54 protein-coding genes, 1 pseudogene and 2 riboswitches (2 of these 57 cut by a window edge) are annotated in these 55,717 nt (G+C 63.6%); of the genes and pseudogenes, 31 read left to right on the top strand and 24 right to left on the bottom strand.

What is annotated here, in order from left to right; all coding sequences use genetic code 11:
• The 6 genes in view from JOE60_RS17560 to JOE60_RS17535 are tightly spaced (at most 57 nt apart) and all read left to right on the top strand, a layout consistent with a single transcriptional unit that may run on beyond the window.
• Nucleotides 1-128 carry the end of a cupin domain-containing protein gene (locus JOE60_RS17560; RefSeq protein WP_167267871.1) on the top strand. 355 nt of this gene lie to the left of the window's left edge, so the window shows 128 of its 483 coding nt (coding positions 356-483); its start codon lies off the left edge, out of view; the stop codon is at nucleotides 126-128.
• Between the two features lie 3 nt (nucleotides 129-131).
• Entirely contained in the window at nucleotides 132-1,004 is an 873-nt protein-coding gene (locus tag JOE60_RS17555; RefSeq protein ID WP_167267868.1) for an acyl-CoA thioesterase, read from the top strand.
• Nucleotides 1,005-1,061: 57 nt separating this feature from the next.
• Nucleotides 1,062-2,759: an AMP-binding protein gene (locus JOE60_RS17550; RefSeq protein ID WP_167267866.1), complete on the top strand. Its 1,698-nt coding sequence runs from the start codon at nucleotides 1,062-1,064 to the stop codon at nucleotides 2,757-2,759.
• Nucleotides 2,760-2,774: 15 nt separating this feature from the next.
• Nucleotides 2,775-5,165, top strand: a complete 2,391-nt coding sequence (locus tag JOE60_RS17545) for a bifunctional salicylyl-CoA 5-hydroxylase/oxidoreductase (RefSeq protein WP_167267863.1) — start codon at nucleotides 2,775-2,777, stop codon at nucleotides 5,163-5,165.
• Nucleotides 5,166-5,167: 2 nt separating this feature from the next.
• Nucleotides 5,168-6,532: an MFS transporter gene (locus JOE60_RS17540; protein ID WP_167267860.1), complete on the top strand. Its 1,365-nt coding sequence runs from the start codon at nucleotides 5,168-5,170 to the stop codon at nucleotides 6,530-6,532.
• Between the two features lie 8 nt (nucleotides 6,533-6,540).
• Nucleotides 6,541-7,008, top strand: coding sequence for a thioesterase family protein (locus JOE60_RS17535; RefSeq protein ID WP_167267858.1), 468 nt, complete (start codon nucleotides 6,541-6,543; stop codon nucleotides 7,006-7,008).
• A gap of 138 nt (nucleotides 7,009-7,146) precedes the next feature.
• On the opposite strand, the gene JOE60_RS17530 is transcribed toward JOE60_RS17535, so the two are convergent.
• A complete protein-coding gene (locus JOE60_RS17530) occupies nucleotides 7,147-7,680 on the bottom strand; it encodes an ABC transporter permease family protein (protein WP_167267855.1) in 534 nt (177 codons plus the stop codon).
• Nucleotides 7,681-7,889: 209 nt separating this feature from the next.
• Between JOE60_RS17530 and JOE60_RS17525 the strand changes: the two genes are divergently transcribed.
• Nucleotides 7,890-8,774 (top strand): PaaX family transcriptional regulator, encoded by an 885-nt coding sequence (locus JOE60_RS17525; RefSeq protein WP_167267853.1) that lies wholly within the window; start codon nucleotides 7,890-7,892, stop codon nucleotides 8,772-8,774.
• 137 nt (nucleotides 8,775-8,911) lie between these two features.
• On the opposite strand, the gene JOE60_RS17520 is transcribed toward JOE60_RS17525, so the two are convergent.
• A complete protein-coding gene (locus JOE60_RS17520) occupies nucleotides 8,912-9,703 on the bottom strand; it encodes a VOC family protein (protein ID WP_204814959.1) in 792 nt (263 codons plus the stop codon).
• 182 nt (nucleotides 9,704-9,885) lie between these two features.
• Nucleotides 9,886-10,527, bottom strand: coding sequence for an NADPH-dependent F420 reductase (locus tag JOE60_RS17515; RefSeq protein WP_167267850.1), 642 nt, complete (start codon nucleotides 10,525-10,527; stop codon nucleotides 9,886-9,888).
• A gap of 114 nt (nucleotides 10,528-10,641) precedes the next feature.
• Here JOE60_RS17515 and JOE60_RS18435 point away from each other — a divergent pair, with 114 nt between their 5' ends.
• A complete protein-coding gene (locus JOE60_RS18435) occupies nucleotides 10,642-10,953 on the top strand; it encodes a YegP family protein (protein ID WP_314323974.1) in 312 nt (103 codons plus the stop codon).
• The gene (locus tag JOE60_RS17510) at nucleotides 10,943-11,638 is read left to right on the top strand and encodes an HAD family hydrolase (RefSeq protein ID WP_314323975.1); all 696 of its coding nucleotides are present in this window, start codon (nucleotides 10,943-10,945) and stop codon (nucleotides 11,636-11,638) included. Before JOE60_RS18435 ends, JOE60_RS17510 begins: the two co-directional genes overlap by 11 nt.
• A gap of 42 nt (nucleotides 11,639-11,680) precedes the next feature.
• On the opposite strand, the pseudogene JOE60_RS17505 reads toward JOE60_RS17510, so the two are convergent.
• From JOE60_RS17505 to JOE60_RS17485, 5 genes and pseudogenes are all read right to left on the bottom strand, one after another.
• Nucleotides 11,681-12,158 (bottom strand): annotated as a pseudogene (locus tag JOE60_RS17505) (NADPH-dependent FMN reductase); the annotation flags it as partial.
• Between the two features lie 18 nt (nucleotides 12,159-12,176).
• On the bottom strand, nucleotides 12,177-13,190 hold the full coding sequence (locus JOE60_RS17500) for a hydroxyacid dehydrogenase (protein ID WP_338112581.1): 1,014 nt from the start codon (nucleotides 13,188-13,190) through the stop codon (nucleotides 12,177-12,179).
• A complete protein-coding gene (locus JOE60_RS17495; protein WP_167267845.1) occupies nucleotides 13,187-14,119 on the bottom strand; it encodes a carbohydrate ABC transporter permease in 933 nt (310 codons plus the stop codon). Before JOE60_RS17495 ends, JOE60_RS17500 begins: the two co-directional genes overlap by 4 nt.
• A complete protein-coding gene (locus JOE60_RS17490) occupies nucleotides 14,116-15,042 on the bottom strand; it encodes a carbohydrate ABC transporter permease (RefSeq protein ID WP_167267842.1) in 927 nt (308 codons plus the stop codon). Before JOE60_RS17490 ends, JOE60_RS17495 begins: the two co-directional genes overlap by 4 nt.
• 53 nt (nucleotides 15,043-15,095) lie before the next feature.
• Nucleotides 15,096-16,409 carry an ABC transporter substrate-binding protein gene (locus tag JOE60_RS17485; protein WP_167267839.1) on the bottom strand — a complete coding sequence of 438 codons (1,314 nt, stop codon included), beginning with the start codon at nucleotides 16,407-16,409 and terminating at the stop codon, nucleotides 15,096-15,098.
• A 290-nt stretch (nucleotides 16,410-16,699) separates the two neighbouring features.
• Between JOE60_RS17485 and JOE60_RS17480 the strand changes: the two genes are divergently transcribed.
• Together JOE60_RS17480 and JOE60_RS17475 are read left to right on the top strand one after the other, a co-directional pair.
• Nucleotides 16,700-18,721: an outer membrane protein assembly factor BamB family protein gene (locus tag JOE60_RS17480; RefSeq protein WP_167267836.1), complete on the top strand. Its 2,022-nt coding sequence runs from the start codon at nucleotides 16,700-16,702 to the stop codon at nucleotides 18,719-18,721.
• Nucleotides 18,722-18,796: 75 nt separating this feature from the next.
• Nucleotides 18,797-19,873, top strand: coding sequence for a substrate-binding domain-containing protein (locus tag JOE60_RS17475; RefSeq protein ID WP_167267833.1), 1,077 nt, complete (start codon nucleotides 18,797-18,799; stop codon nucleotides 19,871-19,873).
• Nucleotides 19,874-19,879: 6 nt separating this feature from the next.
• On the opposite strand, the gene JOE60_RS17470 is transcribed toward JOE60_RS17475, so the two are convergent.
• From JOE60_RS17470 to JOE60_RS17430, 9 genes are read right to left on the bottom strand one after another with little or no spacing between them, the layout of a single operon-like run.
• Nucleotides 19,880-20,785 (bottom strand): formylglycine-generating enzyme family protein, encoded by a 906-nt coding sequence (locus JOE60_RS17470; protein ID WP_167268389.1) that lies wholly within the window; start codon nucleotides 20,783-20,785, stop codon nucleotides 19,880-19,882.
• Between the two features lie 54 nt (nucleotides 20,786-20,839).
• The gene (locus JOE60_RS17465; protein ID WP_167267830.1) at nucleotides 20,840-21,622 is read right to left on the bottom strand and encodes a glucosamine-6-phosphate deaminase; all 783 of its coding nucleotides are present in this window, start codon (nucleotides 21,620-21,622) and stop codon (nucleotides 20,840-20,842) included.
• A gap of 15 nt (nucleotides 21,623-21,637) precedes the next feature.
• On the bottom strand, nucleotides 21,638-22,582 hold the full coding sequence (locus tag JOE60_RS17460; protein WP_208381565.1) for an ROK family protein: 945 nt from the start codon (nucleotides 22,580-22,582) through the stop codon (nucleotides 21,638-21,640).
• Nucleotides 22,579-23,526 (bottom strand): Gfo/Idh/MocA family protein, encoded by a 948-nt coding sequence (locus JOE60_RS17455; protein ID WP_167267827.1) that lies wholly within the window; start codon nucleotides 23,524-23,526, stop codon nucleotides 22,579-22,581. Before JOE60_RS17455 ends, JOE60_RS17460 begins: the two co-directional genes overlap by 4 nt.
• Entirely contained in the window at nucleotides 23,523-24,386 is an 864-nt protein-coding gene (locus JOE60_RS17450; RefSeq protein WP_167267824.1) for a carbohydrate ABC transporter permease, read from the bottom strand. The genes JOE60_RS17455 and JOE60_RS17450 overlap by 4 nt, the downstream gene beginning before the upstream one ends.
• On the bottom strand, nucleotides 24,383-25,318 hold the full coding sequence (locus JOE60_RS17445) for a carbohydrate ABC transporter permease (protein WP_167267821.1): 936 nt from the start codon (nucleotides 25,316-25,318) through the stop codon (nucleotides 24,383-24,385). The genes JOE60_RS17450 and JOE60_RS17445 overlap by 4 nt, the downstream gene beginning before the upstream one ends.
• Before the next feature lie 24 nt (nucleotides 25,319-25,342).
• The gene (locus JOE60_RS17440) at nucleotides 25,343-26,632 is read right to left on the bottom strand and encodes an extracellular solute-binding protein (protein WP_167267819.1); all 1,290 of its coding nucleotides are present in this window, start codon (nucleotides 26,630-26,632) and stop codon (nucleotides 25,343-25,345) included.
• A 7-nt stretch (nucleotides 26,633-26,639) separates the two neighbouring features.
• Nucleotides 26,640-27,995, bottom strand: a complete 1,356-nt coding sequence (locus tag JOE60_RS17435) for a sulfatase family protein (RefSeq protein WP_167267816.1) — start codon at nucleotides 27,993-27,995, stop codon at nucleotides 26,640-26,642.
• A gap of 3 nt (nucleotides 27,996-27,998) precedes the next feature.
• Nucleotides 27,999-29,027: a hydroxyacid dehydrogenase gene (locus tag JOE60_RS17430; RefSeq protein ID WP_167267813.1), complete on the bottom strand. Its 1,029-nt coding sequence runs from the start codon at nucleotides 29,025-29,027 to the stop codon at nucleotides 27,999-28,001.
• 137 nt (nucleotides 29,028-29,164) lie between these two features.
• Between JOE60_RS17430 and JOE60_RS17425 the strand changes: the two genes are divergently transcribed.
• Nucleotides 29,165-30,346, top strand: a complete 1,182-nt coding sequence (locus JOE60_RS17425; protein WP_167267811.1) for an ROK family protein — start codon at nucleotides 29,165-29,167, stop codon at nucleotides 30,344-30,346.
• A 31-nt stretch (nucleotides 30,347-30,377) separates the two neighbouring features.
• On the opposite strand, the gene JOE60_RS17420 is transcribed toward JOE60_RS17425, so the two are convergent.
• Entirely contained in the window at nucleotides 30,378-32,393 is a 2,016-nt protein-coding gene (locus JOE60_RS17420) for a hypothetical protein (protein ID WP_167267808.1), read from the bottom strand.
• 222 nt (nucleotides 32,394-32,615) lie between these two features.
• Between JOE60_RS17420 and JOE60_RS17415 the strand changes: the two genes are divergently transcribed.
• From JOE60_RS17415 to JOE60_RS17400, 4 genes are all read left to right on the top strand, one after another.
• The gene (locus JOE60_RS17415) at nucleotides 32,616-33,812 is read left to right on the top strand and encodes a Re/Si-specific NAD(P)(+) transhydrogenase subunit alpha (protein ID WP_167267806.1); all 1,197 of its coding nucleotides are present in this window, start codon (nucleotides 32,616-32,618) and stop codon (nucleotides 33,810-33,812) included.
• A complete protein-coding gene (locus tag JOE60_RS17410) occupies nucleotides 33,812-34,171 on the top strand; it encodes an NAD(P) transhydrogenase subunit alpha part 2 (protein ID WP_167267804.1) in 360 nt (119 codons plus the stop codon). Before JOE60_RS17415 ends, JOE60_RS17410 begins: the two co-directional genes overlap by 1 nt.
• A complete protein-coding gene (locus JOE60_RS17405; RefSeq protein ID WP_167267802.1) occupies nucleotides 34,168-35,544 on the top strand; it encodes an NAD(P)(+) transhydrogenase (Re/Si-specific) subunit beta in 1,377 nt (458 codons plus the stop codon). The genes JOE60_RS17410 and JOE60_RS17405 overlap by 4 nt, the downstream gene beginning before the upstream one ends.
• A 221-nt stretch (nucleotides 35,545-35,765) precedes the next feature.
• Nucleotides 35,766-35,957, top strand: coding sequence for a hypothetical protein (locus JOE60_RS17400; RefSeq protein WP_239529143.1), 192 nt, complete (start codon nucleotides 35,766-35,768; stop codon nucleotides 35,955-35,957).
• A gap of 102 nt (nucleotides 35,958-36,059) precedes the next feature.
• Here the strand turns inward: JOE60_RS17400 and mscL are convergent, their stop codons facing one another.
• Nucleotides 36,060-36,512: a large conductance mechanosensitive channel protein MscL gene (gene mscL / locus JOE60_RS17395; RefSeq protein WP_167267800.1), complete on the bottom strand. Its 453-nt coding sequence runs from the start codon at nucleotides 36,510-36,512 to the stop codon at nucleotides 36,060-36,062.
• Nucleotides 36,513-36,710: 198 nt separating this feature from the next.
• Nucleotides 36,711-36,809, top strand: a riboswitch (glycine riboswitch).
• Nucleotides 36,810-36,907, top strand: a riboswitch (glycine riboswitch).
• 105 nt (nucleotides 36,908-37,012) lie between these two features.
• Here mscL and gcvT point away from each other — a divergent pair.
• The 10 genes from gcvT (at nucleotide 37,013) to JOE60_RS17345 (ending at nucleotide 46,100) form a co-directional block, all read left to right on the top strand.
• Entirely contained in the window at nucleotides 37,013-38,212 is a 1,200-nt protein-coding gene (gene gcvT / locus JOE60_RS17390; RefSeq protein WP_239529132.1) for a glycine cleavage system aminomethyltransferase GcvT, read from the top strand.
• Nucleotides 38,209-38,595: a glycine cleavage system protein GcvH gene (gcvH, locus tag JOE60_RS17385; protein ID WP_167267796.1), complete on the top strand. Its 387-nt coding sequence runs from the start codon at nucleotides 38,209-38,211 to the stop codon at nucleotides 38,593-38,595. Before gcvT ends, gcvH begins: the two co-directional genes overlap by 4 nt.
• Entirely contained in the window at nucleotides 38,592-39,911 is a 1,320-nt protein-coding gene (gene glyA, locus JOE60_RS17380) for a serine hydroxymethyltransferase (RefSeq protein WP_167267794.1), read from the top strand. The genes gcvH and glyA overlap by 4 nt, the downstream gene beginning before the upstream one ends.
• A gap of 111 nt (nucleotides 39,912-40,022) precedes the next feature.
• Nucleotides 40,023-41,033, top strand: coding sequence for a lipoyl synthase (lipA, locus tag JOE60_RS17375; protein ID WP_204814870.1), 1,011 nt, complete (start codon nucleotides 40,023-40,025; stop codon nucleotides 41,031-41,033).
• Nucleotides 41,034-41,231: 198 nt separating this feature from the next.
• Nucleotides 41,232-42,284, top strand: a complete 1,053-nt coding sequence (locus tag JOE60_RS17370; RefSeq protein WP_167268477.1) for an FUSC family protein — start codon at nucleotides 41,232-41,234, stop codon at nucleotides 42,282-42,284.
• A gap of 97 nt (nucleotides 42,285-42,381) precedes the next feature.
• Complete coding sequence (locus JOE60_RS17365; RefSeq protein ID WP_167268479.1) at nucleotides 42,382-42,882, top strand: MarR family winged helix-turn-helix transcriptional regulator; 501 nt, start codon at nucleotides 42,382-42,384, stop codon at nucleotides 42,880-42,882.
• Between the two features lie 123 nt (nucleotides 42,883-43,005).
• Nucleotides 43,006-43,440 (top strand): hypothetical protein, encoded by a 435-nt coding sequence (locus JOE60_RS17360; protein WP_167268481.1) that lies wholly within the window; start codon nucleotides 43,006-43,008, stop codon nucleotides 43,438-43,440.
• Nucleotides 43,437-44,297, top strand: coding sequence for a serine/threonine-protein kinase (locus tag JOE60_RS17355; RefSeq protein ID WP_167268483.1), 861 nt, complete (start codon nucleotides 43,437-43,439; stop codon nucleotides 44,295-44,297). The genes JOE60_RS17360 and JOE60_RS17355 overlap by 4 nt, the downstream gene beginning before the upstream one ends.
• Before the next feature lie 72 nt (nucleotides 44,298-44,369).
• Complete coding sequence (locus JOE60_RS17350; protein WP_167268485.1) at nucleotides 44,370-44,630, top strand: GlsB/YeaQ/YmgE family stress response membrane protein; 261 nt, start codon at nucleotides 44,370-44,372, stop codon at nucleotides 44,628-44,630.
• Nucleotides 44,631-44,807: 177 nt separating this feature from the next.
• Nucleotides 44,808-46,100 (top strand): potassium channel family protein, encoded by a 1,293-nt coding sequence (locus JOE60_RS17345; RefSeq protein WP_167268487.1) that lies wholly within the window; start codon nucleotides 44,808-44,810, stop codon nucleotides 46,098-46,100.
• Here JOE60_RS17345 and JOE60_RS17340 read toward each other — a convergent pair.
• Nucleotides 46,097-46,852: a ZIP family metal transporter gene (locus JOE60_RS17340; protein ID WP_167268489.1), complete on the bottom strand. Its 756-nt coding sequence runs from the start codon at nucleotides 46,850-46,852 to the stop codon at nucleotides 46,097-46,099. The two genes, JOE60_RS17345 and JOE60_RS17340, sit on opposite strands and share 4 nt — an antisense overlap.
• 239 nt (nucleotides 46,853-47,091) lie before the next feature.
• On the opposite strand from JOE60_RS17340, the gene JOE60_RS17335 reads away from it, so the two are divergent.
• From JOE60_RS17335 to JOE60_RS17325, 3 genes are all read left to right on the top strand, one after another.
• On the top strand, nucleotides 47,092-47,700 hold the full coding sequence (locus tag JOE60_RS17335; protein ID WP_167268491.1) for a TasA family protein: 609 nt from the start codon (nucleotides 47,092-47,094) through the stop codon (nucleotides 47,698-47,700).
• 153 nt (nucleotides 47,701-47,853) lie between these two features.
• Entirely contained in the window at nucleotides 47,854-48,612 is a 759-nt protein-coding gene (locus tag JOE60_RS17330) for a signal peptidase I (RefSeq protein ID WP_167268493.1), read from the top strand.
• A complete protein-coding gene (locus tag JOE60_RS17325) occupies nucleotides 48,605-48,964 on the top strand; it encodes an Hpt domain-containing protein (protein ID WP_314325888.1) in 360 nt (119 codons plus the stop codon). Before JOE60_RS17330 ends, JOE60_RS17325 begins: the two co-directional genes overlap by 8 nt.
• A gap of 21 nt (nucleotides 48,965-48,985) precedes the next feature.
• Here JOE60_RS17325 and JOE60_RS17320 read toward each other — a convergent pair whose 3' ends face one another.
• Complete coding sequence (locus JOE60_RS17320) at nucleotides 48,986-50,266, bottom strand: MFS transporter (protein WP_167268495.1); 1,281 nt, start codon at nucleotides 50,264-50,266, stop codon at nucleotides 48,986-48,988.
• 154 nt (nucleotides 50,267-50,420) lie between these two features.
• Between JOE60_RS17320 and JOE60_RS17315 the strand changes: the two genes are divergently transcribed.
• The gene (locus JOE60_RS17315) at nucleotides 50,421-51,158 is read left to right on the top strand and encodes an IclR family transcriptional regulator (protein ID WP_167268497.1); all 738 of its coding nucleotides are present in this window, start codon (nucleotides 50,421-50,423) and stop codon (nucleotides 51,156-51,158) included.
• A 114-nt stretch (nucleotides 51,159-51,272) separates the two neighbouring features.
• Nucleotides 51,273-52,460 carry a 4-hydroxybenzoate 3-monooxygenase gene (locus JOE60_RS17310; protein ID WP_167268499.1) on the top strand — a complete coding sequence of 396 codons (1,188 nt, stop codon included), beginning with the start codon at nucleotides 51,273-51,275 and terminating at the stop codon, nucleotides 52,458-52,460.
• Between the two features lie 125 nt (nucleotides 52,461-52,585).
• On the opposite strand, the gene JOE60_RS17305 is transcribed toward JOE60_RS17310, so the two are convergent.
• The 3 genes from JOE60_RS17305 to JOE60_RS17295 all read right to left on the bottom strand — a co-directional run.
• Nucleotides 52,586-54,166, bottom strand: a complete 1,581-nt coding sequence (locus tag JOE60_RS17305) for an HNH endonuclease signature motif containing protein (RefSeq protein ID WP_338112589.1) — start codon at nucleotides 54,164-54,166, stop codon at nucleotides 52,586-52,588.
• A 115-nt stretch (nucleotides 54,167-54,281) separates the two neighbouring features.
• Complete coding sequence (locus JOE60_RS17300) at nucleotides 54,282-54,893, bottom strand: hypothetical protein (RefSeq protein WP_167268503.1); 612 nt, start codon at nucleotides 54,891-54,893, stop codon at nucleotides 54,282-54,284.
• Between the two features lie 103 nt (nucleotides 54,894-54,996).
• A protein-coding gene (locus JOE60_RS17295) for a class II glutamine amidotransferase (protein ID WP_167268505.1) crosses the window boundary here: on the bottom strand, nucleotides 54,997-55,717 show its 3' portion. Its footprint extends 149 nt past the window's final position; only the last 721 of its 870 coding nucleotides appear in the window; its start codon lies beyond the right edge, outside the window; the stop codon is at nucleotides 54,997-54,999.

The raw sequence follows: 55,717 nt of genomic DNA, 5'->3' as shown, positions 1-55,717 counted from the left end.
CGCACGTTGAAGCCAACATGTCCATCACCGAGGAACTGGTCTGGTTGACGGCCAGGACCCCGGAGAACCTGGTGGTCAACCTTGAGGATGTTCCGGACGAGACCCTCGCTGACTACCGCCGGGCCTAAGCAATGATCACTGGAACCATGACCTCAGAGACCTTCCTCCGGGCTGTGGAACTCACGGAAACGGAGCCACAGGTATTCGACGAAGCCTATGAAGCAACCACCCAGTACGTGCCATGGCCAAAAGCCTATGGTGGTGACATGGTGGCGCAGGCTGCGGCTGCGATGATGCGCTCGGTGGATGCTGACAGGCAACTCCACTCGATGCACAGCTACTTCATGCGTCCGGTGGATATCGGTTCCAGCGTCCGGTACGAAGTGGAGCGCTTGCGGGATGGTCGCGGGTACTCCACCCGTACGGTCCGCGGTTTCCAGAACGGAAAGCCCGTCTATGCCGCCATGGGTTCCTTCCAGGTGCCCGAAGAGGGCCCGGACTTCCAGCCCCAGGCCCCTGCCGCCGTCGAGCCTGAATCGCTGCGGACAGCAGCGGAAGCGCTGGACGGTGTGGACGGCCAGGCAGCAGAATACTGGTCCGCAGGCAGGAGCTTCGACATGAGGCATATTCCCGGTCCGGTATATATCGCATGTGAGGGCGCTAGCGTCCCGCAGCAGGCCATCTGGGTCAAAGCCTTTGACACTTTGCCCGACGACGCCGACCTCCACCGCGCAGCATTGGCCTACGTGTGCGACTACACCATCCTGGAGCCCTTGCTCCGGGTCAACGGCCTCAACTGGTCCAGCCCGGGCCTTGCCACCGCCTCCCTGGATCACTCCATGTGGTTCCACCGGGACGGACGCGCAGATGAGTGGGTCCTGTACGCGCAGGACGCCATCTCCGGCCAGAGCAACCGCGGACTGGCCATGGGCCGCTTCTTCGATCAACAAGGAAGGCTGCTGGCCACGGTTGCCCAAGAGGGCATGATCCGGGCCGGCGCCTGAACAGCTTCACACCCCCCATCCGTCCGCTTCAACGACGCACCACTGAAAGGAACGGCCATGAGCATGATGCCATCGGCCCACGTGGACACGTTCACCCGCCACCACTTGCCGCCCGCCGAAACCTGGCCTGCGCTTGAATTCACCCTTCCCGAACTCCATTACCCGGAACGGCTGAATGCGGCCGCGGTCCTGATCGACGACGCTGTCGAACAGTACGGCGCCGACCGGCCCGCCCTGTGGACCCCCGACGGATCGGTCTGGACCTACGGCCAGCTCCAGACGCGTTCCAACCAGGTGGCACAGGTCCTCACCGAAGACCTGGGTGTTGTGCCCGGCAACCGCGTCCTGCTGCGCGGCCCCAACAACCCGTGGATCGTCGCGGCCTGGCTGGGTGTCCTGAAAGCGGGCGCAGTGGTTGTCACCACCATGCCCATGCTGCGCTCCACCGAAGTGTCCACCCTGATCCAGCTCACCAAGCCGGTGGTGGCCATCTCGGATCACCGCTTTGTGGACGAGCTGGCGCTTGCTGCCGGGGATGACGTCGCCGGCCCTGCGGTAAAGGTCCTCACGTACGGGGCCGGCAACGGATTCGACGACGACGGCGACCTCGTCTCGCGCTGTGGGCATAAGAGTGGGAAGTTCACGGCAGTGGACACATCCGCCGACGATGTTGCCCTGCTGGGTCCGACGTCCGGCACCACGGGTGTGCCCAAGGTGACCATGCATTTCCACCGGGACATCCTGGCCAACGCCGACACGTTCGCCCGGTACATCCTGAAACCCACCGCTGAGGACGTCTTTGCCGGGTCGCCCCCGCTGGCGTTCACGTTCGGCCTGGGCGGGCTGGTGGTGTTTCCGCTGCGGTTCGGGGCGTCGTCGCTGCTCACGGAAAAGGCCGGACCGGTTGAGCTGGCCGAGCACGCTTCCAAGGCCGGCGCCACCATCCTGTTCACTGCTCCCACCGCTTACCGGGCCATCCTCAAGGAAAAGCGCGGAGATCTGCTCCGGGGGCTGCGAATTGCGGTTTCCGCGGGCGAGCACTTGTCCAAGGAAACGTGGGAGGCCGTGCACCAGGCCACGGGCCTGCAACTGGTGAACGGCATTGGCGCCACAGAAATGCTGCACGTGTTCATCTCGGCGGCCGGTGACGATATCCGTCCGGGCACCACGGGACGGGCGGTTCCGGGTTACCGGGCCACGATCCTGGACGACGAGGGCAACGAGCTGGCGCCGGGAAACATTGGCCGCCTGGCCGTCATTGGCCCCACCGGATGCCGCTACTTGGACGATCCCAGGCAGGCGAACTATGTGGTCCGCGGGTGGAACGTCACAGGCGATACGTTCTCCATGGATGCGGACGGGTACTTCACCTACCAGGCCCGCTCGGACAACATGATCGTCTCCTCCGGGTACAACATCGGTGCTCCCGAAGTGGAAACCGCCATTGACCAGCACCCGGATGTGGTGGAGAACGCGGTCATCGGCGTTCCGGATGAAGAGCGGGGCAGCATCGTCTGTGCGTTCGTTGTCCTGCGCGAAGGCGTCGAAGGTGACGCCGGGAAACGCAGGGAAATCCAGGACTTCGTCAAACAGACCATCGCCCCGTACAAGTACCCACGGGACGTCCGGTTCGTCCACGAACTCCCACGCAATCCCAGCGGAAAACTCCAGCACTTCAAGCTGCGCGACGGCCTTCTTAAGGCGAATGCGAGCGACACGGAACAACTCACCCCTGCCGGCCAGAGCCAGGCCTGAGAAGGAGCAACACCCATGAAAATTGCAATCGTTGGAGGCGGCCCGGGCGGCCTGTACTTCGCAGCATTGATGAAGCAGCTGGATCCGTCCCACGACATCACCCTCTGGGAACGCAACGCTGCCAGCGACACCTTCGGTTTCGGCGTCGTGTTTTCCGATGAAACCCTGGGCGGAATCGGCAACGCCGATCCCGTGGTGGCTGAATACATGAGCCGCCGCTTCGCCCGCTGGTCGGACATCGACATTCACTTCCGGGACGAAATGATCACCGTGGGCGGCCAGGGCTTCGCTGCCATGAGCCGCAAGGAACTGCTGGAACTGCTCCAGCGCCGTTGCATCGAACTCAATGTGGACGTGCGTTTCAGTACCTTGGCTCCCGCCGTTGAGGAACTTGAAGCCAACTACGATCTGGTGCTGGCAGCTGACGGCGTCAACTCACAGATCCGGGCCAAGTACGCCGATTCCTTCAAACCGGACCTTGATCCGCGCAGCAACAAATTCATGTGGCTCGGTACCAACCAGGTGTTCGAGGCCTTCAAGTTCTTCGTGAAGGAAACCGAGTGGGGCGTCATGCAGATCCACGGCTACCCCTACTCGGATGAGGGCTCCACGTTCATTGTGGAAATGCACCAAGACGTGTGGCACGCCGCAGGCTTTGACGAAACCGCCACCGAGGTCTTCCCTCCCGGCGTTTCCGACGAGAAGTCCATCGCCAAAATCCGCGAAATCTTCGCCGAAGAACTGGACGGGTACGACGTCCTGACCAATAACTCCAAGTGGATCAACTTCACCACGGTCAGGAACCAGAGCTGGCGTAAGGGCAATGTTGTGCTTCTGGGCGATGCTGCCCACACGGCCCACTTCTCCATCGGCTCAGGCACCAAGCTGGCCATGGAGGACTCGCTGGCATTGGCCGCCTGCCTGCACGAGCACGCAGACATCGAAGCCGCACTGGAAGCCTACGAGACCGAGCGGCGGCCCGTGGTGGCATCCACGCAGCGCGCAGCCCAGGCATCCCTTGAATGGTTTGAGCGCATCGGCCAGTACAAGGACCAGGATCCCACCCAGTTCGCCTTCAACCTGCTGACCCGCAGCCGCCGCATCACGCAGGAAAACCTGCGCCTGCGCGATCCTGAGTTCGCGGACGCTGTTGACCGCGACTTTGCCACGGCCCAGGGCCTCACCGAGGTTGCCCCAGCCATGTTCCAGCCCTTCAGCATCGGCGAGCTGGAGCTGAAGAACCGCATTGTTGTCTCCCCGATGGACATGTACTCGGCCACGGATGGCGTCCCCGGTGACTTCCACAAAGTCCATCTGGGTTCCAAGGCTTTGGGCGGAGCCGGCTTGGTCATGACCGAGATGGTCTGCGTATCTGAAGCCGGACGCATCACCCCCGGCTGCAGCGGCCTGTACACCGACCAGCAGCGTGACAGCTGGAAGGAAATCGTGGACTTCGTCCACTCGCGTTCCACCGCCAAGATCGGCGCCCAGCTGGGTCATTCAGGCCGCAAGGGTTCAACCCGGCTCATGTGGGAAGGCATTGACCAGCCACTCGAGTCCGGAAACTGGACCGTGGCCGGACCGTCAGCCCTGCCCTACGGCCCCGACAACCAGACGCCAGTAGAACTGGATCGCGAGGGAATGGACGCCATCACGGCTGAGTTTGTTGCCTCAGCTGTTCGTGCCGAGCAGGCCGGCTTCGACCTCCTGGAAATCCACGCCGCTCATGGCTACCTGTTGTCCTCCTTCCTGTCGCCGGTGTCCAACAAACGAACCGACCAGTACGGCGGCAGCTTGGAGAACCGGCTGCGGTTCCCGCTGGAAGTGTTCGACGCCGTACGCGCGGCGTGGCCTGCCGGCAAGCCCGTGACGGTCCGCATCTCAGCCACGGACTGGATCGAAGGTGGCAACACCTCCGATGATTCGGTGGCCATCGCCAAGGCTTTCGTGGAACACGGCGCCGCAGGACTGGATGTCTCCACCGGCCAGGTTGCCAAGGAAGAGAAGCCCGCGTTCGGACGCAGCTACCAGACCCCGTTCGCCGACCGTATCCGTCAGGAAGTGGCCGCTCCGGCAGGCGTGGCAGTGATCGCCGTCGGCGCCATTTCCAGTTACGACGACGTCAACTCGATCCTCCTCGCCGGACGCGCGGACCTCATCGCACTGGGCCGCACGCACCTCTACGATCCGCAGTGGACCCTCCATGCCGCCGCAGAACAGGACTACCAAGGGCCCGGCGCCGAATGGATTCCCCAGTTCAAGGCAGGACGCCGGAAACCGCCGAGCTCGCGCACTGACGCTGTCCGTCCGCGCTTGTCGCTGCTCAAGGAAGTGGATATTGAAGAGGCCACCACACACCTTCGTTGGACTCCCCGGTCCGATGCAGCATCGGTTCTGGTGAAGTAGTCATGGCAACCGCACCCGTCAATGACTGGAATGTCCCCACCAAAACCACCGGCATGGTGTTGTTCTGCTGCTGGATCGCGATCCTGGCAGAGGGATACGACGTCGGTGTCCTCGGCGCAGTTCTCCCGGCCCTGGCTGAGTACAAGGAATGGAACCTTTCGCCGCTGGCGCTGGGTGGCCTGGGTTCATATGCCTTGATCGGCATGCTTATCGGTGCGCTCTTCATCGGCACCCTGAGCGACCTGATCGGCCGCAAGAAGATGCTGCTGGCCTCCATGGTGATCTTTACGCTCACCCAGGCAGGGGCAGCTTGGGCACCGACGCCGGAACTGTTCGGCCTGTTCCGCCTGATCGGCGGGCTGGGCATGGGCGGCGTGATCCCCGTGGCGGCGGCGCTGACCATCGAATACTCGGCACCGAACAAGCGCTCCTTCAACTACGGACTCATGTACTCCGGGTACTCCCTGGGTATCGTGGCTGCAGCACTGGCCGCACTGTTCGTGCTCCCGCTCGGTGGGTGGCGTGCCGTGATCGCGATCGGCGCCGCACCCGTGGTGCTGCTCCCGATCATCTGGAAATTCCTTCCCGAGTCCTTGGAATTCCTGGAATCCAAGGGCCGGCGCTCCGAAGCCAAGGCTTTGGCGGCCAAGCTGCGGATCTCCGACTACCGGCCGGCGGTTGCACCCGCTGTTTCTGCTGCACATGGCAGCCAGGCTGATCCGTGGTGGAAGACCATCACCACCATGTTCTCCATGAAGTACCTCCGCTCCACCGTCTTCTTCTGGATCTCCCTGTTCCTGGGCCTGCTGCTGGTTTACGGCTTGAACACGTGGCTGCCCAGCATCATGAAGAAGGCCGGCTACGACCTCGGCTCGTCGCTGACCTTCCTTTTGGTCTTCAGCCTCGCCTCGGCCATTGGCGGTTTGCTCCTTGGCAAGGCCGCGGACAAGTACGGCAAGAAGCTCATCCTGGTGGTGTTCTACATCCTGGGCGGTCTGGGAATCATGCTCCTGGTGTTCCCCAACACCATGGTGGTCAACCTGCTCTTCGTGGCCTTCGCCGGGATCGGGTCCATCTCCACCTCGCTGGTCCTGACCGGCTACATCGCCGATTACTACCCTGCGAAGGTACGCGGAACTGCTACCGGGTGGGCATTGAGCTTCGCCCGCCTGGGTGCCATCTCCGGACCGTTGATTGGCGGCTGGATCGCAGGGTCCAAGCTTCCGTTCGAGGCCAACTTCGCGATCTTCGCAGGCATCGCCGTACTGGCAGCCGTTGCCGTGGCAATGATTCCCAAGCCACAGCCCGAAGTGCCGCTGGCCGCCGTCGACGTCGATCCTGACGACGCCGCAGTGGGCGCACGGTAGGCATTCCCGTGACAAGGTTCCCGGAGGCAAGCGTTGAACGAACGGTGGAATGGGTGGACACCGATGCCTCCGGGCACCAGCACAACTCGGCGATCCTTCGCTGGGTTGAAGCGGCCGAAGCGGAGTTGTTCCGGGCGCTGGACCTGCCGGACTACTTTCCCAGTGCGCCGCGCGTTCAGCAGGTCATCAACTACACGTCCAAGCTGTGGTTCGGGCAGCGCATCACGGCCACTGTGACCATCCAGGCGCTGGGCCGGACGTCCATGAGCATGGCGTTCGAGGTCCGCGCCCATCCGCTGGAAGGTTCAGCCAGCGGCACTCCCCACGGCGATGCCTCCGACGGCGGCACTCCCGGCGGCGGTGAGGTTGCGGCTGGTGAGGTGGCCGCTTATGGGACAGTCACCACCGTGCACGTTCCGCAGGGTTCCACCTCAGCGCAACCCTGGCCGGCCCACCTGGTCGCAGCCATGCACTAACCCGAATGTCCGCACAACCCAAAACCCCGCAGAACCCAAAACCCCGCAGGGATGACACTCAATGACAGTTACGGATTGTCATCAGATGCCATCCCGGCGGGGTACTTGCGGTGCTGGCCCGGGGGCCGGGGGAGGGGTTTAGCGCAGGCCCTTGAGGACGTTCTTGGGCCGCTGCATTTCGCCGTGCTTGGCACCGAGAATGATGACCCAAGCAGCGAATGCCGGAATAGCCCACTGCAACGCCTTCAGCTGGGTCTGGGCGGACTTCAGCTCATCGGACGCGCCGGCACGCGGCTCGGTGGCACCCTCGGCTCCTTCTTCGGAGAGCTCGTCAACCTTCTTGCCCACGATTCCTGCGTACAGCGTTACCGCTGCGCCGGCCAGGGTCACCACTGTTTTGTATACGGTGTCCGCGGCCACGCTGTCCTGCTTGGCGATGCGGCCTTTGTTGTTCCAGGCGATCGCGAGGTCCGAGGCCAGGTGACCCGCGAAGGCCGCGGTCTGGATCGGCGCCCATTTGCCCCAGCCTTTGCTCGACAAGCGGGTGCGCTCCGTGGGGTCTTTTGCTTCTGCCGCGGCACCATTGAGGCCAATGGCTCCCATCAATGAACCACCGAACCATGCCGCCGCCGTGAGGTCGTGAATGGAACGTGCTACCAGGTTTCCTGCCATGATGTGTTTCCTATCGTCGAGCGGAGGAGTCTTCGAGGCATCAAAGCGACCCAAAGAAGTGTTCCACCATAGTAAGCATGCTTAGTATGCTCCGGCTACCCAGGACCAGTCGAGCCCCACACGGTCATCTTCAGCTGACCGTCCCTCCACCGGACCTATGATGAACTGGACTGGCGCCCGATGTGGGGCGCGGAAATGAGGATCGTTCGATGTTCGCCGTCCCGGCACCCCCGGTGCGCCACCAACAATTGCTTGTCACAATTTTTGGTCTCTACGGCCGGAATGCGGGCGATGCCCTGCCGGTTTCTGCGCTGATCTCCATGCTGGGATCCCTCGGTTACGACGCCCCGGGTGTTCGGTCTTCGGTGTCCAGGCTCAAGGCCAAGGGTGTACTGAAGAGCGTGCGGGAAGGCGGGATCGCCAAGTACAAGGTCTCGGAGTCCATCAGCGACGTCTTCCGCGAGGGTGACCGCCGAATCTTCGCTCCCGAGCAGCCCGCCCCCGTAGACACGTGGGTGTTGGCCGTGTTCTCGGTACCCGAATCCATGCGGAACCGCCGGCACCAGCTTCGCTCCGAATTGTCCGGACTGGGGTTTGGTTCGGTGGCCAACGGGGTGTGGATCGCGCCGGCCCAGAAACTGGAGCAGGCAAGGCATCGCCTTACTGCCGCGGGCCTGATCGAATTCGTGGACCTTTTCCGCAGTGACTATGTGTTTGACGGTCCCATGCGACCCAAAATCTCCGAGTGGTGGGACCTCAAGGAACTCGACCAGGAGTTCAGCGAGTTCCTGGAGCTCTACGCCGGGGCTGAACAGGAATGGTCTGCACTGGTAGGCAGCGATCCGGAAGAGGCTCTCGCTGGGTCAACGGAAGAACTGCGCAGGGACGCGTTCCGTTATTACATCCCCATGCTCACCATGTGGCGCCGGTTCCCGTACCGGGATCCCAATCTCCCAACGGACTACCTTCCGCCCGAGTGGCATGGTCCGGCAGTCCGGAGGACTTTCCAGGCCGTGCATCGGCTGGCCGCCCCGTTGGCTGCCGCGCATGCGCACGAGATCATTGCCGAAGCGCTGGATCCAGCAGCGGCCTGAGTGGTGCCTGGTCCCAGGCGGTGCTTTACCCCAGGCGGTGCTTTACCCCAGGCGGTGCTTTACCCCAGGCGGTGCTTTACCCCAAGCGGTGCTTTACCCCAGTCGTTCCGTTGGGCCCAGCCAGTCCTTGGTCTCCCTTAATCCTTGGTCCGCGGCGCATCAATGACGCCGAATGTTTCACCCTGGGGGCCCCGGATAACCGCCATGCGTCCCAAGGGGCTCTCGGCGGCAGGGGACATGATCATGGCTCCGAGCTCCCCTGCCCGGGCAACTGTTCCGTCCACATGGTCGCTGGCAAACCACGCCTTCCAGTGGTCCGGAACGCCGGCCAGTGCGCCGGCCAGCGCGGTGTCGTGGTGAATCCCGCCTACTTCCCTGCCGTCTGACGGCCGTCGGAAGGTTGAGTACACGAAGTCTTTTTCGCTGACGTCCTGGTAGCTGACGTCAAAGACTGAGGCGTAGAAGGTGCGGGCTGCGGGGTAGTCGCGCGTGTGGAGCTCATTCCAGCAGAGCGCGCCGTGCTCGTTGACGCGTTCGGCTCCAATGTGGTTTCCCGCCTGCCATACTCCGAAGACTGCGCCGACGCTGTCCGTTGCCAGTGCCATGCGGCCTGCGTCCAGGACGTCACGCGGCTGGATGAGTACTTGACCGCCGGCAGCGATGATTCTCCCGGCCGTGCTGTCCACGTCGTCAGATGCCAGGTAACTGGTCCACGCGGAGCCTGTGCCGGAGATTCTGCGGCCCCCGATTCCGGCTACTGCCCGCCCGCTGAGGTGGGCCAGGGAGTAGTCGCCGGTGCCGGCGCCGGAGGGGATGAAGTCCCACCCAAAGAGCTTCCGGTAAAAGGACCGGGCCGCCGCGGGATCGTCCGTTTCGAGGTCGACACGCATGGGGGTGGCTGCTGGCCAACTGGAAATTCGGGTGGACACGGGACTCCTCGCGTGGGGCTCATGGGAAGCTGCCTTCCCGGGCGCCCACGCGCAAGGGCCTTCCGGAAAGGCAGCCACCCATAAAGTGCGAGTCGGAGTGGAATCGTGACACGTTTTCGCCCGGATTATTGACGCCGGTGACGGAGAAACGCGTGCCGCCAGCCGCCGTCGTACGTTTTGCCCTAGAGGGTGCGCGGCGCCTTGGCGAGGTTCTCGCGCAGTTCGTCAGCGTTCTGGCGCACCACGTATGCCGGCCGGTCCCGCTCAACGCGCCAGCTGTCAGCCAGCGGGCCGATGTTCACGGTGTCAAAGCCGAACTCGTCATAGATCCGGGTGACCAGTTCTGCGGCCTCGGGGAAATCGCTGGCAGTGGCCAGGGCGCGGCGGTTGGGAGTGCCTGCTGCGGTCCCGTCCGTGGTGATGTCCTTGGCGGCGATGTGGTTGAAACCCTTGGCCACTTTGGACGTGGGGAGGTGCTTCTGGAGAAGCGATGACGTGGTGGTGTCGCCGTTGTCCAACTCGGGGATGCGGCCGTCGCGCTCCCAGTAGTAGTTGTTGGTGTCGATGACGATCTTGCCCTCGAGGGGTTCGGTGGGGATGGCCCGGTAGTTCTTGAGGGGAACGGTGACCACGGCGAAATCGCCTGCCGCTGCTGCCTCGGCGGCCGTCGCCGCGCGGGCGCGCGGCCCGAGTTCCTGGACGAGGTCACCCAGGGTTTCCGGTCCCCGGGAGTTGCTGATGACCACGTCATAGCCGAGTTGCACCGCCTTGCGGGCTACTTGGCTGCCGATGTGTCCTGCTCCGATGATTCCAATGGTTGTCATGTGGGTTGTAACAAGAACTTGCAGGCACGTAATTCCCGCGTTACCGAATGTTTCACAAAGGACTATAATCAGTAGACTTACTATGCATGTGTCATCGAGGACGAGGAGTTGTGCGTGGCTGGGCATTTGGAACTGGTGGAAACGCCCGACGGCGGATACCGGGTTCTGTTGGTTGATGGTGACGATGCGTTGATGGGACTTTCCAAACGCTTTTCTTCCAAGGAAGAAGCGGTGGAAGGCGTTGAGGCCATCCGGGAAGTTGCGGGCACCGGGCTGCTCCGCCAATCGGACCCTGAGCGGTATGCCGTGCTCATGCTCGAGGAACCCGTTATTGACTCGGCGCTCGCCGGCACGGGATCCCCTGCCGAGGAGCCTGTGCAAGCTCAACGATCCAAGCAGAAAGAGGTGGCCGGCTGTGGCAGTTGAGGCCGCGTCCAGGAAGCGGGCCGTCCTCTTCGACGTGGACGGGACCCTTATTGACTCCAGCTATTTCCACGCCCTGGCGTGGTGGCAGGCGTTCCGGAGGGAGGGCCTGGACGTTGAAATGTCCGCCATCCACCGCAAGGTAGGCATGGGCGGTGACAAGCTCATCCAGAGTCTTGTCCCGGACTGCACCGAGGACATGCAGGAAGATCTGAAGTCCGCGCACGGCGCAGTGTTCTCGACGTACTGGCCTGCCCTGCGGTCGTTCGATTCCGTCCGCGACCTCCTTGCGGCGTGCTCCGCTGCGGGACTGGCTGTTGGGTTGGCGTCCTCGGCGCAGGAGCGCGACCTTGAGGTCAGTCGCCATCTGCTGGACTCCGGTTCGTCGATCGATGCGTGGACCAGCTCCAATGACGCCCAGGAAAGCAAGCCGGCACCGGACATCCTGGAAGCCTGCCTTGAAAAGCTCGACGTGCTCCCCGCCAATGCCGTCTTTGTAGGCGACGCCGTGTGGGACGTCAAGGCCGGCTCTGCGCTCGGTATCCCCGTCATTGCCCTGACCTGCGGAGGCATCTGTGAGGCGGAACTCCGTGACGCAGGTGCCGTCGAGGTCTACGACAACCCGCGTCAGCTGCTGGAGCACCTTGAATCGAGCCTCATCGGGAAGCTCGCCGATGGGATTGCCTGACGGCCGCTGCTCCCGGGGCCACACCACGAGCCCCGCGCACCGTTACCGCGTGAGCTTCCCGGAATCGGGCTCGCGGTCGCCGATGTGACCGGGTGCGTTCGCCGCCAGGACCCGCTGGCAAAGGCGCTGTATTCCTCAACATAGTGGCGCAGAATCGCCGCGGTGGCGTCGTCCCTCACTGAACCGTCGTCGTCACTGAACCGTCGTCGTACGCTTCCGGTACAAAGCGGATGTACGCCTCCGGTGCGTTCAATTGCGGCGCATCCAGGAAACTGAGCACACTGCGCATGGAGGACTGCATGACAGCTGTCCCGATGCCACCCGGCGAGGCCCCGATGATGCCCGCCGGTTTGCGGGCGAAGGAATTGGTGCCCCACGGACGCGAACCCCAGTCAATGGCGTTCTTCAGCGCGCGGCCCGCCGGCGGGAAGTCGGCGTCGTAATCGGCGCTGTAGAGGGGAAGATCCTTGATGTCGATCTCATGGAATTCAAGCTCGGGCGGGGCCACGCTGATCAGCGCCAGAGCGCAGCCCCAAAATCACGCCGTGATGGCCAGATCCTGGGCGTGCAGCGCGTGGCGGAGCGGCTTGCCCCGGGCAACCCTCAACGCCTCCTCGATGGTGCTGGCAGACATCCGCTCCAGCTCTGTTCCTAGGGAGCCCGCCATGTGCGGAGTCAGCAGAACGTTTGGGTGGGTGTAGAACGCGGATTCGGCAGGCAGCACCCACGGCGTTGTCACGTCCAGGACGGCGTACACAGTGCCTTGCTGGATGCGCGCCAGCAGTGCTGCCTGGTCCACCAGCTCACCCCGGGAGGTATTGATGAACGTTGCGCCGTCCTTCAGGCGGCCTATCAGCCCGGCGTTGATGAGGTTCTCCGTTGAGGCCAACGACGGCGCGTGGAGGCTTACGACGTCGGAAGTCGCCACCAGTTCGTCCAAGCTGACGCTTTCGACGCCGAGGGAAGCGGCCCCGGCGTCGTCCAGATAGGGATCGGAGACAACCACTTCGAGGTCGTAGGACGCCAGGAGCCTGATGACATGGCGACCGATTTTAGATGCGCCGATGATGCCCACGCGTTTTCCGTAGTTCCCCATATCAGGGAACACCAGGTCCGGCTCAACGGTGTCCTTTTCCGCGTGCAGCATCCTGGCCAACTGGAGGACGCGCTTGTTGGCGAGCAGGATCATGGCCACGGTGTACTCGGCAACGGGCACGGCATTGACGTCCGCGGCTGTGCTGACTTGGATTCCGCGGTCCCAGCAGGCGTCCGTGACATGGTGCCTCACGGTGCCGCCGGCGTGGATGATGTGCCTGAGCCGGGGCGCTGCTTCCAGGACTGCCTCGTCGATGGTGGGGCAACTCCAGCCGGTGATGAGGATGTCGGTGATGCCCAGGAGATTCCGGGATTTGCTGCTGGTGAACTCCTCCATGGGTTCCTGGTCCAGGAGCAGAAGTTCAGGTGCCAGCTGGGCCAGCCTCCGCGGTGGGAAGATCCGGGGCGCAACGCCTGGCCCCATGGCCAAAGCGACGTTCAGAGGTGTGTGGTTCACTTGACGCTCCCTGCAGTGAGGCCGGATTTCCAGAATCGCTGGAGCAGGATGAACGCCACCAGCAGCGGAATGATGGACAACAGCGATCCGGTGATCACCATGGGCGTGAACTCCGGCTGCGGCACGGAGTAGCCCTGCCAGATGGAGATGCCCACGCTGACTGGAAGCAACTTCTGGTCCTGCAGCATCACCAGGGGGAGCATGAAGTTGTTCCACACTCCCACAAATTGAAACAGTGCAATGGTGATGTAGCCGGGCATCATCATGGGCAGGCCCAGGGAGAAGAAGCTGCGGATGGGTCCCGCGCCATCCATGCGGGCGGCCTCCAGGGTCTCGCCGGGCACGTAGGAGGACGAGTACACCCTGGCCAGATAGACGCCGAATGGATTGCACAGTACCGGGATGAGGATGGCCCACACAGTGTTGGTGATCCCAAAGACCGAGGCCAGCAGGTACATGGGCAGGACCGTTGCCGTGTTGGGGATCAGCACGCCCACCAGGACAAAGCCGAACAGTGAATCCTTGCCGCGGAACTGGAACTTGTCGAACGCATACCCGGCCATCACGGAAATCAGTCCGCCCACCACGGCGCCTACGCCGGCATAGAGGACAGAGTTGGCCAGCCAACGGAAGAACAGGCCGTTGTCCTGCTGTGCCACCGCTGCGATGTTGTCCCACAGCGAGAAGTTCCCCAGGGCGTAAGCGCTGGTGCCGTACAGGTCTGCGGAGTTCTTGGTGGAGGCGAAGACCAGCCACAGAACGGGCACCACCATGTACGCGGAACCTATGATCAGCAGTCCGTTGACGGTGAGTTTGCTGGCGAATCCACCGGCGCGGGCTCTGCCGTTGTTGCTGCCGGCGCGGTTGCGGTTCCGTGGAGTGGGCTGCTGGATCCCGCTGTTGGGACGGGAGAGAGTGGTGGCGCTCATGATTTGTTCATCCTCGAGCTGAAGCGGGTGACGGCCAGGGACAGGATCGCGGCGAGCCCGGCAATGATGATCGATGCAGCGGCCGCTTGGTTCAGGTTGTGCCGGATAAAAGCGGCGTCGTAGGCCCAAAGGTTGGGAACCCAGGTGCTGGTCACCGACGCGGTGGCCTTGGAAATGATGGAGGGCTCAGTGAAGAGCTGAAGCGTGCCGATGATGGTGAACAGCATGATGACGCTGAGTGCCGGCAGGATCAGCGGGAACTTGATGCTGACGGCCGCGCGGATCTCACCTGCCCCGTCAACGCGGGCTGCTTCAAGGATCTCCCGGGGAACAGCCTGCAGCGCGGTGAAGAGGATGATCACGTTATAACCCGTCCACTCCCAGACGCCGATGTTCACGATCGATGGAAGCACCAGGTGGGCATCCAGGAAGTTCAGCTGAATGCCCCCACTCTGGAGCACTTGGACCAGGGGGCTGATGCCGGGAGTGTAAAGGTAGGCCCAGATGAGTGCTGCGATCACGCCTGGGACCGCGTGCGGAAGGAATACCAGAAGCTGGAACAGCTTACGGGCCCGTGCGACTGTGGCATCCAGCAGCAGGGAGAACGCCACGGCGCCGCCCACCATGCAGGGGATGTAGATAAGGCAGTACAGCGCGAGCCGGCCGATCCCTTCCATGAACGTCTGGGACTGGAACACCTGGACATAGTTCTCAAGCCCGACAAAAACGGTCTTGGGTTCGCTGAACCCGAGACCTGACTTTTGTTGTGCGTGGAAGCTCAGAACCAGCGAGTAGATCACCGGGGCGACCATGGCGAGGGCAAAGACGACAAAGAACGGAACCAGGAACAAGGCTGCGGTTGGTCCGCCGGTTCCTGCCAGCGCGCGGCCGGGGCGGCGCTTGGTGGGGGCCTGGATGGCCATGGGATTCTCCTAGCTGGCCGGGAGCTCCCCGTGGGAAGCTCCCGGCGGGGTGGCTATTCGGTAACGGAAAGGCCCGTTTGCTTCAGGCCGGAGACGGTTGACTCCTGCGCGGTGTCCACTGCGGCGCCGATCGTGCCGCCGGTAGTCAACTTCCCGTAGGCGTCCTTGAGGGCGGTGTTGGTGGAATCCCAGTTGGGTCCCCACTGCCAGCCCGGCGTGATGGTTCCGTAGGCCTTGGTGAAGACCTGGTAGATGTCATTGCCGAAGTAGCTGGCGTCGTAGGCCTGCTGGGCCACGGGAGTCAGCCCGGGGAATGCCAGGAAAGCCGAACCGGTGTTGCCGCGGGCTTTGATGGCTTCCGGGCTGGTGGTGAGGAACTCGACGAACTTGGCTGCAGCAGCCGGGTTCTTGCTGCTCTTGGTGACGTTGAAGCTGGAGCCTCCGTAGAACGCTCCAGCATCCGAACCCCAGTTGGGGAGCTCGGCCGCGATCCACTGGCCCTTCTGTCCGCTGGCTTCAGTGCGCTTCTGGATGCCAGTGGCGCTCCAATTCGCTCCCACCACCCCCACCACATTGCCGTTGGCCAGGTCCAGGCTCCACTCATCGCTGTAGGCCTGGCTGACCTTGACGATCTTCTGGTCAATCAACTTTTGCCAGTAGGTGGCTACCTTCTTGGTGGCCTGGTCATTGATGCCCACTTTCCAGCTGTCGCCCTCGGTGCCGAACCACTTGGCGCCCGCCTGCCACGCCAGTCCTGCGCTCGCCGCGACCTCGTTGGGGTTGAAGCTGGCCAGGTAGGCGTTGGGCTCCACGGCCTTGAGCTTTTTGCCTGCTTCTTCGAATTCGTCCCAGGTTTTGGGGACCTCGACGCCGGCCTTCGCCAGCATGTCCTTGCGATACCACATGATCATTGGGGCCGCGTCGTAGGGGAGGCCGAAGGTCTTGTCGCCGAATTGGACCAGTGCCTTGGTTTCGTCCGTGAGCTTTTCCACTGTGGAGGCCTTGTTGATCAGTCCATCCAAGGGAACCACTTGCCCGTTGCTGACGAATTGCGGCAGCTGGGGGTATTCGATGGTGGAAACGTCCGGACCATTGCCCGCCGTGATGGCGGTGGACAGCTTGGCGTAGCCACCATTGGCTCCGTTGGGAATGGTCTCGAACGTGACCTTGATTTTGTCCTGGCTGGCGTTGAAGGCCGCTGCCACCTTGTCCATGCCGGCCAGTGAGGACCAGAACGTGACGGAGCCGCTGGGGTCCTCGGTAGGTGTTGGCGCGGACGCCGGGTCCGGGCCGGTGCCGCAGGCGGCGAGCAGGAGGGTGCTGGCTGCAAGGCCAGCCACTCCTGCGAAAAGTTGGCGACGCTTCATGGTGTTCTCCTTTGAAGACTTGCGATGCGAGGGGGAGTTCTGTGGTTGGGACCACAGTGCAGTGAGTCCATAAAAGCTGCTGCTTCGAACATCTTCAATGTTTCGAACATTTTCAAACATAGGAGATGAACCAGGGACTACCGTCCCCTAGCGGCAATTGTTGATCAGGCTGCTGCACCGGTGGATTGATTGTGTTTGAACGAACAGAAATGCTGGACGGTGTTTGTTTCCGACTGCTAGAACTTCTGGACACGACCCCCGTTCACACATCTCACACAAAGGGAGTTCCCATGGATACGTCCAACATCAGCAGGCGCCTGGTCCTGCAGGCAGGCGGAGCAGCGTCGCTCGCCGCCATTCTGGGCCTGGCGGCCGGACAGAAGGCATCGGCCGGCGCGCAAGGAGGCCCCGATCCCAAGGCCACGCAAATTCTGGACCTGGGCCCCGCCGTCGTGCAGTTCTCACTGATGAGCGGTCTCCTGGTGGGCGACACGCTGTACATCGGTTCGCGGAACCTGGACCCCGTGCGGATCATCGCTTTCCATGTTCCCAGTGGCAAGGTGACCGGGCAGACCGAACTCAGCAACGGGCACTCCATCCAAACCCTCGCGGCGGACGCGTCGGGCCGGTACCTCTATGCAGGCGTGCTGCAGAAAGACGCCGGCACCAAACCGAACCTGTTCCGCTGGGACTTGTCCAGCCCGGCCACTAAGGCAACGGCACTGGGCAGAATCGGCGATCGCGATGTGCGCGACATCAGCGTCGCCCCGAACGGGCGGGTATACGTGGTAGGCGGAGGCAGCCCCACGGCCCCGGCGCTGTGGGAGTACGATCCCACCACCAACCAGATTGCCAGCCTGGGCATTCCTGATCCGGGAGCCACCCTGGCCCGGGCCGTCGCGGCCACCGATGCCACCATTTTCTTCGGTGCGGGCAGCACGCTCAACGGCGGCGGGGGTGCCAGCCGTGCCTGCCTGTTCGCCTACGACCATGCAGCCAGGACCTTCAAGAATGTCACTCCCAAGGAAATGCTGGTGGACCCCAGCATCCGGGACCTGGGCATAGTGGGGGACCAGGTGATCGTCTCCTCGGCGGGATCGGTGGAGGACACCAAGATGGCGGCACTCCAGGTGGCTGACCCGTCGTCGTACGTGGTGGCGACATCGCAGGGAAAGACCGCGAAAAACTTCGCCGCCCTGGGAAGCAATGTCTACTTTGCGAACGAGACCGGGCTTTTGGCTTATAACCCCAGCACCAACGCGATCACTGCAACGCCGTACCAAGGCCCGTCACTGGGCGAAATTTGGGGCGTCGACGCCCGGGCCGGCAAGCTGCTGGTGACCTCGGGCTATGGCTTCGTGGCCGAAATTGACCCGGCGAACGGCACCACCACAACCACGGACCTTGGCGAGGCCGGTGCGCCGTCCGATCCGCAAGCGGTCATGGGCATCGCCGCCGGAGCGGGCTACGTTTACGTGGGCGGCAACGGTGTCATTTCCCGCCGCTCGCTGAAGACCGGCGCCGTGACCAACATGACCGCCCCCGGCGAAGCGAAAGACGCAGTGGTGGTGGACGGTGTCCTATACACAGGCCAATACAGCGGGCAGGGGATCTGGAGCTACGATCCGCGCAACGGCAAAGCAATTTCGCAGGTGGCCGAGTTCCCCAAGGAGCAAAACCGGCCCTTGGATGTGTGCTGGGATCAGGTCAACAAACTGGTGCTCGTGGCAGTGCAGGCCGACACCGAGGGCGGCGGTTCGCTGTGGACCTATGATCCACGGACCGGAAAGAAGGGGTTCTTCCCGAACCCGATCGACAAGGTCCAGTTACTTCGGGCCGTGGCGTCGCGGGATGGAATCGCATATGTGGGCGGCGGCAATTCCGGGGTGGACGGTGCCGGGACTGTGGTGGCGTTCGATCCCGTCGCCGGCAAGGAACTGTGGCGGCTGGATGCTGGCTCCGGCGCAGGTATCTCCGCTTTGGCTGTGCAGGGAAAGTACCTCTACGGTGTGACCCGCAAGGGCTGGATGTTCGTCATCGACCTCCCCAAGCGTACGGTGGTACACCGATCCGACATCACCGCGGTCAGCACCGGCTTCGCAGCCTTGGTGGCCAACCGGGGCGTGGTGTACGGCGTCTCCAACACGCATGTTTTCCGATTCGATCCGAAGACTTTCGCTGTGGCCACCGTGGTGGCGGACATCGACGGCGGCTGGTACAGCGGATCGCACATCAACACTGACGAGGATGGTTACCTGTACACGATGCGCGGACGAAACCTTGTGCGGATCGACGATCATCCGCGGAAGTAACGCGCTCATTCGGTCACCTATGCTTGTTCGAACTGGACCTGATCCATCAACGCCTCATCCGGAAAGAGAGTCGGCATGCTCAGCGGGGAACGTCACGGGAAAATCCTGCGTGAACTGGATTTGCGGGGATCGTTGACAGTGAACGAGTTCGCCGCCAAGACGGGGCTCTCCACCATGACCATCCGCCGGGACCTGACGCAGCTTGCCGGACAGGGCTTGCTCCGCCGGGTCCACGGCGGGGCGGTCAGGAACCCCTCGGAGCGTCCTGGCGAAGCCGAGTACCGGAGGTCCCGTCAGCCCCTCGCCACCCTGGGATTGATTGTGCCGACCACCGGGTATTACTTCCCGGAGATCATCCGCGGCGCCGAAGCTGCTGCCCGGGCGCTGAATGCCCGTCTCATCTTGGGCGTCAGCAATTATTCTGTGGAGGACGAGTATCGTCAGCTGCAGCGGGTGGTGGCCAACTCGGTGGACGGGATCCTTCTGGCCTCCGCGGGTCCGGTGGAGCCGGGCTCGCCCACCTTTGAGCTGTTGGACGAACTGGACATCCCCGTGATCCTGGTGGAAAGGTCCAGCCGGGCTTTTGAGTCGGTGATGTCCGATCACGCCTACGGTGCCGAGCTGGCCATTGAACATTTGGCGGCACGGGGACACCGCAGGATCGGCTTGGCGATAGCCGCCAGCCCCACCGCGCCGTGGCTCCGGGAAAGCTACGCCAGGATGGTCTCCAAACTCGGTTTGGAGACTGACGCGCCCATCCTCGAGTACGAACGGCTCGGCCCCGTGGGCGGCAACAACCAGACCGAGCTGGCCTCTTTCCTGGACGACTGCCGACACACCGGAACCACAGCGGCGTTGGTGCTGCCCGATGAGGAAGCCATCACGCTGATCCATATTGCCGACGAAGCCGGAGTCGCTGTCCCGCAGGACTTCGCGATTGTGGCTTACGACGACGAAGTGGCGGACCTCGCCGCCGTTCCCCTGACCTCCATCGCGCCGCCCAAGCGGGACGTGGGCCACGCCGCCGTCACCATGTGCATGGAGCGCCTGGCCGGCAAGCAGGGGTCCGGACTGACCCCTGCGCTGCGGCGGGTGAACCTGGCTCCGCAGCTGATAGTGCGGGAATCGTCAGGGCTGCTTGAGGGCGAATAGGGCCCCTCAGCTGGAGGTGTGGGCAACAGTCCGGAAGCCACAGTTGCCACTGGATGACTCCGGAGTATTGGATGTCCTGGCCGCTACCCGGTACCGGTTGCAGTAGGAATCGTGGCAAAGGTAGGAGCCTCCACGCATTACCTTTCCCCGTCCAATGGTGGGTCCCTGTGGATTGTACGAAGGTGACGCCTGGTAGTACTTCGGAAGAAACCAGTCCGAGCACCATTCCCATACATTTCCGCTCACTTCGTATAGCCCATAGCCATTGGGAGGAAAGCTCTTGACGGGTGCCGTTCCCGGGAACCCATCGGCGGCGGTGTTGTGGCTGGGAAACACCCCCTGCCAGATATTGCAGTGATGGGGTTGCCCTTCGTCGACCAGATGGTCGCCCCAAGGGTAGCGGTTCTGTTCCAATCCGCCTCGCGCCGCATACTCCCACTCCGCTTCGGTGGGTAGGCGCCGGCCTGCCCATTTGCAGTAGGCGAGGGCGTCGTTATGGGATACGTGGACGACCGGGTGGTCCGGGGTTTCGGACCAATGCTGTTGTGGGCCGGTGGGGTGTGCCCAGTCGGCTCCCTTGACTGTCAGCCACCAGGGCGCACCTGCTGCCGGGCCCAGAATGTCACGCTCTTGTGCTTCGACCAGTAAGTGGAAAACGGCCGAGGTTCCGTAGAGTTCCGCTTCCGTCCGGTAGCCCGTTTTTTCCACGAATACGGCGAATTGCCTGGTTGTCACCGCCGTCGAATCAATCCTGAAACCATCAAGGTCAACAGGGTGCACGGGTGTTTCCCCGTCGGCTGGATAGCCTTCGCCAAAGCTGTCGCCCATCAGGAAACTGCCGGCAGGAACCATGACGTCACCGTGGGGCGCCTGCCCGTCCGTCCGGTATTGGGGCGGACCTGCCAGGGCCATCTGCCGGCCCGCACGGGAAGGTGAACAGCAGCCGGCCGGCGGTTGGCTCACGGTTCAGTCCCCCTGTGGCCCGAAGCCCGCGCGGGCCAGCCGGTGGTAGTCGGCGTGCTCCAGCAGGGCCGCTGCATCTTCGTCGACAATCACCGTGGCGCGGGGATGAAGCTGCACTATGGACCCTGGCACAGAGGAGGACACGGGGCCTTCCAAGGCGGCTGCGATGGCCTGCGCCTTGGCGGCACCGAAGGCCAGGAGGACCACATGCCGCGCCCGCTGGATGGTACCCAGTCCCTGCGTGATGCAGTGGGTGGGAACGTCGGAGGCGGACTCGAAAAAGCGGGCGTTGTCAGCCCGGGTCTGCGCGGCCAACGCTTTGATGCGTGTTGTGGACGCCAGGGAGGAGCCGGGCTCGTTGAAGCCCACATGGCCGTTGGTTCCGATCCCCAGAACCTGGATATCGATGCCACCCGCGGCCAGGATGGCGGATTCGTATTCGTCCCCGGCCAGTTCCAAGTCCGGCCCGGTCCCGCGAGGCGTCAAGACCAGTGAAGGAGTGAGCCCCAGGGGTTCGACCACTTCCGAGGTAATCACGGACCGGTAGCTCTGCGGGTGCTCCGGGGACACCCCGAGGTACTCGTCCAGGGCGAAGCCCCTTACGCGGGATACGTCCAGGTCCAGTTCCCGGACCGCCAATGACAACGCAGCGTAGGTGGACAGTGGTGTGGAGCCGGTGGCCAGTCCCAGCACGGCATCCGGCTTTCGCTGGAGTTGCGAAACGAAGAGTGAAGCGGCGACCGTTCCTGCCTCTTCCCTGGTGGGGACAATGATGACTTCTGCCATGGATTTTCTCCTGAGTTAGTTGCTGTTGCCGCAGATCGCGGCGCCCACCGAACCGATGGGTAGCCCGGGCGGTACCAGCCGGACGCGCTGGCCCAGTGCCAGCCCTGACATGAAGGCCGAGGAAGAACTGTTTCGCGAGAGTTCCTGGCGTATGCCATTGAGCAGGGGCTGGCCGAGGGCGTTCAGCCCGCCTCCGACGTGGATCACCGCCGGATCAAACGTCAGGCTGATCACCCGGACCGCAGTGGCCACACCGGCGAACAACCGCTGCTGGATCGCGCAGGCCAGGGGATCGCCGTCGGTTGCCGCTTTGAACAGTGAAGCCGCGGGAAGCAAGCTATTGTCGGGCCATTGCCGGGCAATGCCTGATCCGGACGCCACCAGCTCAAGACAACCGGATTGTCCGCAAGCACAAGCGTCCCCGCCAACGGCGTCCAGCGGCAGGTGGCCGATTTCGCCGGCTGCACCGGTGGCACCCCGGACCAGGTTTCCGTTGCTCACGAACCCGGCTGCCAGGCCCGTGCCGAGGTTGAGGTAAGCGCTGGTGCCATCCGCTGATCCACCGCCCAGGAGGTGATGGACGCCGACGGCGGCAGCGTTCACGTCATTCTCGACGCTGGCAGGAAGGCCCAGTTCCGCTTCCACCAACGGCGCGACTGCCAGGTCCTTGAGGCCTACATTCACCGCATTGGCCACGGTCCCCGACCCGGTGTCCACCGTCCCGGGGATTCCGATGCCCAGGCTCGCGATGGGCCGCTCGGCCAAGGTCTCATTTCCAAGCAGTTCGCGGACCAGCCCGAACAGGGTGGCAAGAACTTGGTCCCTGCCGAAGCCCGTGGGGCGCCGGAGGGCGTGCAGCACGGTGTTGTGTTGGTCGATCGCCACAACCTCGGTCTTGGTGCCGCCAATGTCTGCGCCGAGGCGGATGGTCCGCGTGCTGCTGAGCAGGGAAGTAGTCATTGTGTTCCTTCGGGGTGGAGCGTCGTCAGGCGGTTGGAATGGACGGAGACCGGCCCGCCGGCGCGGAGACTGAGGTTGAGGGCTTCAACCAAGGCAACTATGTCCAGGATTTCGGCGGAAGGGATGGTGGGTTTCCCGGTCCGGACTGCGTGAACGATCCCCTCCAGGAGGCCTGTCAGCATGGACGGTCCGGCTTCAAGGGAAAACACCTTTCCGTCCGACCCTGACCCAAGCTGTCCGGAGGTGACAGGGCTCCATTCACGTTCGCCATCCAGGACCGCTTCCCTGCCGTCGGCCCAGAGGATGGTTGACGGCCCCGAAGAGCGGGCGTCCACGGTTGCCCCTTCTGCCACCGCTCCGGGACCGAGTGCCGCCACCGCCAGGTCCACCAGGTGCACGCCGTACCAGGAGAAGCCGGGATGTCCGGGCTGTTCCGGCAGTGGACCGTTCAGGACCACCCGGCGGACTGGGTCGTGGGACGCGGCCAGGAAACCGGGTGTGAACCGTTTGGGCGATCCCGCCAGCACCAACGTCCCCGCCGCGTCAGCGAGAGACAGCATTGCCCGGGCCTCCGCGAGCGTGGGAGCGAAGCGGGTGTCCACGTAGACAGGCTTGCCGTATTCCGCCACCCGTGTGAAGTACTCCGGATGCGTGCGGGCATCAGAGGCCACGATCAGCAGGGCATCGCAGGCGTTGGCAACTTCCTCCGGAGAATCGCAGAGCGCGACTCCCATCGAGGCCACTTGGGCCGCGAAGTCGTCGTTTCGGTCGAGGCTTAGGGGAAAGTCCGACGCCGGCATCCCCTTCCAGGCGTGCGTCACCGTACCGCCGGGGACCACGCCGTCGAACCCGTTCCCGAACAGGTGCGTAAAGGACGGCGCGTGCGGCGAATCCACGCCGATCAGCCCGCAACGGATCGGTGCAGGGACAGCCGTCGCACTCATCCTTTGACCCCGCTGTGGGTGATGCTGGCGACGATGTGCTTCTGCAGGAGAGCGAAAATCACCAGGCAGGGTATGAAGCTGACCAGAGTGGCGGCCATGACGTTGGACGTGGACGCTGTCTCGGTATTCAGGGTGGCAAGGCCCACGGTCAGGGTGCGGGCTGTGTCCGATTGGCCCACGACGAGCGGCCACAGGAGATCGTTCCAATGCCAGAGGAACACGAAAATGGCGAGTGTTGCCAGGACGGGACGGATGAGCGGGAGCACGATCTGCGCGAACGTGCGCCACTCGCTTGCGCCGTCAATCCGGGCGGCGTCGAAGAGTTCCTCGGGCATGTCCTTGACGAACTGCCGGATGAGGAAGATGGCCTGTGCATTTGCCAGGGTGGGAAGGATGAGGCCCCAGAGCGTGTTTACCCCGCCCATCTTGGAAACAAGGATGAAGGTGGGGATCAGGGTTGCCTGCACCGGAACCATGAGGGTGGCGATGATGGCCCACAACAGTGCGTTGCGGCCGGGGAAGCGTTTGCGGGCCAGGGCGTAGGCGGCCATGGAAGCAGTGAGCAGCACAACCACCACCGAGACGGTGGAATAGACGAATGAGTTCCACAGCCACAGCGGGAACTCGCCCACATTGAAGATCCGTACAACGTTCCCGAACGTTAGCGACGACGGCCACGCGTAGGGGATGGTGGGTACATCGGCAGGAGAGAGAGCCAGGACCACTACGGCCAGCAGGGGTGCCACGGTGAACAGCGAGATCACCGCAAGGACCCACGTGAGGATCCTTTGCCGTCGCTTCTGCGTACTGCGCCGGGTGGTGCCTGCGGAGGTGGCGGGCGGGGAGATAGTGGCTGTCATTTGGAGTCCTTTCCTTCAAAGAAGCGCTGCTGGACAAGGGAAAGCACCAGCACGATCAGGAACAGCACCACGCCGACGGCCGAGGCGTAGCCGAAGTCGAAGAATTTGAACCCTTCGTCGAAGAGGAAGTAGATGAGGCTGTGGCTGGCCCTAGCCGGGCCTCCTCCGGTCATGACATAGATCGTGTCGAAGACCTGGAAACCGACGATCGTCTCAATGACCAGGACAAAGAACACCACGGGTTTGAGTAACGGCAATGTCACGAACCAGAACGACTTCCAGGCTCCTGCGCCATCGATCGTGGCGGCCTCATGGACTTCGGTGGGTTGGGCCTTGAGCCCCGCGAGGAAGATCAGCATGGAGTAGCCGAAGCCCTTCCAGACAGACACCACGGCAAGGGAGAACAGCACCAGGAGTTGGGGGCCGGAGATGAACGGCACGGGACCGAGGCCCAGCCCGCCCAGCGCCGCGTTCAGGGGACCATCCGTGGAGAAAATCCAGGTCCAGATGATGCCCGCCATCACGAAGGAACTGAGGTAGGGGATGAACAGGAGTGCCCGGAATGTACCGGTGAAGCGGACCAGTTTGTCCAGCAGTACTGCCCCGGCCAAGGAGACGGCGATGATGAACGGAACGAAGATCACCACGTAGAGGAAGGTGACGCGCAGGCTTTGCCAGAAGTTGGGGTCTGCGGCCAGGCGGGTGTAGTTATCTGCGCCGATGAATTCAAAATCGCCATTCAGGCTGTACTGGGTCAGGCTCATGGCCCCCGCACCGAAAATGGGCAGGAACTTGAAGAGTCCGAAGATCACCAGGGTGGGCAGGACGAAGAGGATGCCGGCCAGTGCTTCCCGGTTGCGGACTTTCTTCCGGGGGGCGGGCGGCGGGGCTGCAGCACGTGCAGTGGTGCGGGGCTGGGTTTGGACGGACATGGGACACCTATCTGCTGGAGTGGATCAGCGGGCCGCGCGTTGCAGGATGCCGCGCGCTTCCGTGGCGGCCTTGGCGAGGGCTTCCTTGGGCGTGAGGTCGCCGCGGAGTGCGGCCTGGATGCTCGGTGCCAGTGCACCCATGACCTGGCGGGCTGCCGGTGATGACTCACCGGGGTTCGCTGCCTTGAGTGCCGCTGCCATGGCCTTGGAGTCGGCATCGTCACCGAGGACGGCTGCATCCTCACGGGTGGGCAGATTGCCGGCGGCAGTGTTGAGGGCCTTCTGTGCTGCCGCGGTGCTCAGGTAGTTCATCACCGTGTAAGCGGCCTGACGGTTCTCCTTCTTGTTGATGGAGGTCAGTGCCAGCAGCCCGGGGTTGCCATAGGTTGCCTGGACTTTGCCCGTCAGGGGTTCCCCGAGGGCAACATTTTCAGCACCCAGGGCAGCCCGCATCTGTTTGAGTTCCGGGAGGGAGGTGGTGGCCCGCATCGCTGCTTTGCCGGTGGCGATGGGGGCGCCCTCAACTTTGGGGCCATCGGTGGCCGCGTCGACGGGCAATCCGCCGGCCTTTTTGAGGTCCACCAGGAGCTGCAGCGCCGATTCTCCTTCCGCGGAGTCGAAAGCGACGTCTTTGGCGTCGTCGCTGAACACTTTTCCGCCGGCCTGCCACAGCAGCGGATAGAAGGACAGGTTCAACGTCTGTTCAGGACTCCCGGCATAATCCATCACGGCAATGCCCTTGCTGGCCAGGACCGGCGCGGCAGCCCGGAGGTCATCCCAGGTCTTGGGCAGTTCCAGGCCGGCATCCTTGAAGACCTTGGTGTTGTACGCAGTGGTGTTGATGTTCTGGAACAGCGGCACGCCGAACAATTCGCCGTCGAAGGTCGCGGCGTCCAGGGTGTTCGGATAGAACGATTTCTTGTCCTTGGAGACGGCGTCGCCCACTGGCAGCAGCCCGCGGACATTCCGGTACGTGGCGGCTTGGTCGGGCGTGATGAGCACGACGTCGGGTCCGGAGCCAGCGGCCAATGCCGCTGAAATCTGGGCATCGCGCTTGTCGAACGTCTGCAGTTCGATGGTCAGGTCAATTCCCGGGTTTGCCGCCTCGAACTGGGCCTCGGTGTCCTGCCAGAACTTCTTGCTGGCCGTCTCGTCCTTGATGACGGGGTACATCCAGAGGGTGACCTTGCCTGTTGCAGGCCCGGCCTCGCCGGACGAGGAGGTTTGCCCGCCGCAGGCGGTCAGGGCAAGGGCTGCAACAGTAACGACGGCGGCAGCCAAGGCTGCGGGCCGGCGCAGTTTTTGTGTGAACATGGTGAGGTTACTTTCTGCTGGGGGTGAGGCTGGCGTCTTGGAGATGCTTGAGGACAAGGCTGTGGCGTGCGGCCAAGGTGGGGGCCGGCTCCAGAAGGGGATCGTCAGTGTCCTGCATCCAGGCGAAGAGCGCCGCGGACAGTTCCCGCAGGGTGTGGGCATGGGCTGGGTTTTCTGCCACGTTGTCCAGTTCCGCGGGGTCTGACGCCAGGTCATAGAGTTCCAGGGCCGGGCTGGTGCCAATGGTCGGACCGCCCAGGTCCACGGGAAGGCTGCGGTGGACCCACGATTGGGTGGGGTCCATGGCGCGGGGTGCGTTGGAGAAATTGACGATCAACTTGTGCGTGGTGGTCCGTACCGAGCGTTTGGGGTCGTAATAGGTATGGAACGTCAACTGGCTGAAGCAGTGTTCGCGGACGGATTCGCCGCGTTCCACCGCGGCCCTGAGGCTTGTACCGGGGAGGTCCTCCGGCTGCTGGAGCCCGGACACGTCCAGCAATGTTGGCAGCACGTCCACATGGCTGACGATGTCCTCTATCCGTTTCCCGGGCCATGCCGGGTTCCCCGGAAGGCGCAGCATCAGCGCAACTTCCAGTCCGGCGTCGTACAGGGTGCATTTGGCGCGCGGCAGTGCGAGACCGTGGTCGGTGGTGAACAACACCGCGGTTGTGTCGCGGAGGCCCAGGGCTTCGAGCTCGGCCAGAATGCGGCCGACGCCTTCGTCCATGTGCTTGACCGCGCCCTGGAGCTCCGCGATTTCCTCCCTGGACCCGGAATCGTCCAGCAGGTGCGGGGGGATATTGTGTCCGCGAGACGCGTCCGGCGTGACGCCGTCGGCCAGGAAGCCCATGACACCCGGGCGGTCGTGCGGAGATGGAACGCGGTGCGGCTCGGTGAAGCCCACCTGGAGGTAGAAAGGCCTGGTGCCCGCGGCCATCCTTTGGAGGGCATCAGCCGCGCGGCTGACGACGACGTCACGCGCACCTCCCGTGCGGACCTGGTCGAACCCGAGCCTGGCAGCCACCACATCATCGGGCAGGACCCGTGATTCGTGCTGCACCCCCACCAGCTCGGTGCGATACCCCACGGACTTGAGACGGTGGGCAATGTGGATGCTTGGTTCCTTGAGGTCCCAGCCGAAAGGATCATGCGTCAGGCCCAGGACTCCGTTGTTTTGGGGGTATGTGCCGGTAAACAGTGAGGCGCGCGCAGGGCTGCAGTGCGGTGCCGTGGCAAAGGCCTGCTCGAACAACGCGGATTCGTCCGCCAAAGCATCAAGGTGGGGAGTAGAGACGGTATCCACCCCGTAGCTTCCCAGGAACCGCCCCAGGTCGTGGCAATGCAAAAGAAGGATGTTGCGCATGAACTACCCCATCCTCTCCAGGTCAGTGCGGGTTATGGCGTGTTCCATCGGCTGGTTGGCGAGGAAGCGGCGAAGCTCGTCCACCACGATCAGCCCGGCCCTCCGCCGGGATTCCACGGTGGCGCCCGCGATGTGCGGGGTGAGGAGGGCATTGGGCAAGTGCCGCCAACGGTCATCGGCGGGCAATGGCTCGTCATCAAAGACATCCAAGGCGGCGTCGATGCGGCCGGAGGACACCGCGGCGTACAGCGCATCCATGTCCACGACGGTTGAGCGGGCGGTATTGACGAAGGCGGCGCCATCTTTGAGGAGTGCCAGCTGATCTTCGCCGATGAGGCCTCGAGTTTCAGGGGTGTCCGGCGCATGGACCGCCACCACGTCGCTTCCGGCGAACAGTGCCTCCAGCGTGGTGGAGCGGGAGGCCAGCGGGTCGCCCGGCGCAAGGTAGGGATCATAGATGCTGATCTCTGCGCCCAAGGCCATGCACGCCTCGATGTACCTGCGGCCCGTCCGCGAAGCGCCCACCACTCCGATTGTGGCGCCGGAAATTTCCCTGGCACGCCTCACTGTGCGGGCTTCGTCCCACATGGCACCGGAGCGGAGGCTGTGGTCGAGGCGTTCGATCCGGCGCAGAAGGACCAGCGTGAAGGTGAGGGAGTGCTCTGCGACGGCAGGTGCCATCGCCGCTCCGGACTGCGAGATGGGGATGCCGGCCTCCCAGAAGGCGTCGCTGACCAGGAAGTGCACCGAGGAGGCTGCGTGCAGGACGCAGCGGAGTTTCGGAGCCAGTGCAAGGCGCCCGGCATCAAGGCGTGGAAAGCCCCAGGCAGTGATGGCGACTTCGGCATCTCCTGCAGCCTTGGCGAATGCCCGGGGGGATTGGAGGTCTGCGGGCGCCACCACCGTCACCTCGCCGAGTTCGTGGAGCGCAGCCAGTGTTGATGCCGGGAAGAATGGGCTGAATTCGGCGTCGGGAATGCTGAGGAGGATCCGGAGAGCAGGCGGCTGTTCAACGGCGCTGGTGGAGTTCATGCGGTTGACGGTACTGATTGCGTATTAGTTTTGTCAATGACTAAACTAACTAAAAGTCGACTGGATGACCGTCCCGCGTGGCACCGATGCCAGAATGGGAAAGGCCCACGTTGGCACCAACCCAGGAGAAGCGTGCAATGAAGCCCCGCGCAGGAAGCAAGGCACTGATCCGCGAGATCAATGAGGCCTTGGTGCTCGATGTCGTGCGCACCATGGCACCGGTTTCGCGGGCGGCCATCGCTGGGCAAACAGGGCTCAGCCCGGCCAGTATCACGGGGATCACCAATAAGCTCCTGCAGCAACAGCTCCTGGTGGAAACGGAGATCGAGCGCGGCACAGGCGGCCGTCCTGCACGGTTGCTGGAGCTTGGCCGCGAGGGTGTCTTCGCCGCGGGGGTGCGGCTGTCCGCCACGGAGGCTCTCGCCGTCGTCGTAGATTTGCGCGGTGGCGCGGTGGCCTCGCATACCGAGCCACTTGATTCGACGCAGCCCCACGCTGCTGCGGAAGCCGTGGCCCTGGCGGTCGCAACCGCGGCCGGGACCAACACTGCCAAGCTCATAGGTGTGGGCGTTGCGGTCTCCGGAGTCGTGGACCAAACCGGCGGGACGGTGCAGCACAGCGGGGCCATGGACTGGGCCGATGTCCCGTTCCAAGGCATCCTGGAACAGGCCAACGGCTTGCCCGTCGTCATCGACAGCTACGTCAACGCCTACGCCCGCGGACTCCTCTTCGACGGTTCTTTCGCCGGCCGCGACCTGTTGGTCATCAGCGTCGGCACCAGTCTGGGGTCCGCAGTGGTGGTTGAAGGCCGTATCCAACGGGGCTTCAACGGCGCTGCAGGCGGCTTCGCCCACACCCGTTCCTTGACTGGCGGCGGCCCTGCCCGGCCGTGCCACTGCGGTGCGGATGACTGCCTGGAAACCCGCGCCAGCCTGTGGGGAATGCAGCAGGAACTGTTGCGGACGGGCGAAGACCGCGGGGTCATGCCTGACCTCGACGGCGAACTGATTGCCGACGCCGCCGTGCACTTGGGTACCGGTATGGCGAATATCGCCAAGGTTTTGGGGCCGGAACGTGTGATGGTGGGGTTCGCGCCCGAGGCCAGGATGGGCAGCCTTCCGGAGCAGGCCGCAACGGCTTTCCTGGGGCAATTTCGTCATGTGGGCACTCCGGCTCCTGGGATTGATACGGTCACGACCGACCGGGCTGCTGTGGCACGGGGCGCGGCGTGCTCCGTGTTGGACGGGTTGTTCTCGGCCCGGGACTCACAGCCCGAAGGATCACAGCCCGGAGGGTTGCGGCCGGCCAGGACAGCCTGACCGCAACCCGGCGCCCACCGAACCGACGGGATCAGTTCGCTTTCCGCAGCGCCTGCATCGCCTGTTGATCGTCGATCCGGACCAGGTTGGGCCCCCGCAGCGTGTACAGGAGGCCGTCCTCGTCCGCGGTGATGTGGGGGCCGCTGTACCAGCCGCCGTTGATGCCGGCCACCACCACTGACACAGCGAAGGTCATGGGGTCGATGCGGAAAACAGTGGTGTCGGAAACGCCGTACACGATCCCGCGGCTCACCTGGAGGGCGCCGAAGTCGGTGCACACACTGCTGAGGTCGCCGCGGTGGACCACCTGCCGGGTTTCAAGGTCGATGACGAAGAGGCCCGCCGCCCGCCGGGACATGCCGTAGAGGTACTTGCCCTGCACGGCCAGGGCAGCGATTCCCGCGGATTGGCCGGGATCCAGCCGCCACAACTCCTGATTCGCCACAGGATCCCAGGCCACCACCGTGCTCCGGGGGCCGTCGGGGTAGATGTTGTCGCCGCCCAGGTAGGCCGTTCCTTGGCGGGTGGCCACGGCGCGGACCATCTGGAGGGTATCGATCGGGTTCACGGTGGTGACCACTTGGGCGGTGGCCGGGTTGTAGGCGGCGAAACAGCCACCACCACCGGTGTCATTCTGGGCACCGGCGATCACCAGGCTGTTGACCGTGTCCCAACAGACATCCAACGGACGGTTCTGACCGGCCGGGAGTGCTGCCACCTGATGGGGGAGTTGGCCCGTGGCGGGATCGTACGAGAGGATGCCGCGGGAGTTGTACTGGCCCGTGAAAAGGACCCCGCCCACCACCACGGCGTCCTTTGCTTCACCGGTGGCCCGCAGGTAGGACACCTGGGAGATTGCTGGTTGGTGCCTGGCGATCACGCCTGTTCCGCCCACGTAAATGTCTCCAGCGCCGGCGGCGAGGCCCATGCACTGCTGCGGCCCGCCCGGCGCCCCGGCATCGGCCAGATCGTGTTTCACGGCGGTCTTGGCCACGGGGTCGATCTCGATGACATCGTAGGAGGAAACGGTCAACGCCTTACTGCCGTAGACATCCAGGCCCCACATGGCGCCAACGTCCTCCGTGAGGATCTGGGTGATCTTTTTGGTGGCCATGTTGTAGGACCAGACACCGGGTTCCTTCACGAAGAAGACCTGGTTCCCCAGCTGCCGGAACATGACACCTGTCTTGGCGATGATGGTGTACTTGGTGTGGTCCGTCAGGCTGATCAGCACGGACTTGCCCGGGCCCTTCACTCCGACGCCGAGCTGGCCGTCCAACACGCTGAGCGAGGTCACGGAAACCCCTGCTGCAACCTCGGCCGGGAGGATGTTGGTGAAAGCCTTGGTGGTCCGGTCGAACGCGAACAAGCGGCCAGGGCTTGAACCGTTGCCACCACCGAGCGTGCTGCCGGTGCCGAAATACACGTAGGCTGCCGTCGCGGCAACGGCCTGGGCGATCGTGGCCCCCGGGTCCGGGATGCCCCAGCTGGTGGTTGCGTTGGTGGCGGGATCGTATTCCCACAGGGACGGGGCGTTGGTGGTGAGTCCGCCGCCGGCCGCGTACACCCTGCCGTCAGGGGCCACGGCGAGCGCCCTGATATCGCGGTCACCCGTTTGGCCAACACCCACAGCCGGGGAGGCCGGAGTGTTGAGGTCCCAGCGGTAGATGTTCGGTTGGCCGTCCATGCCGTCGCGGAGCACGCCGGCGTAGAGGTACCGCCCGCTGGGATCTGCGGCCAGGGCCTGGATGCTGTAGCCCGAGCCCAGGTCCGTCCGCGACGTCACCCGTCCGGTCGGAAGGTGGTAGCCGATGATCCGCACGGGATTAAGGTTGCGGGATCCGATGTACACGGTGTCGCCCACCAGGAGTGAACTCATGAGGGAGAACTGCACGACGGCGGGCCCCAAGTCAGTGATCAGGGGCCCGGAAGCGGTCAAAGGCTTGGCAGCGTTGGCTGCGCCAGCGGACATCGAAGCGAACGCGGCGGCCAGTCCGGCCATTCCGCCGGTCTGAAGCAGCTGACGGCGATTCAGGGAAAAGGACATGGAAGGTCTCCTCATTGAGTATCCCGTTGGGGGGGTCCAGGGGGTGGTAGCTTCCGAGACGTTCCGGACACGTTCAGGGCACCTGCCATCCATGGTCCGTCCGCCCGCCGTCGAATTCCATGATTCGAACATTTTCAAACCTCGCGGTACCTATCGCTGCCCCGTCCGCGTGCATAAACTCGTGGCAACCACGTTCTGGTCTGTTCCGGAGAGGAGCGGCAGGTGAAAGCAGGCGTTGCACGCGAGGTACTCGAGGGCGAGTCGCGGGTGGCCGCCACGCCGGAAACTGTCCGGCAATTGACCGCACTGGGGCTCGATGTCGAGATTCAATCCGGCGCAGGCTCCGCTGCCGGTCACAGCGACCAGGAATACCGGGACGCAGGGGCCACGGTGGTGGCGGCCTTGGACCTCGGCTCCCTTGATGTTTTCTGCCACGTGCGCCCCATGGAACGTTCGACGGCGGCCGCCCTCCGCCGCGGTGCAGTGTCCATCGGGTTCGGGTCGCCGTCGTCGGAGCCGGCTACCGTCCAGGCGCTCGCCGCCGGCGGAATCACGGCGTTTGCCATGGAGCTGGTGCCCCGCATCTCCCGGGCGCAGTCCATGGACGCGCTCACCTCGCAAGCTTTGGTGGCCGGGTATCGCTGCGTTCTTGAGGCGGCCATTCGCCTGCCCCGGTTCTTTCCCCTGTACATGACGGCGGCCGGGACGGTCCCGCCGGCCAGGGTGTTGGTGCTGGGTGCAGGGGTGGCCGGATTGCAGGCCATTGGTACAGCCAAGAGACTCGGGGCGCGGGTGTCCGCCAACGACATCCGGCCGGCGTCCGCAGATGAGGTGGCGTCCATGGGTGGAACGTTCATCAAGCTGGACCTGGAAACGGCGGAAGCCAGCGGCGGTTACGCCCGCGAACTGAGCGCGGACAGGGGAGCGCTGCAACGGGCACTGCTGGCGCCGCACGTTGCCCAGTCGGACGTGCTGATCACCACCGCGGCCGTTCCTGGCAGGAGGGCCCCGGCCCTGGTCAGCCGGGACATGGTGCAGGGCATGAAAGCGGGCTCCGTGGTCATTGACCTCGCCGCGGAGTCGGGAGGCAACGTAGAGGGAAGCATCCCCGGACAAGAGATTTCAGTCCCGGCCAGCGGAGGTTTTGGCAGTGTCACGGTGGTGGGACTCAAGGATCCGGCATCGGCCATGGCAGCGGATGCATCGCGCCTTTACGCCAAGAACGTTGCCAACCTGCTGGCGCTCATGACCCGGGATGGCGTGGTGGCCCCCGACTTTGATGATGAGGTGGTGTCCGGGACCTGCCTGACCCACAACGGCAAGGTGGTCCACGCGCCCACAGCGGAAGCACTAGCGGCCCTCGCCGGCGATCCCGGGCCAGCCCACCAGCAATCCGTTCCCGTGGAAGGAGCGGGCTGATGGACGGCGTCAGTCTCCTGACCATCACGGTGCTGGCCGTCTTCGTGGGTTTTGAGGTGGTCAGCAAGGTATCCAGCACCCTCCATACGCCGCTCATGTCCGGAGCCAACGCCATCCACGGCATCATCCTGGTGGGGGCCATCATCGTGGCCGGGCAGGCACACGATCCGTGGGTGCTGGTTGTTGCGCTGTTGGCTGTTGTCCTTGCCACCGCCAACCTCGTGGGCGGCTTTGTGGTGACCGACCGCATGCTGGAGATGTTCCGCGGAAGGCAACAGCCGCCGTCGAACGCTGAAGCCGCCACACCGTCAGTCAAGCAGGGCCAGGCCCCTGCTTCCGGCGAGGAGGGGCGACGGTGACACTCCTTTCCCCAACGTGGACGGCGCTGTTGTATCTGGTGGCGGCGTCGTGCTTCATTTTGGCCCTGAGGGGCTTGAATTCGCCGCGTACTGCCCGGCGCGGAAATCTCCTGGGGGCGTTCGGTGCTTTGCTGGCCATTGCCACAGTGTTCCTGTCCGTAAAGCTGGACAACATCCCGTGGATTCTTGCGGCCATGGCGTTGGGCTCGGCCGTCGCGGCGCCGGTGGCACGCAGGGTGCAGATGACTCAGATGCCGCAGCTCGTGGCCCTGTTCAACGGCGTGGGCGGTGGAGCAGCGGCTCTGGTGGCGCTGCTGGAACTTCCCCACTCGGCGGACACGTGGGTTCGTGTGGCGATCGTATTCACGTTGCTGGTGGGCGCGGTGTCCTTCGCCGGTTCGGCGGTGACCTTTGCCAAGCTGCAAGGGCTCATGACTACCCGGCCCGTCACCTTTCCCGGGCTGCCGGTGCTCATGGGAGTGGTCCTGCTGGCGGCGGTGGCGGCCGGTGTCCTGGTGATCCTGAACGGCTCGCTTGTCTTGGCGGGTGTCTTAATGCTCCTGGGGCTAGGCGCCGGTATCTTCCTGGTCCTCCCGGTGGGTGGGGCCGACGTTCCGATCGTGATCTCGCTGCTGAATGCCTTCACCGGATTGGCCGTGGCTGCCTCGGGACTGGTGCTGGGCAACGTATTGCTGCTGGTGGCAGGGACATTGGTGGGAGCGTCCGGCACCATCCTGACCCGTGCCATGGCCGCCGCCATGGGCCGAAGCGTGGCAGGCATTATGTTCGGGGCCTTCAAAGGCGGCAGCACGGCCGGGTCCACGGAAGTGAGCAGCAGGCCGGTCCGTTCCTCCAGCGCCGAGGATGTTGCGGTGCTGCTCGGCTACGCGCAGCGTGTGATCATCGTCCCCGGCTACGGACTTGCTGTGGCACAGGGCCAGCATACGGCCGCGGAACTGGCAGCCACGTTGGAAGCCCGGGGGATCGAGGTGGACTTCGCCATCCATCCTGTGGCCGGCCGCATGCCGGGGCACATGAATGTCCTCTTGGCCGAAGCCAACGTTCCGTACGAGTCGCTGAAGGAAATGAGCGACATCAATGCGGACTTCAAGACCACCGACGTCGCGCTGGTAGTGGGCGCCAACGACGTCGTAAATCCTGCGGCCAAAACCACCTCCGGTTCGCCCATCTACGGGATGCCCATCCTGGAGGTCGCCGACGCCCGCCAAGTGGTGTTCCTCAAGCGGTCCATGCGCCCGGGATTCGCCGGGATCGAGAATGAGCTGCTTCATGAACCGCACACCACGTTGCTGTTCGGCGATGCCAAGGATTCGCTGACCAAAGTTCTGGGAGCGGTGAAGGCGCTGAACTGAACCCCCACACCCCCACGGAGAAGCAGCCCCGGGTGTGGCAGCTGCGGTGCTGTGACCAATGCCTCCCCACGCCGTCTGGTTAATAGCGTCATGTCCGGCCCGCCGCAGGCACCTGTCCTTTAAAGGAAGTGTGAGGTCCGGCAGCGAGGAGCAAACGGGTGCACTACAACAGAAGAGAGCCGCTGTTCGGAATCAGGCTCGAGCCCCTGCAGGGAAAACGGGTGACCAACTGGAGGTCCTTGGTGGGCCATACCGTCCAGATCTGGCATGGCAACCACGTGGTGGACCAAGGAGTGGTTGACGCGGTGACTGCTGATGGTGACGTTTTATGGCTGGTCCAACGGGGAGCTGTGGAGCGCCGGATGGTGGTCAAGGAACGCGGTGTGGGTCTGTGGATCCAGCTGGTTGGTTGAGGACCAGCCCGGTTCAAAGCCCGGCGCCTTTTTGAACCCAAAAGCCCGGCGTCCTCAAGGTGAGAACGCCGGGCTTTCAGGGTGCGCAGTCGCGCCGCAGTCCTAACGGAGGGTGCCGTTGTCCGGGTTGGGAACAACGCCGGAGTCGCGGGCGGCTGCCTGTGCTTTGAGGAGATCGCGGATCTCGGCCAGCAAAGCAGTGTCCGCCGGCAGCGGCTCTTCTTCGGGTTCCTCGGTGGCCAGGCGGTCCTTGACCAGGGAGTTGATCTTGTTCATGGGCGCTACGAAGATGAAGTAGACCACGGCCGCAGTGATCACAAACGTCACCAGCGCGGTGATGACGGCGCCGAAGTTGACGAACGTAGCGGGGTTGTTGTCCCAGATCTTGAAACCGAGTCCATCGGCGTTCATGCCACCGGCGGCGGCGATCACGGGGTTGATGATGTTGTTGGTGAAAGCAGCAACAAGCGCGGTGAAAGCGCTGCCGATGACAACGGCGATCGCCAGTTCGATCACGTTGCCGCGAAGAATAAAGTCCTTGAAACCCTTAAACATGGATGGTCCTCCGATTTGGGTGCGGGTGTCTGCCTCAGCAGACATCAAACTACCATCCCCGCGTTTCGGGTTTAAGGCCGGGATGTGATGGAGGGATGGGGAATTGGGGGTGGGATGTGATGGAGGGATGGTTTTTGGACTTGTTCGAGCGGAGCCGTTATGGTGTGAAGCGTGTCACCCAGTGTGATGCAACGCTTTTGATCTGCGGCGGGAGAGTCCTGCCGGTACATCCAGTCAGGCGCCGTAGGAGCAAATCCTCCCCAGGAATCTCTCAGGCCCATGTACCGCCGCGGGTAGGCAACTCTGGAAAGCAGTCCGGGTCACCGGGCTCACCGACGGTGCAAGCAGGAAACCATCCCTGCGGAATCTCTCAGGTCCAATACAGAGCGGGGAGGAACCCACGCAATCGTGGCGCTTAAGCAGGCGCCTGAATCATGGAGTTCCTTGTGACCGTTCAATCACATCACCCGCGGAGCGGCTTATCGGCGCACGACGCCGCGCTGGCAGCAGCCCCGGACGGGCAGCAATCCGGCAAGTACACAGCTCTGTACGAACAGCACAAAAAAGCCAACGCCTCCTTCACTGACTTCGGTGGCTGGCAGATGCCCCTTAAATACGAGTCCGAACTCGCCGAACACCACGCAGTCCGTAAATCAGCCGGCCTCTTTGACCTCTCCCATATGGGTGAAGTCTGGGTCACCGGCCCCGACGCTGCCGCGTTCCTGGACTACGCCTTGGCGGGCAAACTGTCCGGGATCCCGGTGGGCAAGGCCAAGTACTCCCTGATCTGCAATGCCGATGGCGGCATCATTGACGATCTGATCACCTACCGCAGGCCTTCTCCCCAGGAAAGCGTGGACAAGTACCTGGTGGTCCCCAACGCAGGCAATGCAGCTGCGGTGGCCGCGGCCTTGCAGGAGCGCGCGGCAGGGTTCGATGTCATGGTCGAAGATGCCTCTGCTGAAACGTCCCTGATCGCAGTGCAGGGGCCTGCCGCGGAAGCGATTCTGCTGGCGCTGGTCCCGGAAGAAGACCACGGTTTGGTGCGGGAGCTGAAGTACTACGCTGCGGTTGAGGTTCCGCTGACGTTCGACGGCGGGCCGCAGCACCTGCTCGTGGCACGGACGGGGTATACCGGCGAGGACGGGTTCGAGATCTACCTCTCCGCCGTGGATGCTCCACGTCTCTGGGAAGCGCTGCTTGGGGCCGGGGAGGGCCACGGCCTGATCCCCGCAGGCCTCGCTGCCCGTGATTCGCTGCGCCTGGAGGCGGGCATGCCGCTGTATGGCAACGAACTGACCCGGCACATCAATGCCTACACGGCGGGCCTGGGTTCGGTGGTGTCACTGACCAAGGACAGTGACTTCATTGGCAAGGATGCGCTGGCCGCGATCAAAGCAGCAGGTGTCGGCTCTGCACTGGGGCAGAAGCTCGTGGGCTTGAAGGGTGTTGGCCGTCGTGCCGCCCGTTCGCATTACGCGGTCCTGAAGAACGGTTCCCTGATCGGTGAGGTGACCTCCGGGCAGCCAAGCCCCACGCTGGGATACCCGATCGCTTTGGCGTACGTCGACGTCGAGCATTCTGCCCCGGGCACCACCGTTGAAGTGGATCTGCGCGGCAAGGCCGAACCGTTCGAAGTCGTCCAGCTGCCGTTTTATCGGCGCCAAAAACAAGCGAACCAGAAGACAGGAACGAAATGAGCAAAGTAGTTGCCGGGCTGAAGTACTCGGCCGAGCATGAATGGGTTGCCCCCGCTGAGGGGGACGGTCCCGTGGGGATCGGTATCTCTGCGGTGGCCGCCGACGCCCTGGGGGACATTGTGTACGTGGACCTGCCCGAGATTGGTTCTTCTGTGACCGCGGGGGCGACCTGCGGTGAGGTTGAATCCACTAAATCGGTATCCGATCTGTACTCGCCCGTGACCGGTGAGGTGACTGGGATCAATGACGCTGTTGTCAGCGACCCCGCACTCATCAACAACGATCCCTACGGTGCGGGCTGGCTGTTCAAGGTGGCTGCCACCGACGAAGGGCCGCTGATGAGCGCTGAAGATTATGCAGCAACCAATGGAGGAGAACTGTGAACGCTGAAACGTTGAACCATTACCAGCAGGTTGTGTCGGGGTCGTTGAATGCCCCGCTGTCCGAGCTGGATCCGGAGATCGCGGCGAAGATCGACGACGAACTGGGCCGCCAGCGCGATGGCTTGGAAATGATCGCCTCGGAGAACCACACTGCGGTTGCCGTGATGCAGGCACAGGGTTCGGTGCTGACCAACAAGTACGCCGAGGGCTACCCGGGGAAGCGTTACTACGGTGGCTGCGAACACGTGGATGTGGTGGAGCAGCTCGCGATCGACCGCTTGAAGTCCTTGTTCGGGGCCGGGTACGCGAACGTGCAGCCGCACTCCGGAGCGCAGGCCAACGCCTCGGTGATGCACGCGCTGATCAAGCCCGGCGACACCATCATGGGTTTGAACCTCGCCCACGGCGGGCACCTGACGCACGGCATGCGCATCAACTTCTCCGGCAAGCTCTACAACGTGGTCCCGTACGGGGTGCGCGAGGATACGCACACCGTGGACATGGCCGAGGTTGAGGCTTTGGCCCGGGAGCATAAGCCCGCCCTGATCGTGGCTGGCTGGTCCGCCTATGCGCGGCAGCTGGACTTCGCGGAATTCCGCAGGATCGCGGACTCGGTAGGCGCGTACTTGATGGTGGACATGGCCCACTTCGCTGGCCTGGTGGCCGCCGGGCTGCACCCCTCGCCCGTCCCGCACGCGCACGTCACCACGTCCACCACCCACAAGACCCTCGCCGGTCCGCGCGGCGGCATCATCCTCTCCAACGACGCCGACATCGCCAAGAAGATCAACTCGGCGGTGTTCCCGGGCCAGCAGGGCGGACCGCTGGAGCACGTGATCGCGGGCAAGGCCGTGGCGTTCAAAATCGCTGCCTCGGAGGAATTCCGTGAACGCCAGGAACGCGTCCTGGCCGGTTCCCGGATCCTCGCCGAGCGCTTGGTCCAGGACGATGTGGCAGCCAAGGGTATCGCCGTGGTGTCCGGCGGAACTGACGTTCACTTGGTGTTGGTGGACCTGCGCAACTGCGGGCTCGACGGCCAGCAAGCCGAGGACCGCCTCGCCGCGATCGACATCACCGTCAACCGCAACGCGGTCCCCTTCGATCCGCGCCCACCCATGGTTACCTCCGGCCTCCGCATCGGCACCCCGGCCCTCGCTACGCGCGGGTTCGGCGAAGCGGCCTTCCGCGAGGTGGCGGACATCATCGCCGAAGCATTGATCGCCGACGCCGGAACGGACCTTTCCGGGCTCCGTCACCGCGTGGAGGCACTCGCCGCTGCGCACCCGCTTTACCCCGGTACAGCCAACCTCAGCTGAACCCATTCCAGGGTCACCCTGCGGATTGTTCCGTTACACGGCATGATCCGCAGGGCCCCGGCCACCGGCCCCCGATCAACGGTGTGCCACCAGCTCTATGAAAGAAGTCCAGTGACTCTTGCACCTGAAGGCCGTAAGTTGCTGCGTGTTGAGCAGCGTAACGCGGCGGTACCTGTTGAGCGGAAGCCTGAGTGGATCAAGGCGAAGGTCCAGATGGGGCCTGAGTTTGTTCAGTTGAAGAACTTGGTGAAGAAGGAAGGCCTGCACACGGTGTGTGAGGAGGCCGGGTGCCCGAACATTTTTGAGTGTTGGGAAGATAAGGAAGCGACGTTCCTGATCGGCGGGTCCGAGTGCACCCGGCGCTGTGATTTCTGTCAGATCGATACCGGGAAGCCTTCGCCGGTGGACAGGTTCGAGCCCACGAAGGTGGCCCGCAGTGTCCAGGCGATGCAGTTGCGGTACGCCACGGTCACCGGGGTGGCCCGGGATGATCTGGAAGATGAGGGCGTGTGGTTGTACGCCGAAACGGTCCGGAAGATCCATGAGCTGAACCCGGGCACCGGGGTGGAGTTGTTGATCCCTGACTTTTCCGGCAAGCCTGAGCACATCGCGGCGATCTGCGAGTCCAAGCCTGAGGTGTTCGCGCATAACGTGGAGACCGTGCCGAGGATTTTCAAGCGGATCCGGCCGGCGTTCCGGTACGAGCGGTCCTTGGATGTCATCACCCAGGGCAGGGATTTGGGGATGGTCACCAAGTCCAACCTGATCCTGGGCATGGGTGAGACCCGTGAGGAGATCTCCGAGGCGTTGCGGGATCTGCACGGGGCCGGGTGTGACCTGATCACGATCACCCAGTACCTGCGCCCGTCCGAGCGGCACCTGCCCGTGGACCGGTGGGTCAAACCCCAGGAATTCGTGGACCTCCAGCACGAGGCCGAGGAGATCGGTTTCCTGGGCGTCATGTCCGGACCGTTGGTGCGTTCCTCGTACCGGGCCGGGCGGTTGTGGGCCACCGCGATGCGGAAAAAGGGCTGGGACATCCCCGAAGCCCTGGCCCACATCGAATCCTCCGGCACCACCCGCCAGGAAGCCTCCACCATCCTCGCCGCCGCCCACCACTAAGACCGCCGCCCCACTGGAACCTTCACGTGGCAGGACTCTCCGGTGACGTCGACCGGGTTGGGTTAAGCGCGCGGAGGGTGATGCCGCGCACTATCTGTCCCTTATCCCGGAGCAGCCCGGCGGCTGGAGCGTAACCTAGGAAAGGACGCCAGCGCCGTCGTCGTACGTTTGAATCTGCGACGAAAGGCGAGCCGCCCCTTGAAGGCTGTAGCGGAACTGTTCACCATGGGCCCGGGAAACAAGGACCACCATCCCGCCCTCCGCTGCGCTATTGGGGTGTTCGTTCCGCTGATTACGCTTGCGGTCCTGGGGCGCCTGGACCTTGCGGTGTTTGCCTCGTTCGGGGCGTTCACCGGCATCTATGGGCGCAACGAGCCCCACAGCGTCCGGTTCCGCAGCCAGCTGCGAGCCGGTACCTTCATGCTTTTCATCATTCTCTGCGCCACCCTGCTGGCACGCGCAGAACACCTCTGGGGGCTGGACAGCACCGCATATTCGTGGCTCCTGACTGCGGCAACCACCGTGGTGGCCGGTGCATGTTCAGTGGTGGTGGCGTTGTGGCGGCTCCGTCCGGGCGGTTCCCTGTTTCACATCTTTGCGTTCGCGGCCATCGCCTCCATTCCTGCGCAACCGCCGCTCTGGGAAGGGATGCTGGTGGCCGTGCTGACCACCGGGTTGTGCCTCCTGATAGGAATGTCGGCGCGGGTGGCGAAGAGCCACCGTACTCCGTGGAAGCGTCCCCCGCCCATCCGCCACACTCCTGCCGAACTCAGGGCCATCTGGCTGGAAGGCGGTGGCTACTTGATCGCCGCAGGGCTGGCCGGGACCATTGCCACCCTGGTGGGGGAGCGTTTGGGCTTCGGGCACACGTACTGGGCAATGGTTGCCGCGGTGGTGCCGCTGGTAGGCCACTCAACGCGCCATCGTGTGAGCCGGGGCATCCAAAGAATTGTGGGGACAGTGGCGGGCCTGGTGCTCTTGGCCGGCATTCTGTGGCTGAACCCTGCGCCCTGGGTGATGGTGCTGGTGATAGCCGCCTGCCAGTTCGGCGCGGAGATGTTTATTGCCAGGCAGTACTTTGTGGCCCAGCTTTTCGTGACGCCGCTGGCGCTCATTGCCACGCTTCTGGCGGCTCCCGTGGATCCGGGGTTACTCCTGAGGGATCGCATCATTGAGACCGTTATTGGCGCGGTGGTGGGTGTTGCCGTAGTGGTGGCACCGGCTCTTTGGAGGCGCTGGCGAGTGCGCTGACCGACGGTCCTTTAGGGCATTGGCTGCGTGATTTCAAGTATTCATCTATGCTTATTTGGTTAGACAACCGTGATACACGTCTACCAAAGGAACGGTGATGACAAGCCAAGCGGAGCGACAGGGTTACTGGTACCGGCTGGAGAGCCGCAAACAGATGGGGGCTGTGGATGTGCTGAACGCGCTGAGGGACTACCGTTCGGCGGAAGCTGAGATGCGCCGCCGCACACGCGCTTCCATGGGCATGGGTGAAACGGACCTGGCTGCGCTGCGTTATCTCCTGGAGGCCAAGCGCGGGGGCCGGGAAGTTGGCCCCAAGGAGCTTGCAGTTAACCTGGGCATCACCTCGGCATCCATGACATCGCTGGTGGACAGGCTGGTCCGTTCGGGCTTCGTCACGCGGGAGCCGCATCCCACTGATCGCCGGGCCCTCATTTTGAAGCCCACCTCGGGCTCCGAACAGGAGGTCCGGAGCACTCTGGGCGATATGCACTCCCGCATGATGGAGGTTGCAGAAACCCTGGACGGCGATGATGCGGCCGTCGTCGTGGATTTCCTCCGGCGGATGCGCAAAGCGATCGACAGCGTGGGCGCGCCCTAGCGGCCTGGGCAGGGCGTCGGTGCCTCATCTTGATTTCCCGCCGAAATGCAAACTGGACAAAAAGTACTAAGTACACATATAACTAGATAGCCAAGCTACTTACTAGTGAATGTGTGGAAGTCGATGACCGTCGAACTGCGTGAACCCAGCTCCACACCTGTCCGCTCCCTGTCCAACGCCGGCCAGGTAGTCGAAGACCTTCATGCCGGAGTTGCTCCCCACCAGCGGGCGATTCCTGCTGGTCCTGTTCATTGCGGTTCGCAGATGGCCATCTCCGCAGGACCTGCCTACAACAGCATGAAATGGGTCACTGTTGACCCCATCTGGCCGGAATGGGCCTGCGGGTGCGGCTTCCGCATGGACATCGAATCGGTTGACCCGGTCAGCGCCGTGTGGATCGCCGCCCTGCGGCGCCAAAGCCTGGAGCACGAACTGACAATTGCCCAGAACACTCTTGAACTGGCTTTCGGCAAGGCTGCAGCGGCTGGCGTCGACCCCTACGCGTTGGCTGAAGTTGCCGGCATCCCTGCCGCCGACGTGGAAATGCTCCTTCAATGACTCTTCTGGATGCAACGGCCGACCGCGCTGATCGCGGGGCCGCAGGCGCCAATGTGGTGCTTGGAGAACGTTACTGCCTGGGCGACCAGCTGGGTGGAGGGTCCGAAGCCACGGTTCATGAGGCTTTCGATCTCAAGACCAGCCGGGACGTAGCAGTCAAGATTTTCAGGGCAACAGAGCCGGCCAAGAGCGCTCCCTACCGCAGGGAGCTGGAGATCCACCGTCCCCTGCGCCACAAGAACATTGTCAGGGTGCTCGACGCCGGGATGACGGAGCCAACGGCTGCGGAGCCGGCCCGGAACTACCTGGTCATGGACAGGGTCAGCGGCAGGGACCTGCGGTGGTTCCTCCATGAGCAGGCTGCCTCGCCCGGGCAAACGGCGGAGTGGATGGCTGGCATCGCCCGGTCACTTGCCTACATCCATCGCCGCGGAGTGGTACACAACGACGTCAAGCCCGGCAACATCCTGGTGGACCTTGCGGCCGATCCCACCGGGCACGGCACGGCAAAACTGACTGACTTCGGCATCGCCATCAGCGGACGGCACACGGCGCCCGAGTCGTCGTCCGGAACCCCGCACTACCTCAGCCCCGAGGAAGTCTGCGGAGGCGAGGCCACTGCGGCCAGCGACATCTATTCGTTGGGTCTGGTTGCCCTTGAGTGCCTGACCGGAACGAAGGCTTTTCCTGGCCCTCCCTTGGAGTCCATGGTTGCAAGGACTCTCAGGGAACCCCGAATCCCCGGCACGGTGCGGCGGCGCTGGTCCATGGTGCTTCATGCCATGACCGACCCCGATCCTGCCGGTAGGCCATCTGCCAGCCAAGCTGTCGGTTTGCTCCGACGGCTTGACGGGTAGCCAACAACAAGGTCGATAGCGGAACGCGTCCTCGCACCGAACTGGGTCCTGACTAAGAAAGAGAGATTAAAAATGGGTTTCATTGGTTGGATTGTTTTGGGTTTGATCGCTGGCGCAATTGCCAAGGCCATCATGCCGGGCCGTCAGGGTGGCGGCTGGATCGCTACCCTGCTGCTGGGCATCGTAGGTGCCATCCTGGGTGGATGGATCGGCAGTGCACTGTTCAACGTTGGCATCAACGAGTTCTGGTCGCTGTCCACTTGGCTGCTGGCCATCGTGGGCGCACTGGTAGTCCTCTTCATCTGGGGCCTGCTGACGCGCAAGAAGGCATAACTGCCTGAACAACTTGGGGCCCGGCGCCGCTGACTGAGTCAGCAGTGCCGGGCTTTTTGGTGTAAAAGCTGCCCGCTCTCCCGGTCATATTCGGCCCCCAGGGGGCGGGTTTCCGAAGACTTCCACGCCACGGTTACGCTGCACCTCGTCACCCATACAGCTTGCGAAGGGCCAACGATGCACTCTTCGGACACAGCGCAGTCCACCGTCCCCCTCCCGGCCGAGCGGCCCGGCACGCGTCTTGTCGGTCAGCACCTTGCCGGTCCTGACCAAGAACGCGGTTTGGTCGGTATTGCCCTGGGCGCCTTGGGGGTGGCAGCCATGGTTGGACTCCTGGCCCTCCTGTTGGAAGCGCTCCGGGAGGCAGCTGCGCAAGGATCCTTTGCTCCGGGTGTTCCTGGCCTCGATGGCAGTTACAGCGACTGGCTCCGGGACGCCGCCAGCTTTCCGGTGCCGGCATTGCTCTGGGTCCTTGGCGACCTCACGGAGCCGTTGTTCTACAAGTCCTCCCTGGCTGCGGCGGGCCTGATCGCCGGTGTGCTTTTTGCCTGGACAGCCATCGCCGCCCGACACAGATGGGCAGGATCCCTGGGGGACGGCACCAGCCGCTGGCCATGGGTGGTGGCCTCCGCTGTGCTGAGCCTGCTGCTGTCCAACCTGGCGTTCGGTTGGATGCTCGACGGCGGATGGCAGCCGACGTTTGTGCCTCTGGTGAGCGTGGCTCCCGCGATAGTCATCCTCTACGGTGGTGGCTGGCGAACCTGCGTTACAGGGGCAGTCCTGGGTGCTGCATTCGTCACGCCCCTGGCCTTGGTGTTCATTGCTACGGTTTCGACGCCGCTGGATCTCCCACCCGTTGTGGCCAACGTCCTGGCCATGTCCGCAGGGTGCGGCCTCGCTTTCCTTCTGGCCCGGCGACTACCGTGGCTCGAACTGCAGAAGCCGGGACCGCGTGCACAACTTGATCAGCCGTCGTCGGGCGTCCGACTGTCACTCCTGGGCGACGCCCGGTGGGGTGCGCGCCGGGTCCTTAAGGATTTCACGGAAACTCATTTCATCGCCAATGAAGTTGCCTCGTTGGGCATGGTGCTGGGCGTATGTGTGGCGTGGGCGTTCAGTCCGGCTTTGCCCGCCTACGGCTCACACCTGTTGCCGCACATCCTGTTCGCGCAGGCGCTGACCTCAGCCATCGGCGTCGTGCTCTGGCGGAAGTGGTACCGGCGTGGCGGCTGGGCGGCCACCTACGCGTCGGTGGTCTCGGTGGCGCCGGCCGCGGTCCTTATGTACGGCGGCTCCTGGACTGGCGTGGTGGGCGGAGCTGTTCTAGGGGCAGTGCTGGCGCCACCGCTGGCTCGCCTCATCGCAGCCCGGCTGCCGGGAGATTTCCACCCGGTGGTTGCCAACACGGCGGCAATGGCAGTAGCCACGGCATTGACCCTTGTCGTGCTGGGATTTGTGCCTGGAGGCTAGCCGCCCACGTGGTGAATGGTGAAGGCGCTCAAGAACCCGACGGCGGCAGTCAGCCCGGTCAGGTTGTGATGCTCCTCGAATGCTTCGGGAATCATGGTGTCCGCAAGCATGGCCAGGATGCCACCGGCAGCGATGGCCGTAATGAACGCGATGACGGTCTCCGGTGCGTTTTCCAAGGCGGTGTAACCCAGGAGGGCCGCCAGACCGCTGAAAAGGGCAATACCACTCCAGGTTCCAAAAACGTAGGCGGGGCTGCGCCCGGACTTCTTCATCCCTGCCGTGCTGGACAAGCCCTCCGGAACGTTGGAGATGAACACCGCTGCCAGCATGGCAGGGCTCACGGCACCACCGGCCAGGAGGCCCACGCCAAGGACAACAGATTCGGGAATCCCGTCAATCAAGGCGCCTACCGCAATGGCGGTTCCGCTCCCCGGTGAATCCTTCTCTGATGGTTGGGTGCCCCCTGAACGCTTCCGGTGCTTTGCGCCCGCACGGGCCAACAACACATTGGAGCCAACAAAAATCAAGGCGCCCAGGAGGAAGCCCAGTACGGTGGGAAGCAGGCCTCCGCCCTGGACCGCCTCATCCACCAGTTCGAATGCCAACGCCGAGATCAGCACGCCGGCGCCGAAGGCCATGACCGTCGACACCACTTTGGGCGCTACCTTCCATATCCAGGCGATGCCGGCCCCAAGCACCAGCGCCCCGCCGGCCAGTGTGCCCCACATCAGCGCTTGCAACCACATCGGCATTGAACTGCCCTCTCATCGCCTGGTCATGTGCATCAAGCAGTGTTTCATAAGGAGCCTGTGAATTGTGAAACGCCTTGAGGGAACCCTGAGCAATCCTGAGTCAGTGTTGTGGGTTTGTGGTGGTGGTTCTTGATCCGGTCCCGGGAAAGTAGTTCTTGTCAGCCACACAGGCCGGCACCCAAGGGCACAAAGAACAGGCCGGCCGGAAGCGGTGGCCAACTGAAAGGACACTGATCCCCATGGCCATCAGCCTCAAAACCACCTCCGGCAAAATCCTCGCCTCCATCGCACTGGTCGGCACCGCAGCCGCCGTCGCCGGCATGGGAACCTACGGCGCGTTCACCTCCTCCACCTCCGCCTCCCAGGCCGTCACCGCAGGAACGGTCACCATCGCCCTGGGCGCCCCCGGAGCTGCGAACACCCTGAACGTTCCCGTCACCAACATCCTGCCCGGCGACAAAGTAGAAAAACTCGTCACCCTGGCCAACACCGGCAACTCAGACCTGAACACCATCACCCTCACCACCAACGCCGGAACCACCGCCTCCCTGCTCACCACCGACGCCACCAACGGCCTGCAACTGACCATCGAAAACTGCTCTGTTGCCTGGACCGGAACCGCAGCCCCCTACACCTGCGCCGGCACCAAAACCACCGTCCTGGCCAACGGCCCCGTCATCGCAGCGAACAAAACCCTGAACAACCTCACCGCCCTGACCAACACCAAAACCGACAACCTCAAAGTCACCACCACCCTGCCCACCACAGCAGACAACACCTTCCAAGGCGCCACCTCCACCATCGCCTTCGCCTTCACCGGCACCCAACGCACCGAAACCACCAAGTAAGAAATCCTCCAACCGCTGGGCCTGGTCGGGCGCCCCCCTGCCCGACCAGGCCCAGCGGCTTTCCTGATCAACTCTTGAGGCTCGGCCGCATGCTGGCTTGAGATCCACACGACAGACTGAAGTCACAACGAATCCCCGGAAGGAACGCCAGACATGAGCGCACTGAGCACCATCACCAGCCCCGCCCTTCACGGCCGGCGTTCCGCCACACGCACCAGCGTTGAGGCTGCGCCCCGTTGTGAGCCTGCCAATGAGGCTGCGCCCTCCCCGGTAGCCCAGCCTGCCGCCGTCGAGACTTCCGGTGACTCAGCGAGTTCCGGTGACTCCGCCGCCCGGCCCGCCGGCACCTTCCGCCGGGTAGCCGGCAAGGCCTTCAAGGGTCTGGGCGTGGGCCTGTTGGTGATCGCCGCACTGGTCTTCGTGTTCCTGGCAATCGGCCCACGCGTCCTGGGTTACCAGACGTCCACCATGCTCACGGGATCGATGTCGCCACTGATCAATCCGGGTGACGTGGTGGTCACCGTCCCGACTCCCGTCAACGACGTCAAGGTGGGCGACATCATCACTTATCACATCCCCGTTGAGGACCAGCGGGTGGAGACGCACCGCATCACGGAAATCACCACCACAGCGGATGGTGGCGTCGCTGTCCAGACCAAGGGCGACGCCAACAACGGCATCGACCCGTGGATTGCCACGCTGCAGGGCAAAACCGTCGACAAGCAGGTGGCCACCATCCCTTACGTTGGCAATGCCATCCGTGCCCTGCGCGAACCGATCGTCCTGAACATCCTCATGTACGGCGCGCCGGCCATCCTGGTCATCGGAATGCTGGCCTCCATCTGGACCAAGAACCCCACCGACACCTCCGCGAAGGACGCCATTGAGCCGCAGGTTGCCACCAGTGAGTGAAGCCTGTGGACTCCCTGCGCTGGAACCGTCGCGGGTGCGGATCCTGGCTGAAGAGCTGGGGGATTCCGCACCGGCTCACCGGTTCGTTGCCACCTATCTGTCCATGTTGCCGGCCAGGTTTTTGCGGATATCGGACGGCGTGTGCCAACGCGATCCGGACGCCAGCATGGACGCAATCCTGAGCCTCAAAATCTCCTCGGCCATGGTTGGTGCGTTGGAAACCGAGCGGCATTGCCGGGCCATGGAAGCAATGGTCCGTTGCGAGCAATTCGCTGATGCCGCCAGCGCTCTCCCGGCCCTTCGCCGATCAACCGAGGACTGCCTGGCCGTGTGGCCGCAGACCATCGGCTGACTGTTTCCCTTCCGTGGTGGGCTAGGCAGCCTCGCCGGTGCTGACCTTCAGCGGTACGAAGCAGAGCGCGACGACGGCCAGCACTCCTGCTGCTGCGAAAACGTAGAACCCGGCCGGGTAGGCGATATTTGCCGCTACCAGGGTTCCGGTCACGGCCGGACCCACAATCGCACCGAGCCGACCGACTCCGGCAGCAAAGCCCAGGGCCGTTCCGCGGAGCCGCGCTGGAAACAGCTGGCTCACCCAGGCGTACACCAAAACCTGCGAGCTGAAGACGAAAATGCCGGTGACAAAGACGGCTGCGTTGAGGAGCATCTCATTCGGAATTTTGACGCTAAGGATTGCCAGAAGCACCGCCGACAATCCGAACCACAGCAGCACAATCCTTTTGGTGCCATGCTTGTCGGCCAGGAATCCGGCCAGGAACAGTCCTCCTACGGCACCTAGATTGAGGACAAGAAGCAGGGTCAGGCCGGTGCTCACCGGGTACCCGGCGGCTGCCATCAACTGTGGAAGCCAAGTGTTCAACCCGTAGACCAGCAGCAGCCCCATGAACGAGGCAATGCCGATGCCCGCCGCGATCAGCGGATAGGGCTTTTGCAGCAGATCCTTGAATCCGGTCTTGGATTCCGCTTCCAGGGTTTTTGCGGAAGGCCCGACGCCGGACGCTCCTCCCGCGCTCGTCTCCAGTTTTGGCTGGGCTGCTGGGGGTAGCGACGTGGTGCCAGGAAGCGACTCGGGCAGCTTGGCCCAGAGGAATGGGAGAAGGACCAGCCCGGCGACGCCGCCGATGATGAACATCAACCGCCAGTTGGGGACGATGAGAATGGCCAGCAGCGCCGTAGCCACCGCCCCCACGTGATACCCGGTCATGGTCCGCGTTGTGGACTTCCCCGCGGATCCCGCAGGTGCGTAGTCGTTCATGTAGGCCAGGGCTGCGGGAAGGCACGCGCCCAACCCCAGGCCGGCCAGCAGCCGCAGGGCGGAGAAGACCGCGACGTTGGGCGCGAAGGCTACGGCGATAGTGAAAACCGAGAATCCGGCTACACAGGCGATGAGCAGCTTTCGCCGGCCGAAGGTGTCTGACAGTGGAGCGATGAACAAGGCGCCCAAGCCTACGCCGACCAGGGAAATGGTGGCAGCGAAGGTTGCCCCTACAGCATCGAATCCCAGCTCGCCGGTCTTGATCAGGGTGGGAATCACGGTTCCCAGGACCACCAGGTCGAACCCGTCCAGGACCATGGCCAGCCAGCATAACCACACAGGCCAGGCAGAGCGTTGGGAAGATGGCATCGTTGTCATGGCAGTCCTCGGTGATTCGACAGTGAATTCTTGACCGCCTGAACGATCGGTCAACTATGAGATTTGTATCACCGACTTGTGTCATCCGGCTCACGCTCTACCATTGAATGGAAGTGCGCAAGTGCGGCACCTCGTCCCAGGAGCGGAGGGTGACATGGCCAACTCATCCTCAGGAGACTCTGTGATCGACAGGGTCGTCCGGGTTATCGAAGCGTTCCCTGAAGGCGTCACGTCACTTCAGCTGTCCGAATTAGCTGACAGGGCGGGGCTTCCCTTGTCCTCGGCCCATCGGCTGATCCGTCAGCTTTCCCATCATGGCTTGCTGGACCTGGGCGCGGGCGGGAACGTCAGGCTTGGCTTGCGACTCTGGGAGCTCGTCAATCGCAATTCGCCCACACTCGCGCTTCGCCAGGCGGCCATGCCGTTCATGGAGGACATTCAGCAGGTCCTGAATCAGAACGTCAACCTGGCGGTTCTTGACGGATGGGAAGCCTTGTTCGTGGAGCGCCTCTCGCGGCGGGGATCCGTGGCCAACCGCGCTAAAATTGCCGGCCGCATGCCGGTCCATATCTCGTCGGCAGGCTTGGCCCTGATGTCACATCAACCACGGGAGCTGAAGGCCGAGTACCTGCAGCAGTTCCAAGACCCAGCCGGGAAGGTGAGTACCGACGTCGTACGTCACATTCTGGCCGAAGCAGCCCAGAATGGATACGCGCAACTTGCCGGCGTAGTTGATCCGGATACGTGGGGAATCGCGGTGCCGGTGGTGAATTCGAAGAGTCGGACTGTAGCGGCCCTGGGGGTGGTGGTGCCCCTGGCGGAGATGAGGCTCCAAGCCTTGGTGCCCGCTCTCCAGACGGCCGCGAGAGGAATCGGCCGCCAGCTCGCTTAGCCCAGTGGGTTCCGTTGAACGGAATCCCTGTAACGGAGATCACCTGGTCCGGGCCACACTGATGTCAGACCCATCCCGCCCACACCGCGGGAGCCGCGATGAAGCGAGGAAATCATGACACGCACACCGATCACCACCCAAGTAGCCATCATGGGCGCCGGCCCCGCCGGGCTGATGCTCTCCCATCTTCTGGCCAAGCAGGGCATCGAGTCCGTGGTGGTGGAAATCCGGAGCCGGAAGGATATCCAAGAGACTGTCCGGGCGGGAATCCTGGAACACGGGACGGTGGACCTTTTGGTGGACTCGGGAGTGTCCGACAGGGTGCTGCGGGAAGGTGACCGCCACGACGGGATCGAGCTCCGCTTCAACGGTGAGAGCCACCGCATCAATTTCAAAGAACTGGTGGGTGAATCCGTATGGCTTTACCCGCAGACCGATGTCTTCATGGATCTTGCAGCCCGCCGGGAAGCGGACGGCGGGGCGGTTCATTACAGCGTCACGGACACCGCGGTCCACGATCTCGAGGGTAAACCGAAAGTCTGGTTCACGGATTCCGAGGGCCGGGAGTTCGAGATCCAAGCCGACTTCCTGGTGGGCGCTGATGGGTCGCGGAGCCACTGCCGGTTCCAGATTCCCGAAGCCAACCGGAAATGGTACTTCCACGAGTACCCCTTCGCCTGGTTCGGAATCCTTGCACAAGCACCCCGAAGCTCCGACGAGCTGATTTATGCCAACTCCGACAATGGGTTTGCCCTGATCAGCCAGCGTACGGAAAACGTCCAGCGGATGTACTTCCAGTGCGATCCGAAAGAGAACGTTGCTGAATGGGACGACGAACGGATCTGGGGTGAATTCCGTAAGCGCGTCAACGGCAACGGATTCGAGCTCAAAGAGGGGCCCGTCCTGGAAAAGATGGTGCTGCCGTTCCGGAGCTTCGTGCACACGCCCATGCGATATGGCAACCTCTTCCTCGCAGGCGATGCCGCCCACACTGTTCCCCCGACGGGCGCCAAGGGCCTGAACCTGGCCATCCACGATGTCAAAGTGCTCTTCGAGGGCTTGGACTCCTTCTACTCCAACGGCTCCACTGCGCTGCTCGACTCCTACAGCGACAGGGCGCTGGAACGCGTATGGAAAGCCCAGCACTTCTCTTATTGGATGACGTCGATGCTGCACACCGTGCCCGGAGCTGACGACTTTGATCGCGCGCGCCAACTCGGGGAGCTGCGCTCGGTTGTTTCCAGCGACCACGGCAAGGCATACCTGTCTGAGGCGTACACAGGCTGGCCGACGTCGCGCTAAGTACCAAACGCGGGTTGTTGCAGGGATCCCCGGGTTTTCCCGGGGGTCCCTTTCTGTATGTGCAGCCCTGTGAGTCCCAGGACAACGGGGTCTGGGTGTGGGGGTGCCCGGGTTGTGGGTGGTGTTTAGGTTCTGAGTGGTGTGTGGTGGTGGTTTCGTCGGGGTGTTTGGCGGGGGTCGATGTGGGGTGGCGGGATGAACCAGGGGGCGCCGGTGGTCATGTCGATGCGCCATTGTTCTTTGTGGATGAGGTGGTGGTGGTGGCTGCACAGGAGGGCGCCGTTGTGTGTTCCGGTGGTGCCCCCTTGTGACCAGTAGGTGATGTGGTGTGCTTCGCACCAGGGTGCGGGCATGGTGCAGTCGGGGAAGGTGCAGCCGCCGTCGCGGGCGGTGATGGCTTTGCGGATGTGGGGTGGGAAGATCCGGGTGGTGCGGCCGATGTCCAGGATCTCGGAGCCGGTGCCGAGGAGGACGGGGAGGATGTCGGCGTCGCAGGCGATTTTGCGGATGGTGTTGGGGTGGATCGGGCCGGTGAAGGTGGCGATTGCTGTGCTGGTGGGGTTAGTGGCGGTTCTGGTGCTGGCGGGTCCTGTGTTGGATTGTCTTGGGTTGGTGGGGGTGAGGTGGTGGAGGAGGTCGCGGTGGTCGATGGTGACCATGATGTGGGGTTTGAGTCCGCCGTTGGCGGGGAGTTTTCCGGTGCTCATGGCGAGGCTGCAGGCTCCGACGAGTCCGTCGAGGAGTTTCTGGGCGCGTGATCGGCGGTCCAGTTCCGGGGCGGGGGCGCTGGCGCCGGCTGCTGTATTGCCTGCCGCGGTGTTGACCGCCGCGGTGTTGCCCGCAGTGTTGCCTGCCGCGGTGTTGCCCGCGGTGTTGCCTGCCGATGTGCTGCCCGCGGTGTCAGTGTCAGTATCGGTGGGTGCGGGGGTGAGTCGGGGGTTGGTGGCGACGTTCATGGCGGTGGTGAGGGTTTCGAATTGCTCGGCGGTGGCGAAGATTTCGAGGTAGTGGAGCCCGTTGCGGCGTCGATTGCGGACGAATGCTCCCTGCAGTTGCCGGAGTGCCTCTTCTGAGGGTTCCGGACCATCCTGGTCGAGTGCATCAACCCAACGCTTGGCAACCTTGTTCAGGAAATCGGGGTCGGCCTCGGCTGCTGTAGCGGTGAGGGCATGCTCCACTCGCGCCAAAGTGGCGGGGTCCGTGAGGTGCCGGACGGTGTCCAAAGTAGTGGTGATAATGCTCGCTGACCGTGAGGATATGTCTCCGGTGGCAGCTGCCGCGGCAAGTTCTTCGGTTCGGGCGGGAATCTCCTGCCCCAACAGCCCCGTCTGGGGGAGCAGGAACGGGGCAAGGGTGAGCCTGCCCCGGGCCTCGTGGATTCCGATCCGCAGCCGCGCGCGAAGGAACTCGGAGGCGTTCCGGTACCCGTCATTCAGTGAGCTGCCTGCTTCATCCCGGGTCCGAGCGACGGCATGGGCTGCGATGATCTTCAGGTATTCGAGGCTTCGGGAGATTTCTTCGATCCGGGCGGCGAAGTCGGAAGCCTCCGCAAGGCCGAACCCTCGAGCCAGCCCGGCTGCGTCCTGCCTCATCGCGGCGACGGCCTCCGCGCAGTCCTCAAGTGCGTCGGTCGGCGCAGTATCAGCAACGAGCGTGGCGCCAGCAGAATCTGCCGTCCCGCCTGCTTTCCACCCGTTGCTCTCCATCCCTCCACTCTGGCACCCGGCCGCCACCATCAGCAGGCCCCATTGCCCCTATGTGGAAAACCCCACCTAACAGGCCAAGGGGACCACGGCCTGCAAGTAGCCGAAACTCCGAAACCTACTCGGTGACACCCAGCCTGTGGTCCATGCCGGCCTGATCCACCTTCCGGTGAAACCGCATGCCCGCCTTGCCCCCGAGGATTGCCCCAAGAAGGGGTGCCACCAACGCTATGGCCAGCCCGATAAGGCCGCTGGCGGTCAGAAGGCTTCCGTCGATGGGTATCTGCGGTGCACCGTTGAGGTTGCCGAGAATGTTGAACTGGCTCCCCGCAACTGCAGCGAGGATGGCAACCACCACGGCAATGATGATGCCCCAGAGCCACACTGCCAGGCCCTGCTTGGTGCCGTCGAAGCGGGCCATGCGGCCGGCAACGTAGCCGCCGCAGAAATACGCCAGGAGCAGGATGACAGCCAGGATGATGCCGCTGGCGATCCCCAGGGTTTGCACGCTATTTGCAGCCTGATCGGCGTTTGCTTGGTTCGCCGCGCCAACTCCCACCCCGATCGCGGTGGCCAGGGCGGTCAGCAGGACGGTCATTCCGATCGCTGTCAGCCAGCCAAAGAACGCCGAGCCCCACTTGATGCCGCCAAACCGCTCCTTTTCTGCGGCAACAACATCGTTCCTGAGTCCTCGCGCGGTGCTTGATCCAGCGGTGTTTTCCTCAACCATGTCAGCTCCTTCTCCGTGACTCTTCCAGAAAACACCGCCAACAGCCACAAAGCAAGGATGCTTACTAAGTTCGTGGAACGGTCCGGGTCGGAAGTGCCGGAACTCAGGGCGCCTGCGATGCCGCGGCCGAGGGCTCCAGGTCGGCCAGGGTGAGCAGATGCGCAGGCTGGTCTGGGAACGGCGTGGAAGATGACATCTCCAGGGTGGGACCAACACGGATCAGCTGCCCGGAATCCATGGGCAACCACCCGGGGTTGTGGTCCATGGGCTCGGTGGCGAAGAGGACGTGTTGGCTCTTGGCCAATTCCGTGCTCCGGGAGCGGATCCGGTGGCTGCGAGCGTCCATGGGTGCGGGGGGATCGGGGGCCAGCTCCGGGTCCCTTTTCAGTACATAGAGCGGGTGGGTGGCCGGATACCGCAGGGCCCACATCTGGCCGGCGGTGGACAGTATGAAGTTGAGGCTGAACACCGGTAACTCCTGGGCTATCCACTGAATGGCCTTCACGATCCCCAGTCCGACGTCGCCGTTGGATTGCCGGGTTTCGGCGGTGATGAGGGCAAACAACCGCTCGCTGTCGGATTGCCCCTTCACCAGATCCAACACTCCGTAGGACGCGAGCCGATCATCCAGTTCATCCAGTCCGTGCAGGACTCCGTTATGCGCGAACAACCTCCCGTCCTGCTCGAAGGGGTGGGTGTTTGCAAGGGTGAGGGCGCCGGTACTGGCGTATCGAACGTGGGCCAGGAACGTGGTGCTTCGCAGGTCGCGGGCTTCGCGGGCGAAGGCGTGATCCTCCCAGGCCGCCAAAGGCTGCTTCGCCACC

It is taken from the genome of Paenarthrobacter ilicis, from assembly GCF_016907545.1.
Lineage (GTDB): Bacteria > Actinomycetota > Actinomycetes > Actinomycetales > Micrococcaceae > Arthrobacter > Arthrobacter ilicis.
Note: the sequence above shows the minus strand (reverse complement) of the source record. Positions and strands in the feature narration are given on the sequence as shown.

What these genes read in the sequence shown, in the direction of transcription:
- JOE60_RS17555 (WP_167267868.1), top strand. Translation starts at nt 132, where the DNA reads ATGATCACTGGAACCATGACCTCAGAGACCTTCCTCCGGGCTGTGGAA.
- JOE60_RS17550 (WP_167267866.1), top strand. Translation starts at nt 1,062, where the DNA reads ATGAGCATGATGCCATCGGCCCACGTGGACACGTTCACCCGCCACCAC.
- JOE60_RS17545 (WP_167267863.1), top strand. Translation starts at nt 2,775, where the DNA reads ATGAAAATTGCAATCGTTGGAGGCGGCCCGGGCGGCCTGTACTTCGCA.
- JOE60_RS17540 (WP_167267860.1), top strand. Translation starts at nt 5,168, where the DNA reads ATGGCAACCGCACCCGTCAATGACTGGAATGTCCCCACCAAAACCACC.
- JOE60_RS17530 (WP_167267855.1), bottom strand. Translation starts at nt 7,680, where the DNA reads ATGGCAGGAAACCTGGTAGCACGTTCCATTCACGACCTCACGGCGGCG.
- JOE60_RS17525 (WP_167267853.1), top strand. Translation starts at nt 7,890, where the DNA reads ATGTTCGCCGTCCCGGCACCCCCGGTGCGCCACCAACAATTGCTTGTC.
- JOE60_RS17515 (WP_167267850.1), bottom strand. Translation starts at nt 10,527, where the DNA reads ATGACAACCATTGGAATCATCGGAGCAGGACACATCGGCAGCCAAGTA.
- JOE60_RS17495 (WP_167267845.1), bottom strand. Translation starts at nt 14,119, where the DNA reads ATGAGCGCCACCACTCTCTCCCGTCCCAACAGCGGGATCCAGCAGCCC.
- JOE60_RS17490 (WP_167267842.1), bottom strand. Translation starts at nt 15,042, where the DNA reads ATGGCCATCCAGGCCCCCACCAAGCGCCGCCCCGGCCGCGCGCTGGCA.
- JOE60_RS17485 (WP_167267839.1), bottom strand. Translation starts at nt 16,409, where the DNA reads ATGAAGCGTCGCCAACTTTTCGCAGGAGTGGCTGGCCTTGCAGCCAGC.
- JOE60_RS17480 (WP_167267836.1), top strand. Translation starts at nt 16,700, where the DNA reads ATGGATACGTCCAACATCAGCAGGCGCCTGGTCCTGCAGGCAGGCGGA.
- JOE60_RS17475 (WP_167267833.1), top strand. Translation starts at nt 18,797, where the DNA reads ATGCTCAGCGGGGAACGTCACGGGAAAATCCTGCGTGAACTGGATTTG.
- JOE60_RS17470 (WP_167268389.1), bottom strand. Translation starts at nt 20,785, where the DNA reads ATGGCCCTGGCAGGTCCGCCCCAATACCGGACGGACGGGCAGGCGCCC.
- JOE60_RS17465 (WP_167267830.1), bottom strand. Translation starts at nt 21,622, where the DNA reads ATGGCAGAAGTCATCATTGTCCCCACCAGGGAAGAGGCAGGAACGGTC.
- JOE60_RS17460 (WP_208381565.1), bottom strand. Translation starts at nt 22,582, where the DNA reads ATGACTACTTCCCTGCTCAGCAGCACGCGGACCATCCGCCTCGGCGCA.
- JOE60_RS17455 (WP_167267827.1), bottom strand. Translation starts at nt 23,526, where the DNA reads ATGAGTGCGACGGCTGTCCCTGCACCGATCCGTTGCGGGCTGATCGGC.
- JOE60_RS17450 (WP_167267824.1), bottom strand. Translation starts at nt 24,386, where the DNA reads ATGACAGCCACTATCTCCCCGCCCGCCACCTCCGCAGGCACCACCCGG.
- JOE60_RS17445 (WP_167267821.1), bottom strand. Translation starts at nt 25,318, where the DNA reads ATGTCCGTCCAAACCCAGCCCCGCACCACTGCACGTGCTGCAGCCCCG.
- JOE60_RS17440 (WP_167267819.1), bottom strand. Translation starts at nt 26,632, where the DNA reads ATGTTCACACAAAAACTGCGCCGGCCCGCAGCCTTGGCTGCCGCCGTC.
- JOE60_RS17435 (WP_167267816.1), bottom strand. Translation starts at nt 27,995, where the DNA reads ATGCGCAACATCCTTCTTTTGCATTGCCACGACCTGGGGCGGTTCCTG.
- JOE60_RS17430 (WP_167267813.1), bottom strand. Translation starts at nt 29,027, where the DNA reads ATGAACTCCACCAGCGCCGTTGAACAGCCGCCTGCTCTCCGGATCCTC.
- JOE60_RS17425 (WP_167267811.1), top strand. Translation starts at nt 29,165, where the DNA reads ATGAAGCCCCGCGCAGGAAGCAAGGCACTGATCCGCGAGATCAATGAG.
- JOE60_RS17420 (WP_167267808.1), bottom strand. Translation starts at nt 32,393, where the DNA reads ATGTCCTTTTCCCTGAATCGCCGTCAGCTGCTTCAGACCGGCGGAATG.
- JOE60_RS17410 (WP_167267804.1), top strand. Translation starts at nt 33,812, where the DNA reads ATGGACGGCGTCAGTCTCCTGACCATCACGGTGCTGGCCGTCTTCGTG.
- mscL (WP_167267800.1), bottom strand. Translation starts at nt 36,512, where the DNA reads ATGTTTAAGGGTTTCAAGGACTTTATTCTTCGCGGCAACGTGATCGAA.
- gcvH (WP_167267796.1), top strand. Translation starts at nt 38,209, where the DNA reads ATGAGCAAAGTAGTTGCCGGGCTGAAGTACTCGGCCGAGCATGAATGG.
- JOE60_RS17365 (WP_167268479.1), top strand. Translation starts at nt 42,382, where the DNA reads ATGACAAGCCAAGCGGAGCGACAGGGTTACTGGTACCGGCTGGAGAGC.
- JOE60_RS17360 (WP_167268481.1), top strand. Translation starts at nt 43,006, where the DNA reads ATGACCGTCGAACTGCGTGAACCCAGCTCCACACCTGTCCGCTCCCTG.
- JOE60_RS17355 (WP_167268483.1), top strand. Translation starts at nt 43,437, where the DNA reads ATGACTCTTCTGGATGCAACGGCCGACCGCGCTGATCGCGGGGCCGCA.
- JOE60_RS17350 (WP_167268485.1), top strand. Translation starts at nt 44,370, where the DNA reads ATGGGTTTCATTGGTTGGATTGTTTTGGGTTTGATCGCTGGCGCAATT.
- JOE60_RS17345 (WP_167268487.1), top strand. Translation starts at nt 44,808, where the DNA reads ATGCACTCTTCGGACACAGCGCAGTCCACCGTCCCCCTCCCGGCCGAG.
- JOE60_RS17340 (WP_167268489.1), bottom strand. Translation starts at nt 46,852, where the DNA reads ATGCCGATGTGGTTGCAAGCGCTGATGTGGGGCACACTGGCCGGCGGG.
- JOE60_RS17335 (WP_167268491.1), top strand. Translation starts at nt 47,092, where the DNA reads ATGGCCATCAGCCTCAAAACCACCTCCGGCAAAATCCTCGCCTCCATC.
- JOE60_RS17330 (WP_167268493.1), top strand. Translation starts at nt 47,854, where the DNA reads ATGAGCGCACTGAGCACCATCACCAGCCCCGCCCTTCACGGCCGGCGT.
- JOE60_RS17320 (WP_167268495.1), bottom strand. Translation starts at nt 50,266, where the DNA reads ATGACAACGATGCCATCTTCCCAACGCTCTGCCTGGCCTGTGTGGTTA.
- JOE60_RS17315 (WP_167268497.1), top strand. Translation starts at nt 50,421, where the DNA reads ATGGCCAACTCATCCTCAGGAGACTCTGTGATCGACAGGGTCGTCCGG.
- JOE60_RS17310 (WP_167268499.1), top strand. Translation starts at nt 51,273, where the DNA reads ATGACACGCACACCGATCACCACCCAAGTAGCCATCATGGGCGCCGGC.
- JOE60_RS17305 (WP_338112589.1), bottom strand. Translation starts at nt 54,166, where the DNA reads ATGGAGAGCAACGGGTGGAAAGCAGGCGGGACGGCAGATTCTGCTGGC.
- JOE60_RS17300 (WP_167268503.1), bottom strand. Translation starts at nt 54,893, where the DNA reads ATGGTTGAGGAAAACACCGCTGGATCAAGCACCGCGCGAGGACTCAGG.